Raw genomic sequence first — 57,671 nt, 5'->3', positions numbered from 1 at the left:
CGGCGGCGCTACTCCTGCGTCCTTCGAGCCGTCCATCGACTACGTTGTGACCAAGCTGCCGCGCTTTGCTTTCGAAAAATTCCCGAAAGCCGATGCGCGCCTGACCACTCAAATGAAGTCGGTGGGTGAAGTCATGGCCATTGGTCGGACTTTCCAGGAATCCCTGCAAAAAGCCCTTCGCGGTCTGGAAGTGGGTGTCAGCGGTCTTGATCCAAAGCTGGACCTGAGCAACCCGGAAAGCATGGCCGTGCTCAAACGCGAGCTGACCGTGCCGGGCGCTGAGCGTATCTGGTACGTGGCTGACGCGTTCCGCGCCGGCATGACCGTTGAAGATATCTTCGGCATGAACATGATTGACCCTTGGTTCCTGGTGCAGATCGAAGATCTGATCAAGGACGAAGAAAAAATCAAGACCATGGCCCTGTCGTCGATCGATCGCGACGCCATGTACCGCTTCAAGCGCAAGGGCTTCTCCGATGCGCGTCTGGCCGTGCTGCTGGGCGTGACCGAGAAGAACCTGCGTCGCCACCGTCACAAGCTGGAAGTGTTCCCGGTCTACAAGCGCGTTGACACCTGCGCGGCCGAGTTCGCCACCGACACCGCCTATATGTACTCCACCTATGAGGAAGAGTGCGAAGCCAACCCTTCGGATCGTGACAAGATCATGATTCTGGGCGGTGGCCCGAACCGTATCGGCCAAGGTATCGAGTTCGACTATTGCTGCGTTCACGCCGCTCTGGCGCTGCGTGCCGACGGTTACGAGACCATCATGGTCAACTGCAACCCGGAAACCGTTTCCACCGACTACGACACTTCGGATCGTCTGTACTTCGAATCCGTAACCCTGGAAGACGTGCTGGAAATCGTGCGTGTCGAGAAGCCAAAAGGCGTGATCGTCCAGTACGGCGGCCAAACCCCGCTGAAACTGGCTCGTGCCCTGGAAGAAGCTGGCGTGCCGATCATCGGTACCAGCCCTGACGCCATCGACCGTGCCGAAGACCGCGAGCGCTTCCAGCAGATGGTCGAGCGCCTGAACCTGCGTCAGCCGCCTAACGCCACTGTGCGCAGCGAAGACGAAGCCATTCGTGCCGCTGGCAAGATCGGTTACCCGCTGGTTGTTCGTCCTTCCTACGTGTTGGGCGGCCGTGCGATGGAAATCGTCTACGAAGAAGAAGAGCTCAAGCGCTACCTGCGTGACGCGGTAAAAGTGTCCAACGACAGCCCGGTGCTGCTGGATCACTTCCTTAACTGCGCCATTGAAATGGACGTGGACGCTGTCTGCGACGGTACTGATGTGGTGATCGGCGCGATCATGCAGCACATCGAACAGGCGGGCGTTCACTCCGGTGACTCCGCGTGCTCGCTGCCGCCGTACTCGCTGCCGCTGCATATCCAGGACGAGATGCGCGAACAGGTCAAGAAAATGGCCCTGGAGTTGGGCGTTGTTGGCCTGATGAACGTGCAACTGGCCCTGCAAGGCGAAGATATCTACGTGATCGAAGTGAACCCGCGAGCTTCGCGTACCGTTCCTTTCGTATCCAAGTGCATCGGTGTTTCCCTGGCAATGATCGCGGCTCGCGTGATGGCCGGTAAAACCCTGAAGGAAATTGGCTTCACCAAGGAAATCATTCCTAACTTCTACAGCGTGAAAGAGGCGGTCTTCCCGTTCGCCAAATTCCCTGGCGTTGACCCGATTCTCGGCCCTGAGATGAAGTCCACCGGTGAAGTGATGGGCGTGGGCGATACCTTTGGCGAAGCCTTTGCCAAGGCCCAGATGGGTGCAAGCGAAGTGTTGCCGACTGGCGGTACTGCGTTTATCAGCGTGCGTGACGACGACAAGCCTCTGGTGGCCGGTGTTGCTCGCGATCTGATCAACCTGGGCTTTGACATCGTTTCGACTGCCGGTACTGCCAAGTTCATCGAAGCCGCTGGCTTGAAAGTACGCCGTGTGAACAAGGTGACCGAAGGTCGTCCGCACGTTGTCGACATGATCAAGAACGACGAAGTAACCTTGATCATCAACACTACCGAAGGTCGTCAGTCGATTGCTGACTCCTACTCCATTCGCCGCAACGCTCTGCAGCACAAGATCTACTGCACCACGACCATTGCTGCTGGCGAAGCGATCTGTGAAGCGCTCAAGTTCGGTCCTGAAAAAACCGTACGTCGCTTGCAGGATCTACACGCAGGATTGAAGGCATGATCAAGTACCCAATGACGGTCCAGGGCGCCAAAGCCCTGGAAGAAGAACACGCACACCTGACCAAGGTTGTTCGTCCCAAGCTGAGCCAGGATATCGGTACAGCGCGGGAGCTGGGCGACCTCAAGGAAAACGCCGAATACCATGCTGCCCGCGAGCAGCAGGGTATGGTTGAGGCGCGTATCCGTGACATCGAAGGCCGCATGCAGAACGCGGTGATCATCGATGTAACGACGATTCCTCATACCGGCAAGGTGATTTTCGGTACCACGGTCGAGATCGCCAACGTTGAAACTGACGAAAGCGTGACCTACCAGATCGTGGGTGAAGATGAGGCTGACTTCAAACTCGGAAAAATCTCCGTCGGTTCGCCGCTGGCCCGCGCCTTGATTGCCAAGGAAGAGGGTGATGTGGTGGCGGTGAAAACGCCGAGTGGCGTCATTGAGTACGAAATTGTCAAAGTAAGTCACATCTAAAAAGAGCGCCCGCCGTGTGCGGGCGCACTTTTTTGGCGGTCGGCCCGGGTGTTCCGGGTTGGCGGCCTGTGGTGGTTGCACACAGAATTGTTTGCCGGTGCTGGCCGCAATGCGGTTGGCAGCGTAGCGGTACAAGTGGCAGGTAGCAGGCGGGGATGTAGTGCGTTGGGCGTCTCTGGCTGCCTGATGCGTTGCGCGGGCAGTTCTTGCATGACTCTCGGGTTTAAATGCCCTGGAAGAGTTTCAGGGCGCGCCAGGCGCACCCTTGACCCTTGTCTACATCACTTGAAGCGATGGATGTTCGACAGTTGCTTGTTTACATTGACGTTCTTGCGGTACAGCAACGCCATTTTGCCGATAACCTGTACCAGTTCCGCTTTGCCTGCCTTGCACAGCTCTGCAATGGCCTCCAGGCGGGATTCGCGATCCAGGATGTTGACTTTGATTTTAATCAGCTCGTGATCGCCCAATGCGCGTTCGAGTTCGGCTAAAACACCTTCAGTCAAACCATTGTCAGCCACAGTCAAAACTGGTTTCAGATGGTGGCCAATGGATTTGTACTGTTTCTTCTGCTCTTGAGTGAGCGGCATAATCTGACCCCTGTGTCTGATCTTGTAAAAAGCGGCGGCCAGTTTACCCGAGCGAGTCCGAGACCGCCCAGTTAATCACGACCCGTTTAAAATTTTTGAGGTGGCCCGTGGCCCGTTCCAAGACTAGCCTTAACTGGCTGAAAGAACATTTCAACGACCCGTACGTCAAAATGGCGCAAAAAGACGGGTATCGCTCCCGTGCCAGCTACAAATTGCTGGAGATTCAAGAGCGCGACCGCCTGATTCGTCCTGGCATGACCGTAATTGACCTGGGTGCGGCCCCGGGTGGCTGGTCGCAGGTGACCAGTCGTCTGATCGGTGGTCAGGGGCGCTTGATTGCTTCCGACATCCTGGATATGGACAGCATCCCCGATGTGACCTTTATCAAGGGTGACTTTACCGAGGACGCCGTGCTGGCACAGATCCTCGAGGCCGTCGGAAATACGCAAGTAGACCTTGTGATTTCAGATATGGCCCCCAATATGAGTGGATTGGCAGCTGTCGATATGCCTCGGGCGATGTTTCTGTGCGAATTGGCACTGGATCTCGCCGGTCGCGTCCTACGTCCGGGTGGTGATTTCCTGATTAAGGTTTTCCAGGGCGAAGGCTTCGATCAGTACCATAAAGACATTCGCAAGCTGTTCGACAAGGTACAGATGCGCAAGCCGACTTCGTCGCGAGACAGGTCCCGCGAGCAGTATTTGCTGGGGCGCGGCTTCCGCGGCGTTGAAGGTTCTGCCAGTGATGAGCGTCTTTGACCGGAGCGATAGTTTTTTTTGAATCGCTTTACAGATCTGGCATAACGAATATTGTGTAGGCAAAGTTTCACAAAGGGTTACAGACGGAGCCTGCAAGGGTTGTAGGCAATGTAGTAAGTTATGCCGGTGAATATCATGCGAAGCACGCTTCAGTAGCGGGGCTTGTGCTTCAGAGGGTAGCTAATTGAACGATATGGCAAAGAATCTGATCCTGTGGTTGATCATCGCGGCTGTCCTGGTGACAGTGATGAACAACTTCTCCAGTCCAAACGAGCCACAAACCCTCAACTATTCCGACTTCATCCAGCAAGTTAAGGATGGCAAGGTCGAACGCGTTGCCGTGGATGGCTACGTGATTACCGGCAAACGCAGCGATGGTGATACCTTCAAAACCATCCGTCCGGCCATTCAGGACAACGGTTTGATCGGTGACCTGGTGGATAACCATGTGACCGTTGAAGGCAAATTGCCTGAGCAACAAAGCATCTGGACTCAGTTGCTGGTTGCGAGCTTCCCGATTCTGGTGATTATTGCGGTCTTCATGTTCTTCATGCGCCAGATGCAGGGCGGTGCCGGCGGTAAAGGCGGGCCGATGAGCTTTGGCAAGAGCAAGGCACGACTGCTGTCGGAAGACCAGGTCAAGACGACCCTGGCTGACGTGGCAGGTTGTGACGAAGCCAAGGAAGAAGTGGGCGAGCTGGTTGAGTTCCTGCGTGATCCGGGCAAGTTCCAGCGCCTGGGTGGTCGTATTCCTCGCGGCGTGCTGATGGTTGGCCCGCCAGGTACCGGTAAAACCCTGATCGCCAAGGCGATTGCGGGCGAAGCCAAGGTGCCGTTCTTCACGATTTCCGGTTCCGACTTCGTTGAGATGTTCGTTGGCGTCGGCGCAAGCCGTGTTCGTGACATGTTTGAGCAAGCCAAGAAACACGCTCCTTGCATCATCTTTATCGATGAGATCGATGCCGTCGGCCGTCACCGTGGTAACGGTATGGGCGGCGGTCATGACGAGCGTGAGCAGACCCTTAACCAGTTGCTGGTTGAGATGGACGGCTTTGAGATGAACGACGGCATCATTGTGATTGCCGCCACCAACCGTCCTGACGTACTGGACCCTGCGCTGTTGCGTCCGGGCCGTTTTGACCGTCAGGTTGTGGTTGGCTTGCCGGACATTCGTGGCCGCGAGCAGATCCTCAAGGTGCACATGCGTAAAGTGCCGATGGGCGACGACGTCCAGCCGGGCGTGATTGCACGTGGTACGCCGGGCTTCTCGGGTGCCGACCTGGCCAACCTGGTCAACGAAGCTTCCCTGTTCGCAGCGCGCACCGGCAAGCGTGTTGTTGAAATGAAAGAATTCGAGCTGGCCAAAGACAAGATCATGATGGGCGCCGAGCGCAAATCGATGGTCATGTCGGACAAGGAAAAGCGCAACACGGCTTACCACGAAGCGGGTCACGCTATCGTTGGTCGTGTAGTGCCTGAGCATGATCCGGTCTACAAGGTGTCGATCATTCCTCGCGGCCGCGCCCTGGGCGTGACCATGTTCCTGCCGGAAGAAGATCGTTACAGCCTGTCCAAGCGTGCGCTGATCAGCCAGATCTGCTCGCTGTATGGCGGCCGTATCGCTGAAGAGATGACCCTGGGCTTTGACGGTGTAACCACCGGCGCGTCCAACGACATCATGCGTGCGAGCCAGATTGCCCGCAACATGGTGACCAAGTGGGGCTTGTCCGAGAAGCTTGGTCCGCTGATGTATGCCGAAGACGAAGAGTCTTATCTGGGTCGTGGCGGTGGTCAGTCTGCAAGCGTATCGGGTGAGACAGCCAAGTTGATCGACTCCGAAGTGCGCAGCATCATTGACCAGTGCTACAACACGGCCAAGCAGATCCTCACCGAAAATCGCGACAAGCTGGATGCAATGGCTGACGCGTTGATGAAGTACGAGACGATCGATGCCGATCAGATCGACGACATCATGGCGGGTCGTCCGCCACGCGAGCCGCGTGACTGGGAAGACGGCAATTCGGGTACCCCGACTGCCCCTACGCTGGATAAAACCGAGCGCCCGGAAACACCTATCGGCGGCCCTGCTGCTGATCAATAAGGCTTGAAATGACTTCTGTTCAGTCCTCAACCCGGTTGCCTTGCGGCAACCGGGTTCTTGATTTGGCCCATACGCATGTTATGGGCATTCTCAATGTCACCCCTGACTCCTTTTCCGATGGCGGCCGCTTTGCTGCCCTGGATGCGGCTCTGCGCCATGCAGAGGCGATGGTTCTGGCCGGTGCAACCCTTATTGATGTTGGCGGTGAGTCAACGCGCCCCGGAGCTCCTGTGGTTTCTCCACAGGAAGAGCTCGACCGGGTTGCGCCTGTTGTCGAGCGAATAGCCCGGGAACTGGATGTGATTATTTCGGTCGATACATCCGCGCCAATCGTCATGACCGAGGTTGCGCGCCTGGGAGCAGGGCTGATCAATGATGTGCGCTCGCTGCGCCGTGAAGGTGCCTTGCAGGCGGCTGCGGCCACAGGTTTGCCGGTATGCCTGATGCATATGCTCGGTGAGCCGGGCGACATGCAGGACAACCCGCACTACGACGATCTCGTGGGCGAGGTGTCGGCGTTTCTCGTTGATGGCATGGCCCGGTGTGCGGCTGCCGGTATCGGGCCTGAGCGCATCGTGCTGGACCCGGGCTTTGGCTTTGCAAAAACATTGCAGCACAACTTGAGCCTGTTCAAGCATATGGAGGCCCTGCATGCGTTGGGTCGACCGTTGCTGGTGGGCGTGTCACGTAAAAGCATGGTCGGGCAAACATTGAACCGGCCTGTTGCAGAGCGACTGTATGGCAGTCTTGCGCTAGCAGCTTTGGCGATGACCAAGGGGGCGCGCATTTTACGCGTCCATGATGTTGCCGAAACAGTTGATGTGGTACGGATGATCGCAGCGGTAGATTCCGCCGACTAAGAATGATGGAGCACTTATGACAAAGAAGTATTTTGGCACCGACGGTATTCGTGGTCGGGTCGGCGTTTATCCGATTACCCCTGACTTTATGCTCAAGTTGGGCTGGGCAGCGGGCATGGCGTTTCGCAGCAAGGGCGCTTGCCGGATTCTGGTAGGTAAGGACACCCGTATTTCGGGTTACATGTTCGAGTCTGCTCTGGAGGCCGGTTTGTCCGCTGCCGGGGCTGATGTGCTGTTGCTGGGGCCTATGCCTACGCCAGCCATTGCCTACCTGACACGTACCTTCCATGCGGAAGCGGGCATCGTGATCAGTGCTTCGCACAATCCTCATGATGATAACGGCATCAAGTTCTTTTCCGGCGACGGCACCAAGCTGCCTGACGATGTTGAGCTGATGATCGAAGAGCTGCTTGATGCACCGATGACGGTTGTTGATTCCGACAAGCTGGGCAAGGTGTCGCGTATCAATGACGCGCCGGGCCGCTATATCGAATTCTGCAAAAGCAGCGTGCCAAGCAGCACCAAATTCAGCGGTATGAAGATTGTTCTCGACTGCGCCCACGGTGCTACCTACAAGGTTGCGCCAAGTGTTTTCAAAGAGCTGGGTGCTCAAGTCGTGGTGCTGTCGGCTCAGCCTGATGGCCTGAACATCAACGAAAACTGCGGTTCGACCCATATGGGGCAGTTGCAGGCCGCCGTGGTGGCTGAAGGTGCGGACCTGGGTATTGCCTTCGATGGCGACGGTGACCGGGTGTTGATGGTTGACCACACCGGTGCCGTGGTTGATGGCGATGAGCTGCTGTTTATCATTGCCCGTGACTTGCACGAGCGTAATAAATTGCAGGGTGGTGTTGTCGGTACGCTGATGAGCAACCTGGGCCTTGAGCTGGCGTTGGCTGATCTGGGTATTCCGTTTGTGCGCGCCAATGTCGGTGACCGTTACGTTATTGCGGCCCTGCAAGAGCGTGACTGGCTGGTGGGTGGCGAAAACTCCGGTCATATCGTCTGCTTCCAGCACACCACAACCGGCGACGCGATCATCGCTGCGCTGCAGGTATTGCTGTCCTTGCGCCGCCGTGATGAAAGCCTGGCTCAGTCGCGTCAAGCGCTGCGCAAGTGCCCGCAAGTGTTGCTGAATGTTCGTTTTGCGGGCGGCGTTAACCCTGTTGAGCATCCGGCTGTTAAAGAGGCCTGTGCCCGTGTGACCGAGGCCATGAACGGTCGTGGTCGCGTGCTGCTGCGCAAGTCGGGCACAGAGCCTTTGGTGCGCGTAATGGTCGAAGGCGATGACGAAAACATGGTTCGCGGCTACGCCGAAGAGCTGGCAAAACTGGTAAGTGAAGTTTGTGCCTGAATTCGGCTTGCCAGAGCGGATGTGGTTGGGTAACATCTGCGCCCACTTTGACCGACGAGGTAAAGCATGCGTCGCACTATGGTAGCTGGTAACTGGAAGATGCACGGTACCCGCGCCAGCGTCGCTGAGCTGATCGACGGTCTGCGTGGTCTGGTCTTGCCAAACGATGTTGATGTTGCAGTATTCCCGCCTCAGCTGTTTATTGATCGTGTTATCAATGGCTTGCAAGGCGCACCGATTTCGGTCGGTGCTCAGGATGCAGCAGTGGAGTCGGGGCAGGGCGCTCTGACTGGCGAGATTTCATCTAGCCAGTTGGCAGACGCAGGTTGCAAGCTGGTGCTTGTGGGTCACTCTGAGCGTCGCCTGATTCTGGGTGAGCAGGATGAGACACTCAATCGCAAGTTTGCAGCGGCCCAAGCCTCTGGCTTGACGCCAGTGCTGTGCATAGGGGAAACCCTGGAGCAGCGCGAAGCGGGGCAAACGCTTGAAGTGGTAGAGCGTCAGTTGAATGCCGTGATTGACGAGTTTGGCATTGATGCTTTTGTAAATGCTGTGATTGCATACGAGCCGGTCTGGGCCATTGGCACCGGGCTGACCGCATCACCGCAGCAAGCGCAAGATGTGCATGCGGCCATTCGCGCACAGCTGGCGCAAAAGAATTCTGAAGTGGCACAAGGTGTGCGGCTTCTATACGGCGGCAGCGTGAAGGCGGCCAATGCGGTCGAACTGTTCAGCATGCCGGATATCGATGGGGGACTCATTGGCGGGGCTTCCCTGAATGCAGATGAGTTCGGTGCGATCATTCGTGCCGCAGGAAACTGAAAATGCTGGATAACGTCGTAACTGTGTTTCATCTGCTGACAGCATTGGGTGTAATTGCCCTGGTTTTGCTGCAACAGGGCAAGGGAGCGGATGCTGGAGCATCTTTCGGCGCAGGTGCATCAAATACTGTGTTCGGAAGCCAAGGTTCCTCTACCTTTCTTAGTAAGTTTACTGCTATACTTGCCGCAGGTTTTTTCATAACCAGCTTAGGGTTAGGTTACTTTGCTAAAGAGAAAGCTGAACAGCTGACTCAAGTAGGTTTGCCAAATCCAGCGGTGTTGGAAGTTCCAGTGCAAAAGCCGGCTTCAGATGATGTTCCGGTGCTTCAAGAGCAAAAGTCGGCAAGCCCTGCGACTGACGTACCTCCAGCTCAAGAGCAAAAGTAAAACGGGTTTCATGATGTAAACGTTGTATTGCCGAGGTGGTGGAATTGGTAGACACGCAACCTTGAGGTGGTTGTGCCCATAGGGTGTAGGGGTTCGAGTCCCCTTCTCGGTACCAATTATCAAGAATGCCCGCAGTAGCGGGCTTTCTTGTATGTGGAAGGTTGGATTGACCCTGAAAAGGATCAACCGTATACTTCCGCTCCAGCTTTGTCGCGGGATGGAGCAGTCTGGTAGCTCGTCGGGCTCATAACCCGAAGGTCGTCGGTTCAAATCCGGCTCCCGCAACCAGTTTTAGCGGAGCCCCTTCTTAGGGGCTTTTTGTTAACTGGACACTTTATAGCGTCGGTATTCAACGACGTTTCAGAGATGGGCGCTTCGCCCATTTTTTCATTTTGCACAGCATGCACAAACATGCACTAGGGGGTTCAGGTGTCGAGCAAGCTAGAACAGTTGCAGGACTTGTTGGCCCCGGTGGTCGTGGCCCTTGGCTATGAATGCTGGGGTATTGAATTTTCGGCTCAAGGCCGCCATTCAATGTTGCGTGTGTATATCGACAAGGAAGGCGGCGTACTGGTAGATGACTGCGCAATTGTCAGTCGTCAGATCAGCGGTGTTCTGGATGTCGAAGATCCTATCGCTGTCGAGTACACGCTTGAAGTCTCTTCTCCTGGCATGGAGCGCCCACTGTTCACACTTGAACAGTTCGCCCAGTTTGTCGGTGAGCAAGTGAAGATCAAGCTGCGTTCCCCGTTCGAAGGGCGACGCAACTTTCAGGGCCTTCTGCGCGGCGTAGAGGAGCAGGACATTGTGGTGCAGGTTGAAGACCATGAATTCCTGTTGCCGATCGATATGATCGACAAGGCCAACATTATTCCCAGTTTTGACTGAGACGCGGATCCCGCGGATCCAATGGCTTGCGAAAGGCGAGGCGTACGATGAGCAAAGAAGTACTGCTGGTTGTTGAGTCGGTGTCCAATGAAAAGGGCGTACCGGCAAACGTTATTTTTGAAGCGCTGGAGCTGGCTCTGGCCACCGCGACCAAAAAGCGTTTTGAAGACGAAGTCGAACTGCGTGTGGAAATCAATCGCCACACCGGTAACTACGAGACTTTCCGTCGCTGGACTGTGGTCGAAGACGAAGATCTGGATGATCCAGCATACGAGTTGGCTGTAGACCAGGCCCAGGCGAAACAGCCAGGCGCGAAAGCCGGCGATATTATCGAAGAGAAAATCGATTCTATCGAATTCGGTCGGATTGCTGCACAAACGGCCAAACAGGTCATTGTGCAAAAAGTTCGCGAAGCCGAGCGTGCTCAAGTAGTCGATGCCTATCGTGAGCGTCTGGGCGAAATCATTTCCGGCACCGTTAAAAAGGTGACCCGCGACAATGTGATCGTTGACCTGGGTAACAACGCTGAAGCGTTGCTGGCCCGCGAAGACATCATTTCGCGTGAGACTTTCCGTGTTGGCGTACGCCTTCGCGCATTGCTCAAGGAAATCCGCACTGAAAACCGCGGCCCTCAGCTGATCCTGTCGCGTACCGCGCCAGAGATGCTGATCGAGTTGTTCCGCATTGAAGTGCCAGAAATCTCCGAAGGCTTGATTGAAGTGATGGCGGCCTCCCGCGATCCTGGATCACGCGCTAAAATAGCCGTTCGCTCCAAAGACAAACGCATCGATCCGCAAGGTGCCTGCATCGGTATGCGCGGTTCGCGTGTCCAGGCAGTGTCCGGCGAATTGGGCGGAGAGCGAGTGGATATCGTCCTTTGGGATGACAACCCGGCGCAGTTCGTGATCAACGCAATGTCGCCAGCTGAAGTGGCGGCAATTATCGTCGACGAAGATGCCCATGCAATGGACATCGCCGTTGGCGCAGACAATCTGGCCCAGGCGATTGGTCGCGGCGGTCAGAACGTACGTTTGGCCAGCCAGTTGACCGGCTGGACCCTGAACGTGATGACCGAATCGGACATCCAGGCTAAACAGCAAGCAGAAACCGGCGATATCCTGCGCAACTTCATCGAAGAGCTGGAAGTTGATGAAGACCTGGCGCAGGTACTGGTTGATGAAGGCTTTACCAGCCTGGAAGAGATTGCCTACGTACCGGTGGAGGAAATGCTCAACATCGATGGCTTTGACGAAGATACCGTCAACGAGCTTCGCGCTCGGGCCAAGGATCGACTGTTGACTAAAGCCATCGCTACTGAGGAAAAGCTGGCAGACGCCCATCCGGCCGAAGACCTGCTCTCGCTTGAGGGTATGGACAAGGATTTGGCGATGGAACTGGCGGTGCGCGGCGTAATTACCCGCGAAGACCTGGCCGAGCAGTCTATTGACGACCTGCTCGACATCGACGGCATTGACGATGATCGTGCCGGCAAGTTGATCATGGCCGCCCGAGCCCATTGGTTCGAGTAATTAGGCGCGGCCTGAGGAGAGAAATGCATGACGCAAGTCACGGTGAAACAACTGGCCGATGAGGTCAAAACACCGGTTGAGCGCCTGTTGCAGCAGATGCGTGAGGCAGGTCTGCCGCACAACGCCGCCGAGCAGAATGTAACCGATAGTGAGAAGCAGGCTCTGCTGACTCACCTGAAAAGCAGCCACAAGGCTAAAGTGGAAGAACCGCGCAAGATCACTTTGCAGCGTAAAACCACCAGTACCCTGCGTGTAGCTGGCAGCAAAAGCATCAGCGTTGAAGTACGCAAGAAGAAAGTCTTCGTACAACAAAGCCCGGAAGAAATCGAAGCCGAGCGCAAACGTGAGATGGATGAACGCCGTGCAGTAGAAAATGCTGCGCGTCAAAAGGCTGAAGAAGAGTCCAAGCGTCGCGCCGAAGAAGAAGCGCGCCGCCAGCCTGCATCTGCTCCTGCCGCCGCTCCTGCTCCGACTGCTGCCGCGCCTGCACCTGTGCAAGCTGCAGCACCGGCACCGGCTCCAGCCGATGCACGCAAGCGTGACGAACAGCGTCGCCCGGACAAACCACGCGCTGACGATAACAATCGTCGCGGCAGTGGTGACGGCGATCGCAAAAACGCCCCGCATCGTGCCTCGGTTAAAGAAAAAGCACCGACTCCACGTGTTGCTCCACGCACTTCCGACGAAGAAAGCGACAGCTTCCGTCGCGGTGGTCGTGGCAAGGGCAAGCTGAAGAAGCGCAACGCTCACGGTTTCCAGAGCCCAACCGGCCCTGTAGTTCGTGACGTGCAGATTGGCGAGACCATCACTGTCGGCGATTTGGCTGCACAGATGTCGGTCAAGGCTGCCGAAGTCATCAAGTTCATGTTCAAGCTGGGTACTCCAGCCACCATCAACCAGGTACTTGATCAGGAAACTGCTCAACTGGTTGCTGAAGAACTGGGCCACAAAGTGACTCTGGTCAGCGACAACGCCCTGGAAGATTCCCTGGCCGAGTCCCTGAAGTTCGAAGGCGAGTCGTTCTCCCGTGCACCGGTTGTGACCGTAATGGGCCACGTTGACCACGGTAAAACGTCCCTGCTCGACTACATCCGTCGTGCCAAGGTAGCTGCTGGCGAAGCCGGTGGTATTACTCAGCACATCGGTGCATACCACGTTGAAACCGAACGCGGCATGGTCACTTTCCTCGACACCCCGGGTCACGCTGCGTTTACCGCAATGCGTGCACGTGGTGCCAAGGCGACTGACATCGTGATTCTGGTTGTGGCTGCAGACGACGGCGTAATGCCGCAGACCATCGAAGCTGTTCAGCATGCGAAAGCCGCTGGCGTGCCTCTGGTTGTTGCAGTGAACAAGATCGACAAGCCAGGTGCTGACCTCGATCGCATCCGCAGCGAACTGTCCGTTCACGGCGTGACGTCGGAAGAGTGGGGTGGTGACACTCCGTTTGTTTCGGTCTCGGCGAAAATGGGTACCGGCGTTGACGAGTTGCTCGAAGCCGTACTGCTGCAAGCTGAAGTTCTGGAACTCAAGGCAACGCCATCGGCTCCTGGCCGTGGCGTAGTGGTTGAGTCCCGTCTGGACAAAGGCCGTGGCCCTGTTGCAACTGTTCTGGTTCAAGACGGTACCCTGCGCCAAGGCGACATGGTTCTGGTCGGCTCCAACTACGGTCGCATCCGTGCCATGCTCGATGAGAACGGCAAGCCTATCAAGGAAGCCGGTCCATCCATCCCTGTCGAGATCCTCGGCCTGGACGGTACGCCAGATGCTGGCGACGAGATGAGCGTAATGACTGACGAGAAGAAGGCGCGTGAAGTTGCCCTGTTCCGTCAAGGCAAGTTCCGCGAAGTGAAACTGGCGCGTGCTCACGCAGGCAAGCTGGAGAACATCTTCGAGAACATGGGCCAGGAAGAGAAGAAGACGCTTAACATCGTCCTCAAATCTGACGTCCGTGGTTCGCTGGAAGCTCTGCAGGGCGCTCTGAGCGGCCTGGGTAACGACGAAGTGCAAGTGCGTGTAGTGGGCGGCGGTGTCGGTGGTATCACCGAGAGCGACGCTAACCTGGCACTGGCCTCCAACGCTGTACTGTTTGGCTTCAACGTGCGTGCCGATGCCGGCGCTCGCAAGATTGTCGAGCAGGAAGGCCTGGACATGCGTTACTACAACGTCATCTACGACATCATCGAAGACGTCAAGAAAGCCCTTACCGGCATGCTTGGCAGCGACGTTCGGGAGAACATCCTGGGTATTGCTGAAGTCCGTGACGTGTTCCGCTCGCCTAAGTTCGGCGCGGTTGCAGGTTGCATGGTGCTCGAAGGTGTTGTTCACCGTAACCGTCCAATCCGCGTACTGCGTGAAGACATCGTTATCTACGAAGGCGAGCTGGAATCCCTGCGTCGCTTTAAAGATGACATGTCCGAAGTGCGTGCCGGCATGGAATGCGGTATCGGCGTCAAGAGCTACAACGACGTTAAAGTCGGTGACAAGATCGAAGTGTTCGAGAAGGTCCAGGTTGCTCGCAGCCTCTAAATCGCGAGCCTCAAGAGCAAGGACGAGCCGCGGCATGCAAATGCCCGTCGCTCGGCCCGGACTCTAAACGCAACGCCCGGTCCGGCTTCTGTCTGGCCGGGCGTTTGCCGCTTTCAGAACGCATGGGTTTCCCATGGGTGAGTAACAGGTAACAAGACATGGCAAAAGAATATAGCCGTACCCAACGTATCGGCGATCAGATGCAGCGCGAGCTGGCACAGCTGATCCGTCGTGAAGTCAAAGACCCGCGTGTGGGTCTGGTCACCATTACTGCTGTTGAAGTCAGCCGTGACGTCGGTCACGCCAAGATCTTCATCACCGTGATGGGGCAGGACACCGCTGAAGACATCGCCCAGAGCATCAAGGTGCTGAACTCGGCAGCGGGTTTCCTGCGCATGCAACTGGCGCGTGAAATGAAGCTGCGCAGCGTTCCACAGCTGCACTTCCACTACGATGAAAGTGTCGTGCGTGGTGCTCACCTGTCCGCTTTGATCGAGCGTGCAGTGGCTGAAGACAATCAGCACCCTGAAACCACCGCTCCCGAAGACACCAAGGAGTAACCGGTGGCTCAGGTCAAGCGTATCCGTCGTAACGTCAGCGGCATCATCCTGCTCGACAAGCCGCTTGGATTCACCTCCAACGCGGCCCTGCAGAAAGTCCGCTGGCTGCTCAATGCCGAAAAGGCAGGGCACACCGGTAGCCTCGATCCACTGGCCAGCGGTGTACTGCCGCTGTGCTTTGGCGAAGCCACCAAGTTTTCGCAATACCTGCTCGATTCCGACAAGGGTTATGAAACCCTGATGCAATTGGGCAAGACCACCACCACGGCAGACGCTGAAGGCGAGGTTTTGCAAACTCGTCCAGTGACCGTTGGTCGCGCCGATATCGAAGCCGTTTTGCCCAAATTTCGTGGACAAATCAGCCAGATACCGCCGATGTACTCTGCACTCAAGCGTGACGGCCAGCCGCTTTACAAGCTGGCCCGTGCAGGCGAAGTGGTGGAGCGTGAACCGCGTTCTGTTACTATTACCCGCCTCGAATTACTAGCCAGCGAAGGCGACACTGCGCGCTTGGTCGTCGACTGCACCAAAGGCACCTATATCCGTACCCTCGTGGAAGATATTGGTGAGCAATTGGGGTGTGGGGCATACGTTGCAGAACTGCGTCGTACCCACGCCGGACCCTTCAGCCTGGCCCAGACGGTTACGCTGGAAGAGCTGGAAGCGGTGCATGCCGAAGGCGGCCATGAAGCGGTTGACCGCTTCCTGATGCCATCGGACAGTGGCCTGCTGGACTGGCCGTTGCTGCACTTCTCCGAAGCCAGCGCGTTCTACTGGCTCAATGGCCAGCCGGTGCGTGCTCCAGATGCTCCGAAGTTCGGTATGGTGCGGGTTCAAGATCACAACGGTCGCTTTATCGGTATCGGTGAAGTGAGCGAAGACGGGCGTATTGCGCCGCGTCGACTGATTCGGTCGGAATGACCGGAGCCAGGCTGCATCGGGTGTAATATTCCCGGCGCAGACTGAAATGAGGGTGGCTGTTATTAGGCACGGTCACATCTCACATTTAAATACGAGGATTTGTCCTCGGCCTATTGGATCTGTCTTGTTCGCAAGCAGATCCCTAATTGAAAGGAAAGCCAAATGGCACTTACAGTTGAACACAAAGCAGAAATCGTAAAAGACTACCAGCAAGCTCCAGGTGATACAGGTTCTCCAGAAGTGCAGGTTGCACTGCTGACCTTTAACATCAACACGCTGCAAGGTCACTTCAAAGCTAACAGCAAAGATCACCACTCCCGTCGTGGTCTGATCCGCATGGTAAACCAGCGTCGCAAGCTGCTGGACTACCTCAAAGGCAAGAACGTTGAGCGTTACAAAGCGCTGATCGCTCGCCTGGGTCTGCGTCGCTAATAGCGATGTTGCTAGAGGCTGGTTGTCTGTCGCACGTTTGCGGGTTTCCCGCAGGCGTGGGGCTGGCTTCCAGCCTCAAGTTTTATCTGGACTAGCCGGATTCTTACGAAAGCTGCCTCGGGGCTGTTTTCGTAAGCATCCTGAGTCGGGTCGATGCCCCGACGCTGCACATGACTTTCGCAAGAAACCCGTTCCCCAAGAGCCACAAAGAAGGTAGGACACCGTGAACCCGGTTATCAAAAAATTTCAGTTCGGTCAGTCGACCGTTACTCTCGAGACTGGCCGTATCGCCCGTCAAGCTTCCGGCGCAGTATTGGTCACCGTTGACGACGACGTCAGCGTGTTGGTGACTGTTGTCGGCTCCAAGCAAGCTGATCCAGGCAAGGGCTTCTTCCCTCTGTCGGTTCACTACCAGGAAAAAACCTACGCCGCGGGTAAAATCCCGGGCGGTTTCTTCAAGCGTGAAGGTCGCCCTTCCGAGAAAGAAACCCTGACGTCGCGTCTGATCGACCGTCCGATCCGTCCGCTGTTCCCAGAAGGTTTCATGAACGAAGTGCAGGTTGTCTGCACCGTTCTGTCCACCAGCAAGAAAACCGATCCGGACGTCGCTGCGATGATCGGTACTTCGGCTGCCCTGGCTATCTCCGGCATTCCTTTCGATGGCCCGATCGGCGCTGCGCGCGTTGCTTACCACGAAAGCACCGGCTACCTGCTGAACCCGACTTACGAGCAACTGGCCGCTTCAAGCCTGGACATGGTTGTTGCCGGTACTTCGGAAGCTGTGTTGATGGTTGAATCGGAAGCCAAAGAGCTGACCGAAGACCAGATGCTGGGCGCCGTACTGTTCGCCCACGACGAATTCCAGGTGGTTATCCAGGCGGTCAAAGAACTGGCTGCCGAAGCTGCCAAACCAACTTGGGACTGGGCTGCTGCCCCGGAAGCTACCGCACTGCTGGGCGCTATCCGTGCCGAGTTCGGCGAAGCCATCTCCCAGGCCTACACCATCACCGTCAAGGCCGACCGTTACGCTCGCCTGGGCGAGTTGAAGGATCAGGTTGTAGCCAAACTGTCCGGTGAAGAAGGCCAGCCTTCTGCCAGCGAAGTGAAAGCTGCATTCGGCGAAATCGAATACCGCACCGTTCGCGAAAACATCGTTAACGGCAAGCCGCGTATCGATGGCCGTGACACCAAGACTGTTCGCCCTCTGAACATCGAAGTTGGCGTTCTGCCCAAGACCCACGGTTCGGCTCTGTTCACCCGTGGCGAAACCCAGGCTCTGGTTGTTGCAACTCTGGGTACTGCCCGTGACGCACAGCTGCTGGACACCCTGGAAGGCGAGAAGAAAGACCCGTTCATGCTGCACTACAACTTCCCTCCGTTCTCGGTAGGTGAGTGTGGTCGTATGGGTGGCGCCGGTCGTCGCGAAATCGGTCACGGCCGTCTGGCCCGTCGTTCGGTACAGGCCATGCTGCCTGCTGCTGACGTGTTCCCGTACACCATCCGTGTGGTATCGGAAATCACCGAATCCAACGGTTCCAGCTCGATGGCATCGGTTTGCGGTGCATCCCTGGCACTGATGGACGCTGGTGTACCGATGAAGGCACCGGTTGCCGGTATCGCCATGGGTCTGGTTAAGGAAGGCGAGAAATTCGCCGTTCTGACCGACATCCTGGGTGACGAAGACCACCTGGGCGACATGGACTTCAAAGTAGCCGGTACCGCCAAGGGTGTTACCGCGCTGCAGATGGACATCAAGATCAAGGGCATCACCGAAGAAATCATGGAGATCGCACTGGGCCAGGCCCTGGACGCTCGCCTGAACATCTTGGGTCAGATGAACCAGATCATTGCCGTATCGCGTAACGAACTGTCGGCCAACGCTCCGACCATGATCGCAATGAAGATCGACACCGACAAAATCCGTGATGTTATCGGTAAAGGCGGCGCGACCATCCGTGCAATCTGTGAAGAAACCAAGGCTTCGATCGATATCGAAGACGACGGTTCGATCAAGATCTTCGGCGAAACCAAAGAAGCAGCAGAAGCGGCGCGTCAGCGCGTTCTGGGCATCACCGCAGAAGCCGAGATCGGCAAGATCTACGTGGGCAAGGTTGAGCGTATCGTCGACTTCGGCGCATTCGTAAACATCCTGCCAGGCAAAGACGGCCTGGTTCACATCTCCATGCTGAGCGACGCTCGCGTTGAGAAAGTGACTGACATTCTGAAAGAAGGTCAGGAAGTGGAAGTACTGGTACTGGACGTGGATAACCGCGGCCGTATCAAGCTGTCCATCAAGGACGTAGCTGCTGCCAAGGCATCGGAAGCTTAATAGCCCCCGATACCTGCGTTGAAAGAAGGACCCTTCGGGGTCCTTTTTTTATGCCCGCAATAAAGTCACGATCAATGGGCGATTGGCCATGAGCGCAAAGCCGCAACTTGCATGCAGTTTTGCCCGGGGTCATGCATTCTGCACGATCGATTTATTTTGAAGTATTTATAAGTCTTTGATTTATATGGTTTTATTTGTTTTAAAAAGTTGGCACGGGCCCTGCAATAGTACAGATAACCCTGCAGCCAGAAGACGGCGCAGATTTTGAAGAAGACAGGAGTTACTCGTATGAAGAAGTTCGCTATCGCTGCCGCAACTGCCACCGCTCTGACCCTGACCATGGCCAACGCTGCATTTGCCGCCCAAGCGACTACCCAGGCACCAATGGTAGTGGCTGCCGGCGAAGTAACCAAAGCCAAGGAAGCTACTTCTGATACCTGGATCACTACCAAGGTAAAAGCGGATCTTGTGACTGAAAAAGGCATTCCAGGCACGGACATCAAGGTTGAAACCAACAAAGGCGTTGTTTCCCTTTCCTCGATGGTCCCGGTGACTGAAACGCAAAAAGACATTGCTGTAGCCATCGCCAAAAAGATCAAAGGCGTTAAAGCTGTATCGGCTGACGGTCTGAAAGCGGAATAAACCCCTTACTCGGTGAACCGGGGGAAATAAAAGCTGGCAGATGATTCAAGCAGTACGCCTGCTGGCTTTTACACAAGGTTCATGCGACGGCCACAGGGATGTGGCCATTACAGCCCCCGGCGTTTTGCGTCGGGGGCTGTTCTATTTGGGTCATAGAAACCCGGTGGGAGCGTGGCTTGCCCGCGATGGCCTCACCGCGGTTGGGCTTCCAGGTCGCGCCGACTGCATCGCGAGCAAGCCCGCTCCCACAGAGTTCTGGTTTATTCGCTATCCAGATGCAGCGGCGAGATCACCCGGCCATCACTCTCGGCTTCACCCAGGGTGGCATCAATAAAGTACACGCGCTCATCCGCCAGCCCGCCCTTGTCTACCAGGTAGTCCTTGATGCTGCTTGCACGGTCCTGGCCGAGTTGACGCAACAGCACTTCGCTTTTGCTCCAGAAGTCGATCAGTGCATCGCTCATCTTGGCTGCGCGCTCATCACGGCTCAGGTCTTTCCATTCGGCAGGTGGCTGCTGTTTGAGGCGCGTGCGGTAGATGCCTTCAAGTAACGGGCCTTTCTCGTCGTCCGGTACGGTAAGCAAGCCGGCCTTGGCAGGTACCTTGTCGCCACGGCGCTGCAGGATCTTGTAGTAGGTGTACTGGTATTCGCGCTCCAGACGTTCCTTGGCAATCAAGGGGCCATCGCTGCTCTGTGCAGCCGTACCTTCGATTTCCAGACGCAGGGCCGGGCGTTCTTTCAGTGCCTGGGCCAATGTAGTCAGCGCTTTTTGCGCCTCAGGGCTTAGCTCGCTTGATCCTGGCGCGAATGCCACCGTGCCCAGATCCTCGGCGCCACCGCCGTTGATCAGCCCGCCAATGAACTTGAAGGGGGCCTGCGCGGCACGCAATACCAGGTTGCGCACGGTCTGCCAGATAATCGGCATCACGCTGAATTGCGGGTTGTTCAGGTCGCCGCTGATCGGCAGTTCGATGGAAATCTTGCCGTCAGTGTCCTTGAGCAAGGCAATGGCCAGTTTGATCGGAAGATCCACCGCATCCGGGCTGTCGACCTTCTCTCCCAGTTGCAGTTGCTCGACCACCAGTTTGTTCTCGGCCTTGAGCTGGCCGTTGGTGATCAGGTAATGCAGATCGAGGTTAAGCCGGCCCTTGCGGATGCGATAGCCGGCAAACTTGCCGGAATAGGGGGTCAGGGTTGTCAGCTCGACACGTTTGAAGCTGGTGGCGATATCCAGGCTGGCCATCGGGTCAAACGGGTTGACGCTGCCCTTGATGGTCACCGGCGCATAACGGTCGACCTTGCCCGCGATATTCACCGGGGCAGGTTTGGGGTTACGGCTGTCGATGGTGCCGATCAGACCGTTGAGCTGTTGCACCGCGGTTTGAAAGTTGGGTGTCAGGCTGAAGTCGGCAAAGTTGGCCGAGCCATCGTTGATCGCGATGGCGCCAATATGAATACCCAGCGGTTTGTCCTTGCTGGCGGTGCTTTTGGCAGCCGTACTGCCAGCAGGTTGCGGGATCAGCAGGTCATCGATATTGGTGGTGCGGTCATCGTTGATCATGAAGCGCACATAGGGCTTTTCGAAATTGACCCGGGCAAGGGACAGGCTGTCGCCGTGCTGGTATTTCACATCCTCCAGCACCAGTTTTTGCCACTTGAGGAAATCGCGGTTTTTCAGGGTGTCCAATGTGTGCAGTTGATCGACCTGGGCGCGACCTGCCACGGTAAAAGCCAGTGGCTCAGTGCTTTTCAGGTCCACTGCCAGATCGCTGCCGAGCATGCCACTACGCAGCTCAAGGCGGATAAACGGGTCGATATAGGCTTGGGCAATACGCAGGTCGATGTCTTTGCTGGTGACCTTGAGCCTGGCGCTTACCGGGCTCAGGTTGACGTCGCCGCTGGCAGTCAGCTTGCCTTGCTTGCCCACACCGGTATCGAGGTTGAGGGTGAAGGGAGAGCGGTTGAGGCTGTCGAAGTTTTTCAGGTTCAGGTTCAGCGGGCCGATATCCAGCGCCACCGGGGTTTTCGGCTCTTTATCGGCCAGGTGTACGCGATAGTCACGCAGGTCAACGTCCTTGAGCAGCACTTCCCATGGTTTGCCGGGTGCCACGGGGGCGGCTTTTGGCGCTTCAACGGTCACCACTTCGTCGGTTTTGGCCGACGCTTTTTTCGGTTGACTGGCAAACAGTTTTTGCCAGTCAAACTGGCCGTCTTTTTCACGGGCGGCCCAGGTTTCGAGGTTCTGGCTGTTGATCTTGCCGACTACTACTTGCTGCTTGGCCAGATCGACGCTGGTGTCGCTGATATCAAGGCGCTCCAGGCGCACCAGCGGGCGCCCGTCCGGGGCGTTGATTTTCAGCGGGGCGATGCTGGCCGAGGCATTGCTCAGGACCATCTCGGTTTCTTTGGACAGGTTGAGGCTGTAGTCGGTGCTGAAGTTCAGCACGCCATCTTCCAGTGCCAGCGGCAACGCATCACGTACATAAGGCCACCAGACTTTCATCTTGCCGTCGGTGACTTTCAGTTTGCCGGTGGAGGTGATGGGGACCAGGCTCAGGGTGCCGGTCCAGTCAATACGCCCACCAGCAGGGCCGGCGGCCACCAGGGTCATATCGGCATTGTCATCGGGCAGGGTGCTGAGGTTTTTCAGCTCAAGGTCCATTGAGTCATAGAGGAATTCGATGGGTTCGCCGGGGCGCATATCGGTGAAGTGCAGGTAGCCGTCTGCCAGCTTGATGTTGTCGATACGCAGCGGGAACGGCTTGCTCTCGGGATCGCTCGGGGTTGGCTCGCTGGCAGGCAGCTTGAATAGCTGGGTCAGGTTGAGCGTACCGTCCTTGTTGAACAGCAACTCGGTCTTGGGCTTGTCCAGCTGCACATCGGCCAGGTGCAGGGCTTTTGTCCACAGGCTGTCGGCTTGCAGATTGGTATATAGCCGTTCAAATCCGACCTGTTCCTTGCCCGGCTCGCCGACTCTGAACCCCCACAAGGTCAGTTCCAGGCTGAAGGGGTTGAACTCCAGCCGGTCGAGTCTGGCGGGCACCGTGGCGTGGTTGGCCAGTTGCTGGTTGATGATGCGCAGGCCAACGCCCGGCAAGATCAGGAAGCCAAGCACGCTGTAAAGTGCGATAGCAATCAGCACGGCGCCGAGGGCGCGGATCAATCCTTTGAGCATGTGGGGCGTCGTCTATAGCAGTCGGAAGTGCCTTGGAGTATGGCACGCGTTTCTGGTTCCGAGACGAACGCCGTATTTAGAGAATGGATTAAAACTGAAGGATCAAGGTTTTCAGCGGAGGCTGCTGATCCATGGACGGGAAATCGCTGGCCGGGGCCATGACTTGCCAGTCGCGGACCGGGCGTCCGGCTTTCTCTGCACAGCGCAACACCTGCTCGCGCCAGTCGTCCATGCTGACCTTTGCCAGGTTGTTGCAGCAGATCAGCACACCGTCCGGTGCGGTGGTCAGTACGGCAGGCTTGAGCAGGCTTTGGTAGTCGCGCAGCAGATCGACTGTACCGAATGCGCTCTTGGCCCAGGCTGGCGGGTCAAGCAACACCAGATCGTATTCACGCTGATCCATGCGCGGGTAGGCGGGCAGCTTGTGGCGGCGCTGGATAATTGGCAAACCGGCCAGTTGGCGGATGGCCGCAAAATAATCCGACTGCACAAACTTCATCTTCGGCAGTTCAGGGTTGAGCAGGCCGTTTTCGCGACCGACTGCCAGATTGCCTTCGGCGAAGTCGAGGTTACAGACTTCACTGGCGCCACCCGCAGCAGCGCTCAGGCCTACGCCGCAGGTGTAGGAGAACAGATTGAGTACGCTTTTGCCGGCGCTGTGCTGCTTGACCCAGCCCCGGGCGTTACGCAGGTCGAGAAACAGCAGCGGGTCTTGCCCGGCATGGCGCCCGCGCACACGGTACTTCAGGCCCCATTCGTGGCCGACGGTGTCTGCCAGTGCTGCTTCATCGGCGCGGTATACGGTGTCTTCGCGGTCAATGCGCGAATTGCCCTGGGAGCGGTCGTTGTAGACCAGCATCAGGTCGAGGCCCAGGTGATGATTGATGGCTGCGTGCAGTTGCAGCAAGTCATCACGTTCCAGGCGTTGATGAAAGCTTTGCACCAGCAGCTGCGGGCCGTAACGGTCGATAGTCAGGCCGCCGGCGCCTTCCTGGCTGCCGTGGAACAGGCGATAGCAGTCGGTGCCCTGGGCATGCAGCTCGGCCAGCAAGTCATGACGGTTATCGAGGGCGGCGCGCAGCGCCTGATTCAAGGAAGACATGCGAGGCGCCTTGGGGGATGGATAAGGCGCGGCAGTTTAACAGAACAGGCCAGGTTATTCGTGAAGCTGCGCTCGACGTGATGCGGCGCGCTGCGCAGTTGTCGTAAACCCTGGGTGTGCGATGTATCTGAAGCACCATGGCTGATTGGTTTTACGACTGCTGCGCAGCCGGACGTAGCCTCGCACTGCTCGTCAACTGCTACAGGGCTTGGTTTTTAGACGTTAACCTCTGTGAGTTCGTCGCGCAGTGCAGCCCATTTCAGCAAGGCATCAAGCGCCGGGCAAATGGCCTGGCCCCAATCGGTTAAACCATATTCGACCTTCGGCGGCACCTGATGGTGGACGATCCGCCGCACAACGCCATCAGTCTCCATTTGACGAAGCTGCTGGATCAGCATTTTCTGTGTGATAGCCGGGATTGCTCTTTCGAGTTCGGAGAATCGCAGCAACTTGCCCCCGAACAGATGGAACAGGATTACCAGCTTCCACTTTCCTTCAAGAATCTTGAGCGCCTGCTCAACGCCATCGGCGGCCGTGGTGGGTGTCCATTCTTTTTCCATACTTTTTAGTGAGTACCTTACTTTATTGTGCGTACTTGCGGCTCGGGGAGCTTAACCATAGTCTTTTAGCGGATCAATGCAGATTGCATAACGCGATCAGATCAATCACGAAGGAGCTATCTACATGTTTAAGACTCTACCGGAGATCACGCTGTGAGTTTCAATCTTGAACTGACGGGGCGCAGAGCGCTGGTAACAGGCGGCACCATGGGTGTGGGGGCTGCAGTCGTCGAATCCCTGCGCAATGCGGGAGTGACGGTCGTTGCTACGGCACGTTCCGTTCCCGACACAGCTCCAGACGGTGTCATCTATATCGCCGCCGATCTGATGACGGCAGGAGGATGCCGGGCCGTCGCAGATGATGTACTTGCCCGTCTGGGCGGCATCGATTTCGTTATCAACGTCCTTGGCGGATCGAGTGCACCGGGCGGCGGGTTTGCGGCCCTTGACGACGGTGAGTGGGAGGCTGCGATCAATCAGAATTTGATGGCTGCCGTGCGCCTCGACAGAGCATTGCTCCCATCAATGATTGAACAGGGATCAGGTGTTGTCATTCATGTCACATCCATACAGCACGAACTGCCATTGCCGGAGTCGACTACCGCCTATGCGGCTGCGAAGGCAGCATTGTCCACCTACAGCAAAAGTCTGTCGAAGGAAGTGACCCCCAAAGGCATACGCGTGGTACGGGTCTCTCCAGGCTGGGTTGAGACAGAGGCTGCTGTTCGGCTTGCCGAGAGGCTCGCGCAAAATGCCGGGACAGATTATGAAGGCGGGAAGAAGATCATCATGGACGCGCTGGGCGGCATTCCGCTTGGACGGCCAGCCCGGCCTCAAGAGGTCGCCGACCTGATCACATTCCTGGTTTCACCGCGAGCTGCATCGATCACCGGCACGGAATATGTGATTGATGGCGGAACTGTACCCACCGCCTGACGCTGTACAGCGTGCTGACCAGCAGCAGTGGAAGACAGGTATTAATGAGTGATGAAAGATGAATGATGAAAAAGGATGCCGCTGTGAATGGGCTGAACACGATCCATTGATGCGGGCCTATCACGACACGGAGTGGGGCGTTCCGATCCGTGATTCGCGCTTGCTGTGGGAGACACTGATGCTGGAAGGATTTCAGGCCGGTTTGGCCTGGATCATCGTGCTTCGAAAGCGCGAAGCCTTTCGCAAAGCCTTCTCCTGCTTTGATCCGGTCAGCGTTGCAGGTTTCGGCGAACAGGACGTTCTGCGTCTTATGGCCGACCCCGGCATCATTCGGGCCAGGGCGAAGATAGAGGCCACCATTCGGGGGGCACAGATTTATTGCGAAATGGAAGCCCGGGGTGAAAGCTTCAGCGACTTCTGCTGGTCGTTCACCGGAGGGCTCCCGATCCAGGGCGATGGTCAAAGCTGGATTGCAACCTCAGCACTTTCCGAGCTCATCTCGAAGGAGTTCAAGCGTAAAGGATTCAAGTTCGTCGGTCCGACCATCACCTATGCGTGGATGCAGGCGGTGGGCATCGTCAATGATCACTCAAGCAATTGCTTGCGAAGGGAGCAGGTAAGGCACCTGTAATCTTAATATGGGAGTGGCGGTGCGACGATTCGACTTGCCCGCGATGGCAGCGCCCCGGTTTCAGCCCAGGCCCATACGCCGCCGCGCCCGCTGCACCGAGCCATTGCGCACAGCCCAGCGCAATATTGGTGCGGTACTGTTTACCCCGGCGCGTATCAGCTTGCGCTCCAGCGGGCGTTGATGCAGCCCCAGTTGATCGCTGGCCCAGTCGGGCAGCAAGTCAATTCCGGCCTGCATCATCAGCGCGCCAAAAGGCTTGGCCAGCAGGCTTGGGGCGGGGGCGTTGAGCAGCAGGCGAATGACTTCATGGCTGCGTTCATCGCACAGTAACTGTGGGCGAATGCCTTCGAGGTAGTCGGCAATCTGCTGACGGCAACGCGGCACATTGGTAGCGCCCAGCCGTTCAGCGATCAGGGCGATTTCGGCGTAGTAACGGTCCTGATCGGCGCCGGACAAATGCGGGTTGCGATAGCGCAGGTGGGCGGCGAGAAAATTGCTGACTTCGGCCACATGCACCCACGTCAGCAACTCGGGATCACTGGCTGCATAGGGGCGGCCATCGAGGCCGGTGCCGGTGACTTGCAGGTGGATGGTGCGCACTTTGTCGATCAGCCAGTTGGCATCGCCAGTGGCGCCGAAAGTAGTACCTGAGATGAACTGCCCGGTGCGGCGTAGCCGACCCAGCATGTCCTGTCTGAAATTGGAGTGGTCCCACACCCCGGCCAGGGCCAGTGGGTGCAAGGCTTGCAGCATCAAGGCGCTGATGCCGCCAATCAGCATGCTGGTGAAATCACCGTGTACCTGCCAACTGATGGAGTCCGGGCCAAACAGGCCGGGGTCGCCCTTGGGGTTTTCGAGGTCGAGCTGGCCGAGTGAAAGTCCGGTCAGGCTCATGATCTGGCGTTCGATGGGGCGGCGAATGAGTTCCATGAAACCTCGGTTGTGCCGGCCAGTCGCAGGGACTGGCCGGCTATCAATCAACCGCGATGACGGCCGCGGAAGTAGTTGATCAGACCTTGGGTGGATGCATCGTCGGCAGGTTCTTCCTGGCTGCCGGTCAGGCGGTTGTAAACACCTTTGCCCAGCTCCTTGCCCAGTTCAACGCCCCATTGGTCGAAGGCGTTGATGCCCCAGATCACGCTTTGCACGAAAACCTTGTGCTCGTAAAGCGCAACCAGTGCGCCCAGACGGCGCGGGCTGATGCGCTCAACCACCAGGGTGTTACTCGGACGGTTGCCCGGGATCACCTTGTGTGGGGCCAGCTTCTGTACTTCTTCTTCGCTCATGCCTTTGTCGCGCAATTCAGCTTCGGCTTCTTCGCGGGTTTTACCCAGCATCAGCGCCTGGCTTTGCGACAGGCAGTTGGCGTACAGCCACTGATGGTGATCGGCTACCGGGTTGAAGCTGACAATCGGCACGATAAAGTCGGCCGGGATCAGTTGGGTACCTTGATGCAGCAACTGGTGATAGGCGTGCTGACCGTTGCAGCCCACACCGCCCCAGATCACCGGGCCAGTATCGGTGGACACCGGGGTGCCGTCCTGGCGCACGCTCTTGCCGTTGGATTCCATGTCCAACTGTTGCAAGTGCTTGGTGATGTTGCGCAGGTAGTGGTCGTACGGCAGGATCGCGTGGCTTTGCGAGCCCCAGAAGTTGCCGTACCACACCCCCAGTGCGGCCATCAGCACCGGCATGTTCTGTTCGAACGGAGCGGTCTGGAAGTGCTGGTCCATGCTGTAGGCACCGGACAGCAGTTCCTTGAAGTTCGACATGCCGATGGCCAGGGCAATTGGCAAGCCAATGGCCGACCACAGCGAGTAACGCCCGCCAACCCAGTCCCACATCGGGAAGATGTTCTCTTCACGGATACCGAAGGCCACGGCTGCTGCATTGTTGCTCGATACAGCGATAAAGTGGCGATGCAGTTCTGCTTCCGAACCACCCTGGGCCAGGTACCAGGCGCGTGCCGCCTGCGCGTTTTTCAGGGTTTCGAGGGTATTGAAGGATTTCGACGAAACGATAAACAACGTGGTTTCAGCACGCAGTTTTGCGGTCAGCTCATGGAACTCGCTGCCATCGATATTCGCCAGGTAATGGCAGCGCACACCTTTTTGGGCATAGGACAACAGCGCTTCAGACACCAGTTCCGGGCCCAGGAACGAGCCGCCAATACCAATGTTGACGATATCGGTGATCGGCTTTTCGGTGTAACCGCGCCACAGGCCGTCGTGAATCCGCCCGACCAGCTCGGTCATCTGGTTCAGGACTTTATGCACCTCGGGCATGATGTTCACGCCGTTGACCGACAGCTTGTCGGCAACCGGGCGGCGCAGCGCGGTGTGCAAGGCCGGGCGACCTTCGGAGGCGTTGACGATTTCGCCGCCAAACAGCGATTTGATCGCGCCTTTGAGGTCGACCTCGTTGGCGAGGTTGACCAGCAGGTCGCGGGTCTCGTTGTTGATCAGGTTTTTCGAGTAGTCCAGAAACAGCCCGCAGCTGCTCAGGGTGAATTCTTCAAAACGCTTCGGGTTGCTGTTAAACGCGTCACGCATGCTGAAATTCTGCATGCCGGCACGGTGGAGTTTCAACGCTTGCCAAGCGGGCAGAGCGGTAACGTCATGAGGAGTGCGGTAGTACGCCATCGCTGCGGATATCCTTTTTGCTTGAACTGCCTTTGGACACTGAAAACACCGACGCCTGGATTTTTTGTTCAGGCGCTCGGTCGGTCTGATTCTGCACGTCAGCTAGAAGCAGGACGATTACAGTAACCTTCGCGCCTGCTTCTGTCTTGGCTTTGTCTGACATCGAGAAGTAACTTTTGTCACAGTTACGTCACAACAGCTGAAACGTTTCAGTGTTTTTTATAGTTTGCGGGTCATTCCGCGGTTCCGCGCAGCGCTCTGTCAGAGCGTGCTGTCGAGATTCAAGTGTACGTTGTCGATCAAGCGGGTGGCTCCCAGGAAGGCTGCGACCAAAATCACGATATCGCGATCGCTGGCCTGTGCCGGGAGCAGGGTTTGCCCCTGACGGACTTCCAGGTAGTCAGGGCGAAAGCCGATGGCTTCGATTTCTGCCAGATGCTGGCGCACCAACGCCGGGTAATCGCGCTCACCGGCTTCAATGGCGCGGGCCATCTCGCTCAGGTGGCGGTACAGGGCTGGCGCCAGGGCACGCTGCTCTTCGCTCAGGTAACCGTTGCGCGAAGACAGGGCCAGGCCATCGTCAGCGCGCACGGTCGGTTCGCTGATGATCTGGATCGGGAAATTGAGGTCGTTGACCATCGCACGAATGACTGCCAACTGCTGGTAGTCCTTTTGCCCGAAGATGGCCAGATCTGGCTGAACCATATTGAACAGCTTGCTGACCACGGTGGTCACGCCATCGAAATGCCCCGGGCGACGGCTGCCGCACAGCTCATTGCTGAGTGTGGCGGCGGTGACGCGGGTCAGGCCGTCCATGCCGTGGGGGTACATTTCTTCAACGGTCGGGGCAAACAGCAGGTCGCAGCCGGCTTGCAGGAGCTTTTCCTGATCGGCCGCCAGCGTGCGCGGGTAGGTATCGAGGTCTTCGTTGGCGCCAAACTGCAGGGGATTGACGAAAATGCTCGCCACAACAAAATCAGCTTGTTGCGCAGCCGTAGTCACCAGAGCGGCGTGACCACTGTGCAGATTGCCCATGGTCGGAACCAGGGCAACCTGTTTGCCTTCGCGGCGTGCACGGGCGATAACGGCGCGCAATTCGCGAACGGTTTTTACTGTGTTCATGCAGAGAATCCGTGTTCGGTAGCAGGAAAGCTGACGGCTTTGACTTCAGCCACATAAGCGCTGAGAGCGGACTGGATATCAGGCTGGCCGGTCATGAAGTTCTTCACGAACTTGGGCACTCGCCCGGTCAGCGAAAGCCCGAGCATGTCGTGCAGTACCAGCACCTGGCCGTCTGTGTCGCTGCCGGCACCGATGCCGATCACCGGGATTTTCACCGCGTGGGTAATTTCTGCGGCCAGTTCGCTCGGCACGCACTCCAGCAGCAGCATGGCCGCGCCTGCTTGCTCCAGAGCAATGGCATCGGCGCGCATCTGGCGGGCCTGGTTTTCGTTGCGGCCCTGCACCTTGTAGCCGCCCAGTACATTGACTGTCTGCGGGGTCAGGCCCATGTGCGCGCAGACCGGGATGCCGCGTTCGGTCATGGCCCGGATTGACTCGGCCAGCCATACGGCGCCTTCGACCTTGACCATATGCGCGCCAGCCTTCATCAGCACGGCGCTGTTGTTCAGGGATTGTTCCAGTGTGGCGTTGGCCATAAAGGCCATGTCCGCGAGAATCAGGGCATCCTGGTTGCCGCGTTTGACGCAGGCCACGTGGTAAGCCATGTCGGCGGTCGTTACAGGCAATGTGCTGTCATGCCCTTGCAGAACCATGCCCAGGGAGTCGCCGACCAGTAACACTTCAACCCCGGCCTGATTGCAGGCGTGGGCGAAGGTGGCGTCATAGCACGTCAGCATGGTGATTTTTTCACCTTTTTGCTTAAGGCTTTGCAGGGTGGTCAGGGTAATAGCTGGCATGAAAAGGATCCTCGTCAGGCAGTGCAAAAACCACTGCGAGTAACGCGTGTGATTCATCGTTATGAACAGGCACACCTTGATAGAGGGCGCTTATAAAGCCTGCTTTTCACATTGCGCCATCCAGTGGATGGCAGCGGGATGCCTATAGTCGTGACGAGGACACTGGAAGTCAATTCCGGGTGTTACCGCAAAGGTGTTACCCGGGTATTGATTCGTTTCAGCTTAAGCGCTGATGCGCTCAAGTCCGATAAATGGGCAATCGGCCAGCAGTTGCGCGAGGGTACGGTCATCGGCAAGTTTCAGCGACGCCGGGGCCAGTTCGGCCAAGGGGTAAAGCACAAAAGGCCGGGCGTGCATGTGGTAATGCGGGACCTTGAGGCGGGGTTCGTCAATCAGGCGATCGCCGAACAGCAGGATATCCAGATCCAGGGTGCGCGGGCCCCAGCGTTCGAGGCGCTCGCGGCCTTGATCAAGCTCGATGGCCTGCAAGGCATCGAGCAGAGCCAAAGGCGCCAGGGTGGTGTCGATGGCGGCTACGGCATTGGTGTAGCGCGGCTGGCCGGGGAGCAGCGAATCGCTTTGATAGAACGCCGAAACCCCGACGAATCGGGAGTCGGGCAATTGCGCCAGTGCCTGGATGGCACTGCGCAATTGATCTGCCGGGTCAGCCAGATTGCTGCCCATGCCAATGTAGACGCGTTCCATCTCTTACTCGTCCGCTGCAGCGCTGCGTTTGCGCTTGGCGCCGCCGGTACGGCGACGTTTGCGTGGCGCAGGGCCGCTGCCGTCATCCTTGGCGTTGCTCAGGTCGCGAATCATGTCGCGGCGACCGCTGTCATTGGCGTCCTGATAATCGGTCCACCATTCGCCCAGGCCGTTGGTCTGCTCGCCTGCGCTTTCGCGCAACAGCAGGAAGTCATAGCCTGCGCGGAAGCGCGGGTTGTCGAGCAGCATGTCGGCGCGCTTGCCGCTGCGACGCGGCAGGCGTTCCTGCATGTCCCAGATCTCGCGGATCGGCATGGTGAAACGTTTAGGAATGGCAATGCGCTGGCATTGCTCGGCGATCAGTTCATGGGCAGCTTCCTGCATGGCAGGAATCGGCGGCATGCCTTGATCTTGCAGGCGCAATACACGGGCCGGCAGGGCTGGCCAGAGCAGGGCGGCAAACAGGAACGCCGGGGTCACCGGTTTGCCCTGCTTGATGCGCAGGTCAGTGTTGCGCAAGGCTTCGCTGATCAGGGTGTGGGTGTACGTCGGGTTGTGTTCCAGTGCTTCGGCGCTGGCCGGGAACAGTGGATCGAACAACTCGAGGTCAACCAGCATCTCGAAAGTGTCTGAAGCGTTACCCGAAAGGAACAGCTTGAGGACTTCTTCGAACAGGCGTGCTGACGGGATCTCGCGCAACATCGGCGCCAGTTCACGAATCGGCTCGGCGGTGTGTTTTTCGATGCCAAAGTTCAGCTTGGCGGCAAAACGCACTGCGCGCAGCATGCGTACCGGGTCTTCCTGGTAACGCTGTTGCGGGTCGCCAATCAGGCGCAGCAGGCGGTTGCGAATGTCGTGTACGCCATTGGCGTAATCAAGAATGCGCTCGCTGACCGGGTCGTAGTACAGGGCATTGACGGTGAAGTCACGACGCTGGGCGTCTTCTTCAAGGGTGCCGTACACGTTGTCGCGCAAGATGCGCCCGCTTTCGTTACGCGAGGACTGGTTGCTGTCTTCCTCTTCGTCGTTTTGCGGGTGATTGGCACGGAAGGTCGCGACTTCAATAATTTCGCGGCCAAAGTGGATATGCACCAATTTGAAACGACGACCGATGATTCGCGCATTGCGAAACTCGGCGCGCACTTGCTCGGGCGTAGCGCTGGTGGCGACGTCAAAGTCTTTTGGCGTGATATTGAGCAGCATGTCGCGTACGCAACCGCCGACCAGATAGGCCTGGTAACCGGCGTTCTGCAGGCGCTCGACGATATTGACCGCGTAGCGGCTGAACTGGGCACGTTGCAGCGAGTGTTGGCTGCTGTTGAGCACTTCAGGGGTGCTGCGCAGTTGTTGCGTACGACGCTTGGGAGAACGGAGTGACTGGAACAGCTTCTTCAGCATGGGATGCACTGTTTGAAGGAATGTTCGGCCAAAACCAAGAATGACCGCATGATGGGCGGGGATTCTAGCATTTAGTCAGGGGATGGTGTAGGACGCATAGCCGCTCTTGCGAGCGAAGCTGCAAGCGGCAAGCAGAAAAAGCGCCAGGAAGGGCGGGCTAGACAGGGTTTGTTAAATTGCAGAAACCACAAGGGGAGCCGAAGCTCCCCCAGAATTAGTTGCGTGCTCTATTTTTATTATTGATTGCGGGCTTTTTGTTTTTGTTAATCGCCCTGGTTGCATAGGTCTTGCCTGTACAACCCTCCCAATCGGGAGATAAGAGCAAACGGATTGCTTTGGTCGCTGTGTTGATGTGATCAATGATCCAACCAGTTCAGGCTCTGCTTTAAGTGCAGTTTTTGTTGTTCTCTGCCTGGTCGTGGGGCAAGCCCCATGTACAACGCCTCTCCAAAACAATCAGTTAGCTGCGCCTCCGCCGTGTTGTTCTTGTTATGCGTGAGCCGATACGTCTTATTTTTATTGTGTGTTGCTGTGATTCTTATTGTTCTTGTACGGATACATATAGCAGGGCTCGTGCCAACTTTTGCGTGGCCCAGCAAAATAAGGGTTTTTTCGGGTTTTCGCTGTTTTCAGGGCAAAAAAAAGCCGGGTCATCGTTACCGTAAGACCCGGCTTTTGTTACGTGATTTAACTGAGGTAACAGTTTTTTCACATTTTGCAGTGTTACCTAGGGTCTGTTGACCCAGCGACGCGGCTCACAACGAAACGTCAACAGACCCCTAGCCTTCGCTTGGCACACCGGTCTTGCGCCGCGGGATGCCCAGGCGCTGGCGCCGCTCCCACAGGCACTTGCGGCTGACCCCCAGTTTGCGGGCCAGCTCGGTCTCGGTCATGTGGTCCTGATGCTCAAGCACAAAGTGCTGGAAGTAGTCTTCCAGTGACAGGTCCTCGGTAGGGTCAAGGCTGGTGTTACCGTTGACAATGCTCTGCTGCGGGGCCAGACCGATAAAGTCATCGTCCTGCAGGTCGCTCAGTTCAATATCGATACCCAGCAGTTCTGCGGAGATTTCCGGGCTTTCGCACAGGATTACCGCACGCTCGACTGCGTTTTCCAGTTCACGAACGTTACCCGGCCATGAGTAGTGGCTGATTGCACGTTCGGCATCGGGGGCGAATTTGAGATCGGTGCGACCCACGCGGGCGCTTTGGCGGGCCAGGAATGCCTGGGCGATTTCGAGGACATCGGCGCCACGCTCGCGCAAGGCCGGCAGCTTGAGTGCGATAACGTGCAGGCGGTAGAACAAGTCTTCGCGGAACTGACCCACCTTGGCCAGGCTTTTAAGGTCACGGTGCGTCGCGGCAATCAGGCGCACATCCACCTTTTGCGACTGCACGGAGCCTACACGGCGAATCTCGCCTTCCTGCAGCACGCGCAGCAGACGGGCTTGCGCCTCAAGGGGCAGTTCGCCGATTTCATCGAGGAACAGCGTACCGCCATCGGCCGCTTCAACCAGACCGGCACGGCCCGCGCTGGCGCCGGTAAACGCACCTTTTTCGTGGCCGAACAGTTCGGACTCGATCAGTGATTCCGGGATGGCTGCGCAGTTGACCGAAATCATCGGTGCCTTGGCCCGTCGGGACAGGTTGTGCAGGGCGCGTGCGACCAGCTCTTTACCGGTGCCGGACTCGCCCTGGATCAATACATTGGAGTCGGTTGGCGCCACTTTGCGGATCTTGCTGTACATATCCAGCATCGGCGGGCAGGAACCAATGATGCCGATTTCACCGTTGCTGTTATCCACAGCACTTTTGTCGGCGATGCCTGCTTTGGCCGGGCGCTCGGCTGGCACGCTCTGGGCGTTTTGCCGGTCACGCAGGATGCGCGCCACCGCCTGCAGCATTTCGTCGTGATCGAAGGGTTTGGCGATGTAGTCCACAGCGCCCATTTTCATCGAGTCGACGGCCGAGCGCAGGCTGGCATAGCTGGTCATGATCAGCACCGGCTTGCCCTGGCCGAGCTTGATCAGCTCGGTGCCCGGCGCGCCTGGCAAGCGCAGGTCGCTGACGATCAGGTCGAACGAGGGGATGCTGAAACGCTCCTGTGCTTCTTGCACCGAGCCAGCCTCGCTGACCTGGTACTGATTACGCTCCAGTAAACGGCGTAACGCGGAGCGGATGATGGTTTCATCTTCGACGATCAAAATATGCGGCATTGATTCAGTTCTCTCGACGGTCTCAGTTCACAGCGGACGTCGCTTCGACATGACGCGGTAATGTCACCCGGATACGGGTTCCGCGTTGGCTGTGAATGTCAGCCGGGCTGTCGATGGTGATTTGTCCATAATGCTCTTCAACGATGGAATAGACCAGTGCAAGGCCCAGACCGGTGCCTTCGCCAGGGTCCTTGGTGGTGAAAAATGGTTCGAACAATCGGTCCATGATGTTCTTCGGAATGCCTGTGCCTTCGTCTTCCACAATAAGGTCGACGGTATGCTCGCTGGCCTCGCTCTTGACCCGCACGGCGCAGCCTGCAGGTGAAGCGTCACGGGCGTTTGAAAGCAGATTGATGAGTACCTGGGCGAGTCGCTGCGGATCGCCTTCGACCCAGTGGTCCGGGTCGCAGAGGTTGTAGAACTGCACTTCGAAATTGCGCCGGTTCAGGGCCAGCAGACCAATGGCATCCTGGGCCACTTCGGCCAGACAGACGGGCTCGTCATTATGCTGATGGCTGCCGGCGTGGGCGAAGCTCATCAAGGACTGCACGATGCGCGAGATACGTTTGGTCTGCTCAAGGATCTGGCTGCTGATTTCCGTCAGTTCGCTATCGTCTTCGCGCTCTTCGCGAAGGTTTTGTGCGAGGCAGGCGATGCCGGTCACCGGGTTGCCGATTTCATGCGCAACACCCGCCGCCAGACGACCGATACTGGCCAGGCGCTCGGAGTGCACCAGCTTGTCTTCGAGCATCTGGGTCTCGGTCAGGTCTTCCACCAGCAGCACCAGGCCGCTGTTGCCCGGGGCCAGCGGCTCGTCAATGGCCGCCTTGTGCAGGTTGAGCCAGCGGGTCTGGCCGTCGAGGGCCAGGTGTTGTTTGTGCAAGTGTTCGTCAGGCAGGTCGATAAAGCCTTGCAGCAGTTCGCGCCACGGATCGCCCAGGGTACTCAGGCGCGAACCGACCACGCGCTGGGCCGGGATGCCGGTCAGCTCTTCCATGGCCTTGTTCCACATCAGGATCTCTTGATCCTTGGCCAGCGAACAAACGCCCATGGGCAGTTCTTGCAAGGTCTGGCGGTGATAACGGCGCAAGGCGTCGAGTTCGGCTGCCAGCCCCGTCAGGCGTGAGTGGTAGTCCTCAAGCCGACTTTCAATAAAGTGAATATCTTCGGTGACGTAGTTTTCGCCGCCGGACTTGTAGGGCAAAAAGGTCTCGACCATATCCTGGGCGACACTGGGGCCCATCAAGCCCGACAGGTTGGCCTCGATACGGTCGCGCAGGCGGCGCAGGGCATAGGGGCGACGCTCGTCGAAGGGCAGGAACAGGTCGCGCAGCGCTTGTTCGACTTCCTTTTGTGCGGCCTTGGCGCCCAGGGGCTTGGCCAGCTGAGTGGCGAACTCCTGCGGAGAGGCAGCGTGCAGTTCGCGGCGTTGCGGGCGGCGTACGTTGTCGACTGCGCAGGCTTCGGCGGCGCTGGCCTCTTCAGGGCTGGCGTTGGTGAACAGCGAAATCAGGGTGAACATCAGCACGTTGGCCGCCAGTGAAGCGATGGCTGCCATGTGCCAGCTGGTATCGTCCAGCACATAGATCATGTTCAACCACGGAATATAGAAGCCCTGGAAGTTGCCGATCAACGGGAACAGCATGCTCGCCATCCACACCAGAATCCCGGCCAGCAGCCCGGCAATAAAGCCGCGTCGGTTGGCGGTCGGCCAGTACAGCACCGAAAGCACCCCTGGCAGGAACTGCAAGGTGGCGACAAAGGCGACGATGCCGAGGTTGGCCAGATCTTGTTCTGCGCCCAGCAGCAGGTAGAAGCCATAGCCAGCCATGATGATGGCAACGATCAGTGCGCGGCGGGTCCATTTCAGCCAGCGGTAGATATTGCCTTCGGCAGGCGGCTGATAAAGCGGCAGCACCAGGTGATTGAGGGCCATGCCCGAGAGCGCCAGGGTGGTGACGATAATCAGCCCGCTGGAGGCCGAAAGCCCGCCTACATAGGCCAGCAGCGCCAGGGGTTTGCTGTTGGCGGCGATACCGATGCCGAGGGTGAAATACTCGGGGTTGGTGGTGGCGCCGAGCTTGAGGCCGGCCCACAGAATCAAGGGTACGGCGAGGCTCATCAGCAGCAGGAACAGCGGCAGGCCCCAGCTGGCGCTGACCAGCCCGCGAGGGTTGAGGTTCTCGGTAAAGGTCATGTGATACATGTGCGGCATCACGATGGCCGAGGCAAAAAACACCAGCAACAAGGTGCGCCACGGACCTTCTTGCAACGGGGTGTGCAGGGCGGCGAGTGCGGTCTGGTTTTGCAGCAGCCACACTTCGAGTTGTTGCGGGCCATCGAACACGCCATACAGCGCGTAGAGGCCGACGCCACCAATGGCGATCAGTTTGATCACCGACTCAAAGGCGATGGCGAACACCAGCCCTTCGTGTTTTTCCCGGGTGGCGATATGCCGTGAGCCGAAGAAGATCGTAAACAGGGTAATCAGTGCACAGAAGCTCAGGGCCACGCGATGCTGCACGGGTTCGCGGGTGAGGATGCTGATGGAGTCGGCCACGGCCTGAATTTGCAGGGCCAGCAGCGGTAACACACCGATCAGCATAAAGATCGTGGTCAGCGCACCGGCCCAGGTGCTGCGAAAGCGGAAGGCGAACAGGTCAGCCAGGGATGAAAGCTGATAGGTTCGGGTGATTTTCAGAATGGGGTAGAGCAGCACCGGCGCCAGCAAAAACGCCCCGGAAACCCCAAGGTAGCTGGATAAAAAGCCGTAGCCGTATTCGTAAGCCAGGCCCACGGTGCCGTAGAACGCCCAGGCACTGGCGTAAACGCCCAGCGACAGGGTGTAGGTCAGGGGGTGGCGAATGATTGCGCGCGGGATCATGCCGCGTTCACTGATCCAGGCTACGCCAAACAGCACCCCAAGGTAGGCGGCGCTGATCAGGATCATCTGGGTCAGGCTAAAGCTCATCGGCATCTTTTTGGCTCTGCAGAATAAAGGTCACAACGATCAGAATCAGCCAGAGCAGATAGGGCCTGTACCAGGCGCCTGTCGCATCGATCCACCAATCCATGATGGCGGGAGAAAACAGGTAGATCCCGACAACCAGCAACAGGACCAATCGATAGATATACATCCCGCCCTCACTTTTACAGGCCGCATGCCCAAAAACGTGCGGCGATGGTAACGGATGGCTGGCAACCTGCAAGGGCTGTCAGCGTAATTGCGCCTCGGGGAGGGACAGTGTGCGTGGGATATTGGCCGCGTTCCAGTGGGCAATACCCCAATCCAGCACTTCACGCGGGGTGGCGTCGTTCAAGCATTCGTCAGGGCTCTGACCCAAGGCGCGCAAGGCGCGAAGCAGCAGCGGCGTGGCCTGCTCCGGTGTCAGGGGCGGAGAGCGGTAAGATTTGCCGAGTTTGTGGCCATCGGGTTGCACGATCAGCGGCACATGCAAGTAGCGCGGTTGCGACAGCCCCAGCAACTCTTGCAGATACAGCTGGCGCGGTGTGGAGTCCAGCAGGTCGGCGCCGCGCACGATATCTGTCACGCCCTGGGCAGCATCATCGAGCACCACGGCCAGTTGATAGGCGTAGAGCCCGTCGCGGCGGCGAATCACAAAATCACCCACTTCGCGGCCCAGATGCTGGCTGAACGAGCCCTGGACGCGGTCTTCAAAGCGGTATTCAAGCTCCGGGACTCGGATGCGTATGGCCGCGTTTTCCATTGAGTGGCCGGCATTGCGGCACAGTCCCGGATAAATTCCGTGGTAGGCCTCCAGCTGTTTGCGCGAGCAGGTGCAGGCGTAAGCCAGGCCCATGCTGAACAGACGGTTGAGTACTTCGGCGTAGGCCTCATGGCGCTCGCTTTGGCGAACCAGTTCGCCGTCCCATTCAAAACCGTAGCGCTCAAGGGCATCGAGGATTGCGGCCTGGGCCCCGGGCATTTCCCGTGGCGGGTCGAGGTCTTCCATACGCAGCAGCCAGCGGCCACCTGCAGCACGGGCGTCGAGATAAGAGGCGAGGGCTGCAACCAGAGAGCCAAAGTGCAGATGGCCGCTGGGGGTTGGGGCGAAGCGCCCGATGTAGGAAGGGGCTGTCATTACATAAATCCTGTAGATGCTCTGAAAAGCTTGGGTGATCGGGCTTCCAGTTCTTAAAGCGATACCAATGCTGCCACCGAAATAATCCAAACACCGCTGAGGCCCATCACAGAAGGCCGAACGCAGGTGCTGTTATGGGGGTGGCGCGGCAGGACGCCGCGCCAGCCGCGATGGGCCGTGGATGCCACGTCGTAAGGGCGGCACCCTTAGAAAGTCGTGACACCTTGAATGGATATGTACTGGGTGGTTTTAACTGGAATACTGAGTACATATCCAGACTTCGCGTCTAACTGGAATATTGGTTTCGCTCTTACAGCGAGGCACTTTTGTCAAACAGCCACAAAAGTACCCAAAAAGGCCTTGCCCCATCGTACGGCCCTCGCTTCGCTCAGGTTCCCTCACTCCGGTCCTGCTCCGTGGGCCCGCCGTCACGGGCCATCCTTGGCCCATCACGGCTCTCCCGGCATCCATGCCGGTCGACCCACTACGCAGAACCTACATTCGGCCTCCCGGAGGGCGAGTAAATCAAAAGCCAGATCAACAGCAGATCAAAAGCAGATCAACAGCTAAATCAAAAGCTTTCAGGCATGCAGCGCTTTTTAGCTTTGCCAAGGTACAAACAGCTGCAGAGCGTAAAATGCAGAAACAAAAATGGGGCGTTCGCACGCCCCATCTGGTCAAGCCGGTGATTACTTGCCGACTTGTTTTTCCTTGATTTCAGCCAAGGTCTTGCAGTCTACGCACATGTCGGCAGTAGGACGGGCCTCGAGTCGACGGATCCCGATTTCGACGCCGCAGGATTCGCACCAGCCGTATTCTTCGTCTTCGATCAGTTGCAGCGTCTTGTCGATTTTCTTGATCAGCTTGCGCTCGCGATCACGGGCGCGCAGTTCCAGGCTGAATTCTTCTTCCTGGCTGGCGCGGTCGGATGGGTCAGGAAAGTTAGCCGCTTCGTCTTTCATATGATCAACGGTACGGTCGACTTCCTGCATCAAGTCCTGTTTCCACTTTTGCAGAATCTTGGTGAAGTGTTTGCGCATGGGCTCGCCCATGTACTCTTCACCCTTCTTTTCAACGTAGGGTTCGAAGCCGCTAAGTTGAGTATTCTGTTGCTTTGCTTGTGTGGGCATGAAATGGACCGCCTCTCATTCTTCTAATCCATTGCGCAGGATTGCAACATCACCGACACCTGCCGGCCCTGCGGCTGCAAGCGGGCGAACTTACCAGATCAAATCGGGCTGCGCTACTCCCGCATGTCTAGCCCGTTCTCAGGGTGTGTGTGCAGAGCCTGTGGTGCTTGAGATTAGTGGCTAATTAATAATTTTAGTCGAGCTATGACTTAAGGCCGGGTCGTTTGGTTCTATTGGCAAGCGTGCTAAGACCTAATTAACTCTCTCTTATAGCACTGCTTGGGTAGAATCAGCCTTTTGCTTACCCAGGAAGGCAGGCTCATGGCTCAGTCTTACAGTGCGCGCAGCCGCGCAATCGAACCGTTCCACGTCATGGCGTTGCTGGCCCGTGCCAACGAGCTGCAGGCTGCGGGGCACGATGTGATTCACCTGGAAATCGGCGAGCCGGACTTCACCACGGCCGAGCCGATCATCGCTGCCGGTCAGGCCGCCCTGGCCGCCGGGAAAACCCGCTACACCGCAGCTCGGGGCCTGCCGCAGCTGCGTGAAGCGATTTCCGGGTTTTATCAACAGCGCTACGGCTTGAATATCGATCCTGCGCGAATTCTGATCACGCCCGGCGGCTCCGGTGCCCTGTTACTGGCCACAAGCCTACTGGTCGATCCGGGTAAGCACTGGCTGCTTGCAGACCCAGGCTACCCATGTAATCGACATTTCTTACGGCTGGTTGAGGGGGCCGCACAGCTGGTGCCAGTCGGCCCTGATGTGCGTTACCAACTGACGGCGGATCTGGTAGGCGAGCACTGGAATCAGGACAGTGTCGGAGCATTGGTTGCATCCCCGGCCAACCCGACCGGTACGATGTTGAGCCGTGATGAGCTGGCGGCCCTGTCTGCAGCCGTCAAGGCCCGCAACGGTCATCTGGTGGTAGACGAGATCTATCACGGCCTGACCTACGGCTGTGATGCGACCAGCGTGCTGGAAGTCGATGACAGCGCCTTTGTGCTCAATAGTTTCTCCAAGTATTTCGGCATGACCGGTTGGCGCCTGGGCTGGTTGGTGGCTCCGCCAGAAGCCGTGGCCGACCTGGAGAAACTGGCACAGAACCTTTATATCAGTGCGCCAAGCATGGCCCAGTACGCAGCCCTGGCCTGCTTTGAGCCGCAGACACTGGCCATTCTGGAAGAGCGTCGGGCCGAGTTCGGGCGGCGCCGGGATTTCCTGTTGCCGGCCTTGCGTGAACTGGGTTTCGGTATAGCGGTAGAACCTGAAGGCGCGTTTTACCTGTACGCCGATATCAGTGCGTTTGGTGGCGATGCATATGCGTTTTGTCAGCATTTTCTGGAAACCCAGCACATTGCCTTTACCCCGGGGCTGGATTTCGGCCGGTACAAGTCCGGGCACCATGTACGGTTTGCTTACACCCAAAGTTTGTCGCGCTTGCAGGAAGCCGTTGAGCGGATCGCCCGCGGCCTCAAGAGCTGGAAGGGCTGATGCGATTCTCACCTGAGTTGGAAGAAGGGCGGCTGATCAAACGCTACAAGCGTTTTCTGGCGGATATCGAAACCGCCAGTGGTGAGTTGATGACTATTCACTGCCCGAACACGGGCTCCATGCTCAATTGCATGGTCGAGGGTGGTCAGGTCTGGTTCAGCCGTTCCAATGACCCCAAGCGCAAGTTGCCGGGCACTTGGGAAATCAGCCAAACCCCGCAGGGTCGGCTGGCGTGCGTCAATACCGGGCGCGCCAATCACTTGATCGAGGAGGCGCTGCTGGCAGGGGTGATCACCGAGCTTGATGGCTTCACTGCGCTCAAGCGCGAGGTGCCTTACGGGCAAGAAAAAAGCCGGATCGATTTTCGCCTGGAGTACCCCCAGGGTTTTGCCTTTGTCGAGGTCAAAAGTGTCACCCTGGGATTTGACGGCTCGCGTGTCGCGGCATTTCCGGATGCCGTGACACAGCGTGGCGCCAAGCATTTACGGGAGCTGGCGACCCTGGCTCGTGAGGGTGTGCGTGCCGTTCAGTTGTATTGCGTCAACCTTACGGGTATTGACGCCGTACGCCCTGCAGAGGAAATCGACCCGGGTTACGCCGCAGCACTGCGCAAGGCGGTGGCTGCCGGGGTGCAGGTACTGGCTTATGGCGTAAGCCTGACCTCGGATGCTGTAGTGGTTGATCGTCGTCTAGACGTCATCCTCTGACGCTTCTGGCGTAATCCATAGCCCTTGGCTGTCTTCTCGACAGTCAAGGGCTGTCAGAAGCTGCCCGGTGCAAGGCCCGGCAACGCATTCCCCGCTTTCGATCAGAAACAGCGCAGAGTGGGTCGCACACTGGATCAGGCTGGCGCTTGAGTCGAGAAATTGATCCGGCTGCCATTCCAGCGCCACCCCGCGATGGGGGCAGCGATTTTTATAGGCATAGACCTGGCCTTCGCGACGAACCACCAGCAAGCGCAGCTCATCCAGCTCAAAGCCACGGCTGGTGCCTTCACTCAGCGCCTCTGAGGGGCATAAAAACTTCATGTGAATCCTTAATGACAGCCAAACGGCTGTGTCGTTGGCGTGCTGCAGGGCGGGTTAAGAGGTTGACGTGCAAATGCAAACAATTATCAAATGGCGGCTTGCTCTGCGATGTGCTGTCTTCACGGCGAGACAATGCCTTTGTCCCGTTGAGCCCTCTTTTTCAAGGAATGCCTCTGTATGCGCTTGAGTACCCGCCTGATTACGCTCTGTGCAGGCCTTATGATCAGTCATGCCAGCCTGGCTGGCGAGTTGCCACAACGTTGGGTCAGTGCCGGAGGCGCGCTCTCGGAATGGGTCAGCGTATTGGGCGCGGAGTCTAAATTGGTTGGGGTTGATACCACCAGTCAACATCCTGAATCACTTAAGTCGTTGCCCAGTATCGGCTATCAGCGCCAGCTTTCGGCAGAAGGTGTCCTGAGTTTGAAACCGGATGTTCTGATCGGCACTGAAGAAATGGGCCCGGCGCAGGTTTTACAGCAGATTCGTGGTGCCGGGGTGCCCGTGGAGATGTTTTCGGCACAGGCTGACCTCGCAAGCCTTGAAGGCACACTGACACATTTGGGGCGTCTGCTGGGTGACGAGAAGCAGGCGGCGCAGGTGTTCAAAGATTATCAGCAGCAACTCGAGCAACACCAGCAGCAGGTCAAGGCCGCGCAAGCTGATCACAAGGCACCCGGGGTGTTGCTGTTGCTGGGGCATGCCGGCGGCAAACCCTTGATTGCCGGTAAGGACACGGCAGCAGACTGGCTGCTGACCCGGGCCGGTGGGCATAACCTGGCCACTCATACCGGCTACAAGCCGTTTTCCATTGAGGCGCTGGCAGGGCTTAACCCTGAAGTGCTGGTATTCGCCGATCGCAGCCTGACGGGTGAGGCGGCACGCAAGGCACTGATGACGGAAAATCCGGTATTGGCCTCTATCCGCGCGGCCAAAAATGGCCGGGTGTACGAACTGGACCCGACGCTGCTGGTGGGCGGTTTGGGCCCGCGCTTGCCTGCCAGCCTGAAGCAATTGACGGCTGAGTTTTATCCAGCGGCTGCGGCAAAACAATGAGAAAGCTGGTCAAGCCCAGGTCTTTGTTTATAGGTCTTGGCGTGCTGTGCCTGTTGTCGATCTGGCTGTCGCTGGCGCTGGGGCCGGTGAGCCTGCCGCTGTTTGATACCTTGCGCGCCGCCCTGCGGTTGCTCGGCGTACCTGTTCCGGGCGAAGGCCTGGAGCAGGCCGAGTTGATCCTGGGCCAGATCCGTTTGCCGCGAACCCTGCTGGGGCTGGCCGTTGGCGGGGTGCTGGCGCTGTCGGGTGTAGCCATGCAGGGGTTGTTTCGCAACCCGCTGGCCGACCCCGGATTGGTCGGCGTGTCCAGTGGCGCTGCCCTGGGGGCGGCAATTGCAATTGTGGGCGGGGCTGCATTTGGCGGGTTGCCGCAAGTGATGGGGCCTTATCTGCTATCACTGTGTGCGTTCCTCGGTGGGTTGGGGGTTACGGCGCTGGTGTATCGGCTGGGGCGACGCAACGGTCAGACCAATGTCGCTGTCATGCTGCTCGCAGGTATTGCGTTGACAGCCCTGGCCGGTTCTGCGGTGGGGTTGTTTACCTATCTGGCGGATGACGCGACATTGCGTACGCTGACGTTCTGGAATCTGGGCAGCCTTAATGGCGCCAGTTACGCCCGGCTGTGGCCTCTGTTAATAGTTACCGTGGGCGTTGCCCTGTGGCTGCCGCGGCGGGCGAGTGCGCTCAATGCGCTGTTGCTGGGGGAGTCCGAAGCCAGCCATTTGGGCATTGATGTGGAAGGCCTGAAGCGCGAACTGGTGTTTTGCACGGCGCTGGGTGTAGGTGCTGCTGTGGCAGCGGCCGGTATGATTGGCTTTATCGGGCTGGTGGTACCGCATCTGGTACGGTTGCTGGCGGGGCCTGATCACCGCGTGCTGTTACCCGCCTCGGTACTGGCGGGGGCGACACTGCTGCTGTTTGCCGACTTGATCGCTCGTCTGGCTCTGGCGCCGGCCGAATTGCCGATCGGGATTGTTACCGCGTTTCTCGGTGCACCTTTCTTTCTTTACCTGCTGATGCGAGGACGCCACTGATGCTGCGCACGGAAAATCTGCAGATCCGTCGCGATCAGAACATCGTGTTGACGGGTGTCACCCTTGATGTGCGTCCCGGCGAAGTGCTGGGTGTGCTCGGCCCCAATGGTGCAGGCAAAAGCACCCTGCTGGCGGCCTTGTGCGGGGAGCTGGCGCCGACCGGTGGTCAGGTCTGGTTGGATCAGCAGCCTTTGGGGCATTGGAAGGGCGCACAGCGGGCTCAGCGGCTTGCCGTCCTGCCGCAAACCTCGACCCTGGATTTCGCTTTCCGTGTTGAAGAAGTAGTGGGCATGGGCCGACTCCCGCATCAGACCGGTCGTACCCGTGACGCAGAAATAATTCACGCGGCGCTGCAGGCAGCCGATGTTGAGCATCTTGCAGGACGCAGCTATCTGGCGTTATCCGGTGGTGAGCGGCAGCGGGTGCATCTGGCCCGGGTGCTGGCGCAATTATGGCCGGGGCAAAGCGGGCAGACCCTGCTACTCGATGAGCCGACCTCAATGCTCGACCCCTTGCATCAGCACACCACGCTCAAGGCTATTCGCGCCTTCGCTGATCGCGGCGCGGCGGTACTGATCATCCTGCATGACCTGAATCTGGCGGCGCGTTATTGCGATCGCTTGTTACTGCTTGAACAGGGGCGCCCACGGGCTCTGGATTGCCCACAAGTGGTGTTGCAGCCGGATGAGCTCAAGGCCGTGTTTGGTCTTGATGTGTTAGTACAGCCGCACCCTGAGTTGGGTTGCCCGATGGTGATTGCCCGCTGAGCAACGTGCCGATCACCGGGTGCGCACTTTTCTGCAGGCAAAAAAAGACCCGGCAAGAGCCGGGTCAAATAACCGTGATTAGCCTGATGAGGAGATTTTCTGAGAGTCCGAACCAAGGGCCTTTCAGAAGATCGACTGGTCTCGCGACCAGATGGCGTAATCATAACAATTCTCATTTCCATGTCAACAACTGTTTTTTACCGTTCATCGTGTAAGTCGAAAATCAATCGTGTCAGGCTTTTTTCTGCGCGGTCAGTTGCTCGACTTGCTGGTTCAGCGCTTCTTTGCGCTCGGCAGGGATATCGTTCCAGTGAACATCCTGCAAGGCCCCTTCAATGGCATACAACAGCACTTTAGAGGCTCTGAACCCCCGCGCTTTTACAGCCCTGTAGGCATCCACTGCGCCCAGGCGTTTCAAGTCCGAGGCACTGTGGATGCCAACAGCATGCAGCCATTGCGCAGAGGTTTTCCCAAGATTCTTCAGATGCTGGAGTTCATCGTTCATCAGCTCTCCTTGCGACGGCGTGAGCTCAGCGTTTACGGGGCGTGGTGACTCTATGGAGTGTAGCGCTCAGCAGGAAAGTCGCAGTCCGTTAGTCGGTTTTGGAACAAGGAGGAGTTGGAAATGGGAAAATGCGCTGTCCGAAAGTACTGATCAGTACCTTGGACGCAAGGGGGTAGAGCGTCTCTGTCCGTTTAGCAGGAGTGATCCACTGCGAAACGGTTGCGTTGGCTCGGATGTCGTATTTTTGATTTTGGGCGGTTTTGCCCAGGCAGGCGCCGTGAAACTATTACGGTCTCACGGCGCACATGAACCTTACAGGCCCGGCAAACGCTGGCGAATGTCAGCGATCAGGGTGTCGAGGCTTTTGCTGTTGTGGGTTTCAACCCGCTTGCTGCGCAGAATTTCATCGGCGCTCAATGCTTCGCGGCTGGCCTGCTGCGCCTTGACCACTTCCAGGGTGGCGTCAGACGGGTCGGTGCCAACGGACTTGCGATGCGCCAGCCAGCCTTCGATCACGGCATCTGGCGCCGTACAGTCGAGGATCAGGCAAGGCACGCCGGTGGCTTCTGCGACTTTGGCAGCGGCGTCGCGTTGCTCACGCTTGAGGTAGGTGGCGTCAATTACCACCGGGAAGCCCGCGCGCAGCACGATACCCGCCAGTTCATGAAGTTTGCTGTAGGTGGCAGCGCTTGCGTCGGCATTGTAGATGCCACCGCCTACAGCATTTTCCGCCGTCTGCTCACCAAACAGTTGCTTGCGGATGACGTCTGAGCGCAGACGAATAGCCCCCAGCGCTTCAACCAGTCGCATGGCTACCGAGCTTTTACCTACAGCTGAAACACCGTGGGTAATGGTCAGGAAGCGTGACGGAATGGTGCTGTAGCTCTCTGCCAGATTGGCATAGTTGCGGTACTGGCGCAGCGTGGCAGCGCGCTGCACCGGGCTCGCCTCGGCCGGCATGCTGAACAGGCTGACCTTGGCACGCACCAGTGCGCGGTAGGCCTTGTAGAAATTCAGCAACTCAAGCCCCTGGTAGTCGCCGGTCAGTTCCAGGTACTGGCTGACAAAGCGTCGCGCCAAGCTTTTCAGGCCGCGGTCTTCAAGGTCCATGGCCAGAAAGGCAGTGTCCGCATACACATCTGTGAAGCGGAAAGGCTCGTTGAATTCGATGCAGTCGAAGATCACCACTTTGCCATCAATCATCGTGGCATTGCCCAGGTGAATATCGCCGTGGCATTCGCGGATAAACCCTTGTGCCTTGCGCTGTTCGAACAGCGGCTTGAGACGGGTAAAGCTGGCCTCGGCCCAAGCCTGAAGTGCATCCAGTTGCAGCAGGTCGGCTTTGTCCGAAAGGAACGGGCGAATTTGCTCGAAGTTCTGACGGACCGGCTCCATCACTGCCTCAGGATTGCCCTGATAGTGTTCAGCAGGAACCTGGGGCGCCTGAGTGTGAAAGCGGGCGATTTGCTGAGCCATTTCGTCAATATGGGCGGCATTGAGCTCACCATTGGCTTGCAGCGTGCTCAGCAACTGGCTTTGCGGGAACTGGCGCATTTTCAGTACGAACTCAATCGCCGGGCCTTCACCGCCGAATGCTGGCGCCTCGCTTGTACCCGTAATCGGCAACACGTCGAGGTAAAGCCCTTCGGTCAGACGCTGGTTCAGGCGCAATTCTTCATTACAGAAGTGCTCACGGCCACTGAGTTCGGTGAAGTCCAGAAAACCGAAGTTGACCGGCTTCTTCAATTTGTAGGCATACGGCCCGGTAAGAATGACCCAGGAGATATGCGTCTCGATAACCTGAAATCCTTCGACTTCATGGGGGTAGAGGTCCGGGTTCTGCAGGGCGGCAATCAGGTTCTGGCTCACGGTTGATCCTTCAAGTTCTGGAAAATTCGATGCGCCATTATGGCGGCTGACAGCTGGAGTGCAAACCGCCGGGCTGCGCATGATGAACATGAATAAAGTGCGTATAATCTCGCGCCATGACTCGTACCCGATCTCCTCGTTCCCGTTCCAAACGTCCCTCTGGCGGCCTTCGGCCCTTGCTGGGCTGGGCCATCAAGCTCAGTCTGGTTGGCCTTGTGGTGCTGGCAGGTTTTGCCGTCTATCTGGATGCCATCGTTCAGGAGAAGTTCTCCGGCAAGCGCTGGACCATCCCGGCCAAGGTGTATGCCCGGCCGCTGGAGCTGTTCGTCGGCCAGAAGCTGAGCAAGAACGACTTCCTCACCGAGCTCGATGCGTTGGGCTATCGCCGTGAAAGCGTGGCCAATGGCCCGGGTGCGGCATCTGTTAATGGCAACACGGTCGACCTCAATACCCGTGGCTTCCAGTTTTATGAAGGCGCCGAGCAGGCGCAGCCGGTGCGGGTAAGGTTTTCTGGCGATTATGTGGCTGAACTGTCCTCGACCAATGGCTCCAAACTGCCAGTGGTGCGCCTTGAGCCGCTGCTGATCGGCGGCATGTACCCGAAAAACCTTGAAGACCGGATCCTCATCAATATCGATCAGGCACCCCCGTTTTTGCTGGAAACCCTGGTCACCGTCGAGGACCGGGACTTCTATCATCACTTTGGTGTCTCGCCCAAGTCGATTGCACGGGCAATGTGGGTCAATACCTCGGCCGGGCAAATGCGCCAGGGCGGCAGTACCTTGACCCAGCAACTGGTCAAGAATTTCTACCTGACCAACGAGCGCAGCCTGAGCCGCAAGCTGACCGAAGCGATGATGGCGCTGCTGCTTGAGTTGCACTATGACAAGCGCGAAATTCTCGAGGCGTACCTCAACGAGGTGTTTGTCGGCCAGGATGGTCAGCGCGCCGTACACGGCTTTGGCCTGGCCAGTCAGTTCTTCTTTAGCCAGCCGTTGGCCGAGCTCAAGTTGCACCAGGTGGCACTGCTGGTAGGTATGGTCAAAGGGCCATCTGCCTATAACCCGCGGCGTTACCCCGAGCGTGCGCTGGTTCGTCGTAACCTGGTGCTCGACCTGCTCGAGCAGCAAGGTGTTGCAACTCCCGAGCAAGTGGCTGCAGCGAAGAAAATGCCGCTGGGCGTGACCAAGCGCGGCAGTCTGGCTGATAGCTCGTTCCCGGGCTTCCTGGACCTGGTCAAGCGACAGCTGCGTGAAGACTATCGCGACGAAGACTTGACCGAAGAGGGGCTGAGAATTTTCACCAGCTTCGACCCGATCCTGCAGATGAAGTCCGAAGCTGCGCTAGGGGAGACCTTCAAGCGTCTGGCCGGGCGCAAAGGCTCGGATGAAGTGGAAGCCGCCATGGTGGTGACCAACCCTGAAACCGGCGAGGTTCAGGCGCTGATCGGTAGTCGTGCGCCTGGTTATGCAGGCTTCAACCGTGCGCTGGATGCGGTACGGCCTATTGGCTCGCTGATCAAGCCTGCGGTCTATCTCACGGCACTTGAGCGACCGAGCCAGTACACACTGACCAGTTGGCTGTCGGATGAGCCATTGTCGATCAAAGGCGCTGATGGTCAGGTCTGGAAGCCCCAGAACTATGATCGACGCTCGCACGGTACGATTTTCCTCTACCAGTCGATGATGAACTCCTACAACCTCGGCACGGTAAGGCTGGGGCAGGAAGTCGGTGTGCCCAATGTGCTCAAGACCCTGGCGCGACTGGGTGTGGAGCGTGAGTTCCCGGCATTCCCGTCGATGTTGCTGGGGGCTGGCGCATTGAGCCCGATGGAAGTAGCGACGATGTACCAGACACTGGCCAACGGCGGCTTCAATACGCCGATGCGCGGCATTCGCAGCGTACTGACCGCCGAAGGTGAGCCGCTCAAACGCTACCCGTTCCAGATCCAGCAACGCTTTGACCCGGGGTCGATCTTCCTGATCCAGAATGCGATGCAGCATGTGATGCGCGAAGGTACCGGGCGCTCGGTCTATAACGTGTTGCCCAAGAGTCTCGCGCTAGCGGGCAAGACCGGTACCAGTAACGATTCCCGTGACAGCTGGTTTGCAGGCTTTAGCCAGGACTTGCTGGCAGTGGTCTGGCTGGGTCGCGACGACAACGGCAAAACACCGTTTACCGGAGCAACCGGTGCCTTGCAGGTATGGACCAGTTTTATGAAGAAAGCTGACCCGCTGCCGCTCGACATGCCACAGCCCGATAACATCGTTCAGGCCTGGATTGATCCGCATACCGGTCAGGGTTCTGATGCTGGCTGCCCTGGCGCGGTGCAGATGCCGTATATTCGCGGCAGTGAGCCGCCAGCGGGGGCCAGTTGTGGTGGGCAAGAGCCCGCCACAGGTGATGCCGTGATGGATTGGGTCAAGGGCTGGTTGAATTAAGCAAAGAGGGTTTGACGTGAATAAGTTGTGGATTGCGGCTGTTTCAGCCCTGGCTTTGCTCAATGGTTGTGCCAGCGTGCCGCAGGGTTCTATTCCTGTGGTCGACTCGGGTGTTCCGGTGTCGAATAACGAACGTATTTCGGCCCAGCGTACGGCGGGGAGTTATCCACAGGCCGCAGCGCCACGTGCCGCCCAGGCGCGCACGATCACCGAGGACTCGGGGGTTGTCGTAATGATCCCGGGTGGCGGTGCCACGGTCTCGACGCCGATCAGCACTCAGCCTTTCACGCCGGGGCCCATTACCCCAGGGCCGGCTGCGGCACCGATCAGCACCGGTAGCTACACACCGAATACTGCTTACAGCGCTCCGGCGCCGGTCACGCCAAGCGGTATTCCATCCAGCTACAGCAGCGGTGGCGGCCTGGCTGCCGACGAGCAACTGGATGGGCCGGTGCTGGCGCTGCTCACCACGGCTCAGCAACAACAGTCGAGCGGTGACTTGAACGGTGCGTCATCGAGCCTTGAGCGTGCCCAGCGCGTGGCCCCTCGTGAGCCGCAAGTGCTTTATCGTCTGGCGCAAGTGCGTATGGCCCAGGGCGATGCCGCCCAGGCCGAGCAGTTTGCCCGTCGTGGTTTGACGTTCGCCAGTGGCCGTCCGGACTTGCAGGCGAGCCTGTGGGGCTTGATTGCCCAGGCACGTGAGAAGCAGGGTGATGCCGCTGGCGCTGCACTGGCCCGTCAAAAAGCCAAGGTGAGCCTCTGATGGTCATGGATGTACGCACATCTGAGGTTGCCGGGTTCTTGTTGCTGATCGAACAGGAAATGCGCACCCAAGGCTTGTGGAGTGACAAGGTCCCTACCGAACACGACTTGTCCAGCCTGGAACCCTTCAGTGTCGACCGCCTGGATTTTGAGCAGTGGGTGCAGTGGATCTTCCTGCCGAAGATGAAAGTCATTGTCGAACAGGGCCAGCCACTGCCCAGTGTCTCGGGTATCTGGCATATGGCTGAGCATGTTTTTGCCCAGCGTCGTGGCAACTGGAAACCCCTGCTCAAGCATTTTCAGGATTTTGATCGCCTGATCAGCCCTTCCTCCTGAGGTCATGGCTGCCAGTTTTTACTGGCAGCCATCCATTTTCTTGTTGGCTTCCGTCATTTTGCGCGTTTTTTTGTGCGTTCCTGTCGATTTATGCAAATAAATTAAATAGATGGCTTGACTTGGGCAGGCCTAATGACAAGAATCGAACTCCCGCTGTAGAGGGACTGCCAGAAGCAGGCTCTCTCAGCAGATCATGAGGCGCACACCCGCGCCGACCTGTTACACCCGCAACGCGTTACCTCGCGCTGGGTGGGAAACCCCCGCAATATTTGGGGAGTTCCCAATACTTGCTCAGTCAGTGCTGACGTAGTCGGCGACCACCGTCGCTCATGCTCTGCTGAAAAGTAAACCTATTAAGACCCGTTCGTATTTTTGTGGACGGTATTCTGGCGTTTTAGAGGTGAACAACGTGGAGCTTTTGTCTGGTGGTGAGATGCTCGTGCGCTTTTTGCGCGACGAAGGTGTCAAATATATCTACGGGTACCCTGGTGGTGCTCTCCTGCATGTTTACGACGCACTGTTCAAAGAGCCGGAAGTTACCCACATCCTGGTTCGTCATGAACAAGCTGCTACCCATATGGCTGACGGCTACGCCCGTGCTACCGGTAAAGCCGGTGTAGTACTGGTGACTTCCGGGCCGGGTGCTACCAACGCCATCACCGGTATTGCCACTGCCTACATGGACTCCATTCCGATGGTGATCATTTCGGGTCAGGTGCCTAGCACCATGGTCGGAACTGATGCCTTCCAGGAAACCGACATGATCGGTATCTCCCGGCCCATCGTGAAGCACAGCTTTATGATCAAGCATGCTTCGGAAATCCCGGAAGTCATGAAAAAGGCGTTCTACCTGGCGCAATCCGGTCGCCCTGGTCCGGTCGTGGTCGATATCCCGAAAGACATGACCAACCCGGCCGAAAAGTTCGAATACGTTTTCCCGAAAAAAGCCAAGCTGCGTTCTTACAGCCCGGCCTTGCGTGGTCACTCCGGCCAGATTCGCAAGGCGGCCGAGATGCTGCTGGCAGCCAAGCGCCCTGTGCTTTACGCAGGCGGTGGGGTTATTTTGGGCGGTGGTTCGGCGCCACTGACCGAGCTGGCCAAAATGCTTAACGTGCCAGTGACCAATACACTGATGGGCCTGGGTGCATACCCTGGCACCGACCGTCAGTTTATCGGCATGCTCGGCATGCACGGCAGCTTTACTGCCAACATGGCCATGCACAACGCTGACGTGATCCTGGCGGTAGGTGCACGCTTTGATGACCGCGTTATCAACGGTCCATCCAAGTTCTGCCCGAACGCCAAGATCATCCATATCGATATCGACCCGGCGTCCATCTCCAAAACCATCAAGGCAGACGTACCGATCGTCGGCCCTGTTGAGAGCGTGCTGACCGAAATGGTCGCCATCCTCAAGGACATCGGCGAGAAGCCAAATCCTGAGGCGGTTGCCAACTGGTGGAAGCAAGTCGACGAGTGGCGCGGTGACGGAGATCTGTTCCCTTACAACAAGGGCGACGGTAGCCAGATCAAGCCTCAGGCCGTTATCGAGATGCTCTGCGAAGTGACCAAGGGCGATGCCTATGTAACGTCCGATGTGGGTCAGCACCAGATGTTCGCGGCTCAGTACTACCGCTTCAACAAACCCAATCGCTGGATCAACTCCGGTGGCCTGGGCACGATGGGCTTCGGTTTCCCGGCGGCGATGGGCGTAAAACTGAGCTTCCCTGATGCTGACGTTGCCTGCGTGACTGGCGAGGGCAGTATTCAGATGAACATTCAGGAATTGTCGACTTGTCTGCAGTATGGCTTGCCCGTAAAAATCATCAGCCTCAACAACGGAGTGCTGGGGATGGTGCGTCAGTGGCAAGACATGAACTACGGCAGTCGCCACTCGCACTCGTATATGGAATCGCTGCCTGACTTCGTCAAGCTGGCTGAAGCTTATGGCCATGTAGGTATTCGGATCACGGATCTGAAAGACCTCAAGCCGAAAATGGAAGAAGCCTTTGCCATGAAGGATCGCCTGGTGTTCCTGGATATTCAGGTCGATACCAGTGAGCACGTTTATCCGATGCAGATCAAAGATGGCTCCATGCGCGACATGTGGCTGAGCAAGACGGAGCGTACTTAATCATGCGGCACATTATTTCCTTGCTTCTTGAAAACGAACCGGGCGCCTTGTCTCGTGTTGTTGGCCTGTTCTCGCAACGTAACTACAACATCGAAAGCCTGACGGTGGCACCGACCGAAGACCCGACCTTGTCGCGTCTGACGCTGACCACGGTGGGGCATGATGAAGTGATCGAGCAGATCACCAAAAACCTGAACAAGCTGATTGAAGTGGTCAAGCTTGTGGATCTGTCGGAAAGTGCTCACATCGAGCGCGAGCTGATGCTGGTCAAGGTCAAGGCAACGGGTGCGCAGCGCGCCGAGATCAAACGCACCACGGATATTTTCCGTGGGCAAATCGTTGATGTCAGCGCCAGTGTTTACACCGTGCAGTTGACAGGAACCAGCGAGAAGCTCGACAGTTTCATTCAGTCGATTGGAACCGCCTCGATCCTGGAAACAGTTCGCAGTGGCGTCACCGGGATTGCCCGTGGCGACAAAGTACTCAGCATCTAAAACTAACAAGTGCTAATTGGCCTGAATGGCCTGGATATAAGGGAAAATCATGAAAGTTTATTACGACAAAGACTGCGACCTTTCGATCATCCAGGGCAAAAAAGTAGCCATCATCGGTTACGGCTCCCAGGGTCACGCTCAAGCCTGCAACCTGAAAGATTCCGGCGTTGACGTTACTGTTGGTCTGCGTAAAGGTTCGGCCACTGTCGCCAAGGCCGAGGCTCACGGCCTGAAAGTAACTGACGTTGCCAGCGCTGTTGCCGCTGCTGACCTGGTCATGATTCTGACCCCGGACGAGTTCCAGTCCGCGCTGTACAAGAACGAAATCGAGCCGAACATCAAGAAGGGCGCCACCCTGGCCTTCTCCCACGGTTTCGCGATTCACTACAACCAGGTAGTTCCGCGTGCCGACCTCGACGTGATCATGATCGCGCCAAAAGCGCCAGGTCACACCGTTCGTTCCGAGTTCGTACGTGGCGGCGGTATCCCTGACCTGATCGCTATCTACCAGGATGCGTCGGGCAATGCCAAAAACCTGGCCCTGTCTTATGCTTCGGGCGTGGGCGGTGGTCGTACCGGTATCATCGAAACCACCTTCAAGGACGAAACTGAAACCGACCTGTTCGGCGAGCAGGCTGTTCTGTGTGGCGGTACTGTTGAGCTGGTTAAAGCGGGCTTTGAAACTCTGGTTGAAGCCGGTTACGCGCCAGAAATGGCTTACTTCGAGTGCTTGCACGAATTGAAGTTGATCGTTGACCTCATGTACGAAGGCGGTATCGCCAACATGAACTACTCGATCTCCAACAACGCCGAATACGGTGAGTACGTTACCGGTCCGGAAGTTATCAACGCCGAATCCCGTCAGGCAATGCGTAACGCTCTGAAGCGCATTCAAGATGGTGAATACGCGAAGATGTTCATCAGCGAAGGTGCTACCGGCTATCCATCGATGACCGCCAAGCGTCGCAACAACGCTGCTCACGGTATCGAAGTCATCGGCGGGCAACTGCGCTCGATGATGCCTTGGATCGGTGCGAACAAAATCGTTGACCAGGCCAAGAACTAAGTTCTTAGCCTTTAGAGAAAACGCGGCCCAGGCCGCGTTTTTTCGTTTAAGCGGCCGCTTCTGGTATAAAGCAGGATCGTTTGCGGGTGCGTGTTGGCCCCAAGCTTCTATCGAAACTTTCCATATCGTTGCAAGGTAATGTCCATGAGCGAACGTCCCGAAGAGCCAAAAGCGGCTTCAGACGCCGATAGCCTGCTGCCTATCGATGAGCATGTCGAAGAAGGGCATGACGCCGAAGGCCGAAAAGTCCGGCATCGTGGTATCTATCTGCTGCCGAACCTTTTCACCACCGCGAACCTGTTCGCCGGTTTTTACTCGATCATCAGTTCCATGAGCGCTCAAAGTGCCATGAGTGCGGGTGATGCTGCTGGCGCTAGCAAGTACTTTGCTTTTGCGGCCATCGCCATTTTTGTCGCCATGGTGCTCGACGGTCTTGATGGCCGTGTAGCCCGTATGACCAATACCGAAAGTGCCTTTGGTGCCGAGTACGACTCCTTGTCAGACATGGTCGCTTTTGGTGTTGCTCCCGCATTGCTGGCTTTTGGCTGGGCGCTGGGCGATATGGGCAAGGTCGGCTGGATGGTTGCCTTTATCTATGTTGCTGGCGCGGCGTTACGTCTGGCGCGTTTCAATACCCAGGTCGGAACAGCGGACAAACGCTACTTTATTGGTCTGGCCAGCCCGGCGGCGGCTGGTGTGGTAGCAGGTATCGTTTGGGCATTCAGTGATTACGGCATCCAGGGTTCGAAAATGTCGTTTCTGGTAGCCCTGCTTGTAGCGGCTGCCGGCATGCTGATGGTCAGCAATATCAAGTACAACAGCTTCAAGGAACTGGACTTGAAAGGGCGAGTTCCTTTTGTTGCCATTCTCGCGGTGGTGCTGGTATTCGCGGTTGTGTTCAGCGACCCGCCGCGCATTCTGTTGTTGGCGTTCCTGGCCTATGCAGCATCGGGGCCCATCCAGTATTTACTGCGTTTGCGTCGTAACAAAAACGCCGAGTGATGTAATTTCTCCCATACTCCGTAGTCTATTGGTGCATCAGCCCTCCAATACTGCGGAGTTGTCATGCTTATCAAGCTGCCTAAAGCGTCCGATTGCAAAGAGTCGGACGTTACGCCTGAATCTTTCTATTTATCCCGTCGTGCATTGCTGGGCAGTTCGTTTGCCGGATTGGCTGTGGGCGCGCTTCCGCGTTGGGCCAGTGCCGAAGATGCGGTGCGCTATGCCGATATTGAACCCGGCAAGGCTCCAGCCTGGTTTACTGACAAACTCCCGCAGACCAAATGGCAGGCAGTGACAGTCAAGGGAGAGGCGATCACCCCATTCAAGGATGCCACTCACTACAACAACTTCTATGAGTTCGGCACCGACAAGGGTGATCCGGCGCAGAACGCTGGCGCTTTGAAAACCGAGCCCTGGACTGTGGTGGTAGACGGGGAGGTGGGCAAGCCGGGGCGTTATGCCCTTGAAGACTTTATGAAGCCTTATCAGTTGGAGGAGCGGATTTATCGTCTGCGCTGTGTTGAAGCCTGGTCAATGGTGATTCCGTGGATGGGTTTCCCCATTTCAGCCTTGCTCAAACAGGTAGAGCCGACATCCAAAGCCAAATACATACGCTTTGAGACCTTGCAGGACCCCAAGGTCATGCCCGGGCAGCGTTCGGGTTTCGCATTGATTGACTGGCCCTATGTAGAAGGGTTACGTCTGGATGAGGCAATGAACCCGTTGGCAATTCTGGCGGTGGGTATGTATGGGCGTGAATTGCCGAACCAGAATGGGGCGCCGCTACGACTGGTAGTGCCCTGGAAGTATGGTTTCAAAAGCGTGAAATCCATTGTGCGAATCAGCCTTGTCGAAGAGCAACCGAAAACCACCTGGCAAAGCATTGCTGCGGATGAGTACGGCTTTTATGCCAACGTGAACCCGCAAGTCGATCATCCAAGGTGGACGCAGGCGCGTGAGCGACGTTTGCCGAGCGGCCTGTTCAGTCCGAATGTGCGTGATACCCAGATGTTCAATGGTTACGCAGATGAAGTGGCTTCTTTATATACCGGTCTCGATTTGCGGAAAAATTACTGATGAAGCTCCTTGCTTGGCGTATTGGCGTTTTTGTGGCTGCTGCCATCTGGCCTTTGCTTTGGTTGTATCAGGCCTGGATCTTTGCCCTTGGCCCGGATCCGGGAAAGGTGCTGGTCGACAGGCTGGGGCTGGGTACGCTGATACTGTTATTGGTGACGCTCTGCATGACGCCGATGCAGAAGCTCACAGGATGGTCGGGCTGGATAGCGGTGCGCCGTCAGTTAGGGTTGTGGTGTTTTGCCTACGTGGTTTTGCACCTCTGTGCCTATCTGACTTTTGTGCTGGGGTTTGATTGGTCGCAATTGGGCGTGGAGCTGCGCAAGCGGCCCTACATTATTGTTGGTGCGCTGGGTTTCTTGTGTTTGCTGGCGCTGGCCGTGACTTCAAACCGATACAGTCAGCGGCGATTGGGTGGGCGCTGGAAGAAGCTGCATCGCCTGGTGTATGTGGTTGTCGGTTTGGGGTTGCTTCATATGCTCTGGATTGTGCGGGCAGATCTCAAGGAATGGTCGATCTATGCCTTTATAGGTGTGTGCCTGCTGGCCCTGCGCATACCCTTGGTGAAGAGCCGGATTCCGCGTCTTTATAAGAAGAAACCGGTATCTGTTGCTTAAGCTGCAATTAACCCTTGACTCGGATTTGTATCTGTCTATAATTCGCCCCACTTCCGGCGCAGTCGAAACGGAAAACTCCTTGAGTTTCAATGAGTTGGATTGG

Annotated in this window: 50 protein-coding genes and 2 tRNA genes (1 of these 52 running past the window's edge); 34 read left to right on the top strand and 18 right to left on the bottom strand. The window is 57.5% G+C overall.

What is annotated here, in order from left to right; all coding sequences use genetic code 11:
• Both carB and greA read left to right on the top strand, forming a co-directional pair.
• Window positions 1–2,203 carry the 3' portion of a carbamoyl-phosphate synthase large subunit gene (carB, locus tag ACZRMH_RS17815; RefSeq protein WP_464014546.1) on the top strand. Its footprint begins 1,019 nt before the window's first position, so only the last 2,203 of its 3,222 coding nucleotides appear in the window; the start codon falls outside the window, past its left edge; its stop codon occupies window positions 2,201–2,203.
• Window positions 2,200–2,676 (top strand): transcription elongation factor GreA, encoded by a 477-nt coding sequence (greA, locus tag ACZRMH_RS17810; RefSeq protein WP_409497917.1) that lies wholly within the window; start codon window positions 2,200–2,202, stop codon window positions 2,674–2,676. The genes carB and greA overlap by 4 nt, the downstream gene beginning before the upstream one ends.
• Before the next feature lie 281 nt (window positions 2,677–2,957).
• Here greA and yhbY read toward each other — a convergent pair whose 3' ends face one another.
• On the bottom strand, window positions 2,958–3,266 hold the full coding sequence (gene yhbY, locus ACZRMH_RS17805; protein WP_003439595.1) for a ribosome assembly RNA-binding protein YhbY: 309 nt from the start codon (window positions 3,264–3,266) through the stop codon (window positions 2,958–2,960).
• A gap of 107 nt (window positions 3,267–3,373) precedes the next feature.
• Here yhbY and rlmE point away from each other — a divergent pair, with 107 nt between their 5' ends.
• From rlmE to ACZRMH_RS17725, 16 genes are all read left to right on the top strand, one after another.
• The gene (gene rlmE / locus ACZRMH_RS17800; RefSeq protein ID WP_464014545.1) at window positions 3,374–4,024 is read left to right on the top strand and encodes a 23S rRNA (uridine(2552)-2'-O)-methyltransferase RlmE; all 651 of its coding nucleotides are present in this window, start codon (window positions 3,374–3,376) and stop codon (window positions 4,022–4,024) included.
• 193 nt (window positions 4,025–4,217) lie between these two features.
• The gene (gene ftsH / locus ACZRMH_RS17795; protein ID WP_464014544.1) at window positions 4,218–6,125 is read left to right on the top strand and encodes an ATP-dependent zinc metalloprotease FtsH; all 1,908 of its coding nucleotides are present in this window, start codon (window positions 4,218–4,220) and stop codon (window positions 6,123–6,125) included.
• An 8-nt stretch (window positions 6,126–6,133) separates the two neighbouring features.
• Window positions 6,134–6,985: a dihydropteroate synthase gene (gene folP, locus ACZRMH_RS17790; protein ID WP_464014543.1), complete on the top strand. Its 852-nt coding sequence runs from the start codon at window positions 6,134–6,136 to the stop codon at window positions 6,983–6,985.
• A 16-nt stretch (window positions 6,986–7,001) separates the two neighbouring features.
• Window positions 7,002–8,339, top strand: coding sequence for a phosphoglucosamine mutase (glmM, locus tag ACZRMH_RS17785; protein ID WP_464014542.1), 1,338 nt, complete (start codon window positions 7,002–7,004; stop codon window positions 8,337–8,339).
• Window positions 8,340–8,405: 66 nt separating this feature from the next.
• Window positions 8,406–9,161 carry a triose-phosphate isomerase gene (gene tpiA / locus ACZRMH_RS17780; protein ID WP_235573811.1) on the top strand — a complete coding sequence of 252 codons (756 nt, stop codon included), beginning with the start codon at window positions 8,406–8,408 and terminating at the stop codon, window positions 9,159–9,161.
• 2 nt (window positions 9,162–9,163) lie between these two features.
• Entirely contained in the window at window positions 9,164–9,547 is a 384-nt protein-coding gene (gene secG, locus ACZRMH_RS17775) for a preprotein translocase subunit SecG (protein ID WP_169906534.1), read from the top strand.
• 29 nt (window positions 9,548–9,576) lie between these two features.
• A tRNA-Leu gene (locus ACZRMH_RS17770) sits at window positions 9,577–9,662 on the top strand.
• 96 nt (window positions 9,663–9,758) lie between these two features.
• A tRNA-Met gene (locus tag ACZRMH_RS17765) sits at window positions 9,759–9,835 on the top strand.
• Window positions 9,836–9,976: 141 nt separating this feature from the next.
• On the top strand, window positions 9,977–10,435 hold the full coding sequence (gene rimP, locus ACZRMH_RS17760; protein ID WP_016783438.1) for a ribosome maturation factor RimP: 459 nt from the start codon (window positions 9,977–9,979) through the stop codon (window positions 10,433–10,435).
• Between the two features lie 47 nt (window positions 10,436–10,482).
• Window positions 10,483–11,964: a transcription termination factor NusA gene (gene nusA, locus ACZRMH_RS17755; RefSeq protein ID WP_016783437.1), complete on the top strand. Its 1,482-nt coding sequence runs from the start codon at window positions 10,483–10,485 to the stop codon at window positions 11,962–11,964.
• Window positions 11,965–11,991: 27 nt separating this feature from the next.
• Window positions 11,992–14,493: a translation initiation factor IF-2 gene (gene infB / locus ACZRMH_RS17750; RefSeq protein ID WP_464014541.1), complete on the top strand. Its 2,502-nt coding sequence runs from the start codon at window positions 11,992–11,994 to the stop codon at window positions 14,491–14,493.
• Window positions 14,494–14,651: 158 nt separating this feature from the next.
• A complete protein-coding gene (rbfA, locus tag ACZRMH_RS17745; protein ID WP_464014540.1) occupies window positions 14,652–15,053 on the top strand; it encodes a 30S ribosome-binding factor RbfA in 402 nt (133 codons plus the stop codon).
• Between the two features lie 3 nt (window positions 15,054–15,056).
• Complete coding sequence (truB, locus tag ACZRMH_RS17740) at window positions 15,057–15,974, top strand: tRNA pseudouridine(55) synthase TruB (protein WP_464014539.1); 918 nt, start codon at window positions 15,057–15,059, stop codon at window positions 15,972–15,974.
• Window positions 15,975–16,136: 162 nt separating this feature from the next.
• A complete protein-coding gene (gene rpsO, locus ACZRMH_RS17735; RefSeq protein WP_016783433.1) occupies window positions 16,137–16,406 on the top strand; it encodes a 30S ribosomal protein S15 in 270 nt (89 codons plus the stop codon).
• Window positions 16,407–16,629: 223 nt separating this feature from the next.
• A complete protein-coding gene (pnp, locus tag ACZRMH_RS17730; protein ID WP_133078299.1) occupies window positions 16,630–18,735 on the top strand; it encodes a polyribonucleotide nucleotidyltransferase in 2,106 nt (701 codons plus the stop codon).
• Window positions 18,736–19,023: 288 nt separating this feature from the next.
• On the top strand, window positions 19,024–19,377 hold the full coding sequence (locus ACZRMH_RS17725) for a BON domain-containing protein (protein ID WP_464014538.1): 354 nt from the start codon (window positions 19,024–19,026) through the stop codon (window positions 19,375–19,377).
• Window positions 19,378–19,637: 260 nt separating this feature from the next.
• Here the strand turns inward: ACZRMH_RS17725 and ACZRMH_RS17720 are convergent, their stop codons facing one another.
• From ACZRMH_RS17720 to ACZRMH_RS17710, 3 genes are all read right to left on the bottom strand, one after another.
• Window positions 19,638–22,553 (bottom strand): DUF748 domain-containing protein, encoded by a 2,916-nt coding sequence (locus ACZRMH_RS17720; protein WP_464014537.1) that lies wholly within the window; start codon window positions 22,551–22,553, stop codon window positions 19,638–19,640.
• 88 nt (window positions 22,554–22,641) lie between these two features.
• Window positions 22,642–23,655, bottom strand: coding sequence for a class I SAM-dependent rRNA methyltransferase (locus ACZRMH_RS17715; RefSeq protein ID WP_464014536.1), 1,014 nt, complete (start codon window positions 23,653–23,655; stop codon window positions 22,642–22,644).
• Between the two features lie 215 nt (window positions 23,656–23,870).
• Window positions 23,871–24,215 (bottom strand): winged helix-turn-helix transcriptional regulator, encoded by a 345-nt coding sequence (locus ACZRMH_RS17710; protein ID WP_464014535.1) that lies wholly within the window; start codon window positions 24,213–24,215, stop codon window positions 23,871–23,873.
• Window positions 24,216–24,368: 153 nt separating this feature from the next.
• On the opposite strand from ACZRMH_RS17710, the gene ACZRMH_RS17705 reads away from it, so the two are divergent.
• Together ACZRMH_RS17705 and ACZRMH_RS17700 are read left to right on the top strand one after the other, a co-directional pair.
• Window positions 24,369–25,151 carry an SDR family oxidoreductase gene (locus ACZRMH_RS17705; RefSeq protein WP_464014534.1) on the top strand — a complete coding sequence of 261 codons (783 nt, stop codon included), beginning with the start codon at window positions 24,369–24,371 and terminating at the stop codon, window positions 25,149–25,151.
• A gap of 58 nt (window positions 25,152–25,209) precedes the next feature.
• Entirely contained in the window at window positions 25,210–25,782 is a 573-nt protein-coding gene (locus ACZRMH_RS17700) for a DNA-3-methyladenine glycosylase I (protein ID WP_464014533.1), read from the top strand.
• A 60-nt stretch (window positions 25,783–25,842) separates the two neighbouring features.
• Here the strand turns inward: ACZRMH_RS17700 and ACZRMH_RS17695 are convergent, their stop codons facing one another.
• The 11 genes from ACZRMH_RS17695 to dksA form a co-directional block, all read right to left on the bottom strand.
• Window positions 25,843–26,712, bottom strand: a complete 870-nt coding sequence (locus tag ACZRMH_RS17695; protein ID WP_464014532.1) for an oxygenase MpaB family protein — start codon at window positions 26,710–26,712, stop codon at window positions 25,843–25,845.
• A 47-nt stretch (window positions 26,713–26,759) separates the two neighbouring features.
• Complete coding sequence (gene pgi, locus ACZRMH_RS17690; RefSeq protein WP_464014531.1) at window positions 26,760–28,424, bottom strand: glucose-6-phosphate isomerase; 1,665 nt, start codon at window positions 28,422–28,424, stop codon at window positions 26,760–26,762.
• Between the two features lie 261 nt (window positions 28,425–28,685).
• On the bottom strand, window positions 28,686–29,546 hold the full coding sequence (gene panC, locus ACZRMH_RS17685) for a pantoate--beta-alanine ligase (RefSeq protein ID WP_464014530.1): 861 nt from the start codon (window positions 29,544–29,546) through the stop codon (window positions 28,686–28,688).
• Complete coding sequence (gene panB, locus ACZRMH_RS17680) at window positions 29,543–30,343, bottom strand: 3-methyl-2-oxobutanoate hydroxymethyltransferase (protein ID WP_464014529.1); 801 nt, start codon at window positions 30,341–30,343, stop codon at window positions 29,543–29,545. The genes panC and panB overlap by 4 nt, the downstream gene beginning before the upstream one ends.
• Window positions 30,344–30,565: 222 nt before the next feature.
• Complete coding sequence (gene folK, locus ACZRMH_RS17675) at window positions 30,566–31,048, bottom strand: 2-amino-4-hydroxy-6-hydroxymethyldihydropteridine diphosphokinase (RefSeq protein WP_464014528.1); 483 nt, start codon at window positions 31,046–31,048, stop codon at window positions 30,566–30,568.
• A 3-nt stretch (window positions 31,049–31,051) separates the two neighbouring features.
• Complete coding sequence (locus ACZRMH_RS17670; protein ID WP_464014527.1) at window positions 31,052–32,446, bottom strand: polynucleotide adenylyltransferase PcnB; 1,395 nt, start codon at window positions 32,444–32,446, stop codon at window positions 31,052–31,054.
• 779 nt (window positions 32,447–33,225) lie between these two features.
• Window positions 33,226–34,659, bottom strand: coding sequence for a sigma-54-dependent transcriptional regulator (locus ACZRMH_RS17665; protein ID WP_464014526.1), 1,434 nt, complete (start codon window positions 34,657–34,659; stop codon window positions 33,226–33,228).
• A 22-nt stretch (window positions 34,660–34,681) separates the two neighbouring features.
• Entirely contained in the window at window positions 34,682–37,636 is a 2,955-nt protein-coding gene (locus tag ACZRMH_RS17660) for a sensor histidine kinase (protein ID WP_464014525.1), read from the bottom strand.
• Complete coding sequence (locus ACZRMH_RS17655) at window positions 37,620–37,868, bottom strand: Asp23/Gls24 family envelope stress response protein (protein WP_169716037.1); 249 nt, start codon at window positions 37,866–37,868, stop codon at window positions 37,620–37,622. Before ACZRMH_RS17655 ends, ACZRMH_RS17660 begins: the two co-directional genes overlap by 17 nt.
• 6 nt (window positions 37,869–37,874) lie before the next feature.
• Complete coding sequence (gene gluQRS / locus ACZRMH_RS17650; protein ID WP_464014524.1) at window positions 37,875–38,762, bottom strand: tRNA glutamyl-Q(34) synthetase GluQRS; 888 nt, start codon at window positions 38,760–38,762, stop codon at window positions 37,875–37,877.
• Window positions 38,763–39,451: 689 nt separating this feature from the next.
• Window positions 39,452–39,892: an RNA polymerase-binding protein DksA gene (dksA, locus tag ACZRMH_RS17645; protein ID WP_016783419.1), complete on the bottom strand. Its 441-nt coding sequence runs from the start codon at window positions 39,890–39,892 to the stop codon at window positions 39,452–39,454.
• A gap of 321 nt (window positions 39,893–40,213) precedes the next feature.
• Between dksA and ACZRMH_RS17640 the strand changes: the two genes are divergently transcribed.
• Together ACZRMH_RS17640 and sfsA are read left to right on the top strand one after the other, a co-directional pair.
• Window positions 40,214–41,386, top strand: a complete 1,173-nt coding sequence (locus ACZRMH_RS17640) for a pyridoxal phosphate-dependent aminotransferase (RefSeq protein ID WP_464014523.1) — start codon at window positions 40,214–40,216, stop codon at window positions 41,384–41,386.
• Complete coding sequence (gene sfsA / locus ACZRMH_RS17635; protein ID WP_464014522.1) at window positions 41,386–42,093, top strand: DNA/RNA nuclease SfsA; 708 nt, start codon at window positions 41,386–41,388, stop codon at window positions 42,091–42,093. Before ACZRMH_RS17640 ends, sfsA begins: the two co-directional genes overlap by 1 nt.
• Here the strand turns inward: sfsA and ACZRMH_RS17630 are convergent.
• Window positions 42,076–42,414 carry a Rieske (2Fe-2S) protein gene (locus tag ACZRMH_RS17630; protein WP_464014521.1) on the bottom strand — a complete coding sequence of 113 codons (339 nt, stop codon included), beginning with the start codon at window positions 42,412–42,414 and terminating at the stop codon, window positions 42,076–42,078. The genes sfsA and ACZRMH_RS17630 overlap by 18 nt on opposite strands.
• A 177-nt stretch (window positions 42,415–42,591) precedes the next feature.
• Here ACZRMH_RS17630 and ACZRMH_RS17625 point away from each other — a divergent pair, with 177 nt between their 5' ends.
• Genes ACZRMH_RS17625 through ACZRMH_RS17615 form a run of 3 tightly spaced genes read left to right on the top strand, consistent with a single transcriptional unit; the run spans window position 42,592 to window position 45,268 of the window.
• Window positions 42,592–43,467, top strand: coding sequence for a heme/hemin ABC transporter substrate-binding protein (locus ACZRMH_RS17625; protein ID WP_464014520.1), 876 nt, complete (start codon window positions 42,592–42,594; stop codon window positions 43,465–43,467).
• Window positions 43,468–43,517: 50 nt separating this feature from the next.
• Window positions 43,518–44,501 carry a FecCD family ABC transporter permease gene (locus ACZRMH_RS17620; RefSeq protein WP_464014565.1) on the top strand — a complete coding sequence of 328 codons (984 nt, stop codon included), beginning with the start codon at window positions 43,518–43,520 and terminating at the stop codon, window positions 44,499–44,501.
• A gap of 44 nt (window positions 44,502–44,545) precedes the next feature.
• Entirely contained in the window at window positions 44,546–45,268 is a 723-nt protein-coding gene (locus ACZRMH_RS17615; protein ID WP_464014564.1) for a heme ABC transporter ATP-binding protein, read from the top strand.
• 232 nt (window positions 45,269–45,500) lie between these two features.
• Here ACZRMH_RS17615 and ACZRMH_RS17610 read toward each other — a convergent pair whose 3' ends face one another.
• Both ACZRMH_RS17610 and ACZRMH_RS17605 read right to left on the bottom strand, forming a co-directional pair.
• On the bottom strand, window positions 45,501–45,773 hold the full coding sequence (locus ACZRMH_RS17610; RefSeq protein WP_464014519.1) for a TfoX/Sxy family protein: 273 nt from the start codon (window positions 45,771–45,773) through the stop codon (window positions 45,501–45,503).
• Between the two features lie 312 nt (window positions 45,774–46,085).
• Window positions 46,086–47,642 carry a bifunctional aminoglycoside phosphotransferase/ATP-binding protein gene (locus ACZRMH_RS17605; protein WP_464014518.1) on the bottom strand — a complete coding sequence of 519 codons (1,557 nt, stop codon included), beginning with the start codon at window positions 47,640–47,642 and terminating at the stop codon, window positions 46,086–46,088.
• A gap of 116 nt (window positions 47,643–47,758) precedes the next feature.
• Here ACZRMH_RS17605 and mrcB point away from each other — a divergent pair, with 116 nt between their 5' ends.
• From mrcB to msrQ, 9 genes are all read left to right on the top strand, one after another.
• Complete coding sequence (gene mrcB, locus ACZRMH_RS17600) at window positions 47,759–50,083, top strand: penicillin-binding protein 1B (RefSeq protein ID WP_464014517.1); 2,325 nt, start codon at window positions 47,759–47,761, stop codon at window positions 50,081–50,083.
• 16 nt (window positions 50,084–50,099) lie between these two features.
• Window positions 50,100–50,846: a tetratricopeptide repeat protein gene (locus ACZRMH_RS17595; RefSeq protein ID WP_464014516.1), complete on the top strand. Its 747-nt coding sequence runs from the start codon at window positions 50,100–50,102 to the stop codon at window positions 50,844–50,846.
• Between the two features lie 5 nt (window positions 50,847–50,851).
• Window positions 50,852–51,181 carry a YqcC family protein gene (locus ACZRMH_RS17590; protein ID WP_464014563.1) on the top strand — a complete coding sequence of 110 codons (330 nt, stop codon included), beginning with the start codon at window positions 50,852–50,854 and terminating at the stop codon, window positions 51,179–51,181.
• Between the two features lie 409 nt (window positions 51,182–51,590).
• Window positions 51,591–53,315 carry an acetolactate synthase 3 large subunit gene (locus tag ACZRMH_RS17585; protein ID WP_464014515.1) on the top strand — a complete coding sequence of 575 codons (1,725 nt, stop codon included), beginning with the start codon at window positions 51,591–51,593 and terminating at the stop codon, window positions 53,313–53,315.
• 2 nt (window positions 53,316–53,317) lie between these two features.
• Window positions 53,318–53,809 (top strand): acetolactate synthase small subunit, encoded by a 492-nt coding sequence (gene ilvN / locus ACZRMH_RS17580; protein WP_016783407.1) that lies wholly within the window; start codon window positions 53,318–53,320, stop codon window positions 53,807–53,809.
• Window positions 53,810–53,858: 49 nt separating this feature from the next.
• Window positions 53,859–54,875, top strand: a complete 1,017-nt coding sequence (gene ilvC, locus ACZRMH_RS17575; protein ID WP_095002580.1) for a ketol-acid reductoisomerase — start codon at window positions 53,859–53,861, stop codon at window positions 54,873–54,875.
• Window positions 54,876–55,019: 144 nt separating this feature from the next.
• Window positions 55,020–55,877, top strand: a complete 858-nt coding sequence (pssA, locus tag ACZRMH_RS17570) for a CDP-diacylglycerol--serine O-phosphatidyltransferase (RefSeq protein ID WP_153399268.1) — start codon at window positions 55,020–55,022, stop codon at window positions 55,875–55,877.
• A 63-nt stretch (window positions 55,878–55,940) separates the two neighbouring features.
• Window positions 55,941–56,954 carry a protein-methionine-sulfoxide reductase catalytic subunit MsrP gene (gene msrP / locus ACZRMH_RS17565; RefSeq protein WP_464014514.1) on the top strand — a complete coding sequence of 338 codons (1,014 nt, stop codon included), beginning with the start codon at window positions 55,941–55,943 and terminating at the stop codon, window positions 56,952–56,954.
• Window positions 56,954–57,568 carry a protein-methionine-sulfoxide reductase heme-binding subunit MsrQ gene (gene msrQ / locus ACZRMH_RS17560; protein ID WP_464014513.1) on the top strand — a complete coding sequence of 205 codons (615 nt, stop codon included), beginning with the start codon at window positions 56,954–56,956 and terminating at the stop codon, window positions 57,566–57,568. Before msrP ends, msrQ begins: the two co-directional genes overlap by 1 nt.
• Window positions 57,569–57,671 lie beyond the last annotated feature (103 nt).

This window comes from Pseudomonas sp. B414 (assembly GCF_055408445.1).
This window is presented reverse-complemented; position numbering and strand designations above follow the sequence as displayed.

Bases quoted from the DNA above. Each gene is read 5' to 3' on its own strand.
- greA (WP_409497917.1), top strand. From the start codon at position 2,200: ATGATCAAGTACCCAATGACGGTCCAGGGCGCCAAAGCCCTGGAAGAA.
- yhbY (WP_003439595.1), bottom strand. From the start codon at position 3,266: ATGCCGCTCACTCAAGAGCAGAAGAAACAGTACAAATCCATTGGCCAC.
- ftsH (WP_464014544.1), top strand. From the start codon at position 4,218: ATGGCAAAGAATCTGATCCTGTGGTTGATCATCGCGGCTGTCCTGGTG.
- folP (WP_464014543.1), top strand. From the start codon at position 6,134: ATGACTTCTGTTCAGTCCTCAACCCGGTTGCCTTGCGGCAACCGGGTT.
- glmM (WP_464014542.1), top strand. From the start codon at position 7,002: ATGACAAAGAAGTATTTTGGCACCGACGGTATTCGTGGTCGGGTCGGC.
- tpiA (WP_235573811.1), top strand. From the start codon at position 8,406: ATGCGTCGCACTATGGTAGCTGGTAACTGGAAGATGCACGGTACCCGC.
- secG (WP_169906534.1), top strand. From the start codon at position 9,164: ATGCTGGATAACGTCGTAACTGTGTTTCATCTGCTGACAGCATTGGGT.
- nusA (WP_016783437.1), top strand. From the start codon at position 10,483: ATGAGCAAAGAAGTACTGCTGGTTGTTGAGTCGGTGTCCAATGAAAAG.
- infB (WP_464014541.1), top strand. From the start codon at position 11,992: ATGACGCAAGTCACGGTGAAACAACTGGCCGATGAGGTCAAAACACCG.
- rbfA (WP_464014540.1), top strand. From the start codon at position 14,652: ATGGCAAAAGAATATAGCCGTACCCAACGTATCGGCGATCAGATGCAG.
- rpsO (WP_016783433.1), top strand. From the start codon at position 16,137: ATGGCACTTACAGTTGAACACAAAGCAGAAATCGTAAAAGACTACCAG.
- ACZRMH_RS17725 (WP_464014538.1), top strand. From the start codon at position 19,024: ATGAAGAAGTTCGCTATCGCTGCCGCAACTGCCACCGCTCTGACCCTG.
- ACZRMH_RS17720 (WP_464014537.1), bottom strand. From the start codon at position 22,553: ATGCTCAAAGGATTGATCCGCGCCCTCGGCGCCGTGCTGATTGCTATC.
- ACZRMH_RS17715 (WP_464014536.1), bottom strand. From the start codon at position 23,655: ATGTCTTCCTTGAATCAGGCGCTGCGCGCCGCCCTCGATAACCGTCAT.
- ACZRMH_RS17710 (WP_464014535.1), bottom strand. From the start codon at position 24,215: ATGGAAAAAGAATGGACACCCACCACGGCCGCCGATGGCGTTGAGCAG.
- ACZRMH_RS17700 (WP_464014533.1), top strand. From the start codon at position 25,210: ATGAATGATGAAAAAGGATGCCGCTGTGAATGGGCTGAACACGATCCA.
- ACZRMH_RS17695 (WP_464014532.1), bottom strand. From the start codon at position 26,712: ATGGAACTCATTCGCCGCCCCATCGAACGCCAGATCATGAGCCTGACC.
- pgi (WP_464014531.1), bottom strand. From the start codon at position 28,424: ATGGCGTACTACCGCACTCCTCATGACGTTACCGCTCTGCCCGCTTGG.
- panC (WP_464014530.1), bottom strand. From the start codon at position 29,546: ATGAACACAGTAAAAACCGTTCGCGAATTGCGCGCCGTTATCGCCCGT.
- panB (WP_464014529.1), bottom strand. From the start codon at position 30,343: ATGCCAGCTATTACCCTGACCACCCTGCAAAGCCTTAAGCAAAAAGGT.
- folK (WP_464014528.1), bottom strand. From the start codon at position 31,048: ATGGAACGCGTCTACATTGGCATGGGCAGCAATCTGGCTGACCCGGCA.
- ACZRMH_RS17670 (WP_464014527.1), bottom strand. From the start codon at position 32,446: ATGCTGAAGAAGCTGTTCCAGTCACTCCGTTCTCCCAAGCGTCGTACG.
- ACZRMH_RS17665 (WP_464014526.1), bottom strand. From the start codon at position 34,659: ATGCCGCATATTTTGATCGTCGAAGATGAAACCATCATCCGCTCCGCG.
- ACZRMH_RS17660 (WP_464014525.1), bottom strand. From the start codon at position 37,636: ATGCCGATGAGCTTTAGCCTGACCCAGATGATCCTGATCAGCGCCGCC.
- gluQRS (WP_464014524.1), bottom strand. From the start codon at position 38,762: ATGACAGCCCCTTCCTACATCGGGCGCTTCGCCCCAACCCCCAGCGGC.
- dksA (WP_016783419.1), bottom strand. From the start codon at position 39,892: ATGCCCACACAAGCAAAGCAACAGAATACTCAACTTAGCGGCTTCGAA.
- ACZRMH_RS17640 (WP_464014523.1), top strand. From the start codon at position 40,214: ATGGCTCAGTCTTACAGTGCGCGCAGCCGCGCAATCGAACCGTTCCAC.
- sfsA (WP_464014522.1), top strand. From the start codon at position 41,386: ATGCGATTCTCACCTGAGTTGGAAGAAGGGCGGCTGATCAAACGCTAC.
- ACZRMH_RS17630 (WP_464014521.1), bottom strand. From the start codon at position 42,414: ATGAAGTTTTTATGCCCCTCAGAGGCGCTGAGTGAAGGCACCAGCCGT.
- ACZRMH_RS17625 (WP_464014520.1), top strand. From the start codon at position 42,592: ATGCGCTTGAGTACCCGCCTGATTACGCTCTGTGCAGGCCTTATGATC.
- ACZRMH_RS17610 (WP_464014519.1), bottom strand. From the start codon at position 45,773: ATGAACGATGAACTCCAGCATCTGAAGAATCTTGGGAAAACCTCTGCG.
- mrcB (WP_464014517.1), top strand. From the start codon at position 47,759: ATGACTCGTACCCGATCTCCTCGTTCCCGTTCCAAACGTCCCTCTGGC.
- ACZRMH_RS17590 (WP_464014563.1), top strand. From the start codon at position 50,852: ATGGATGTACGCACATCTGAGGTTGCCGGGTTCTTGTTGCTGATCGAA.
- ilvN (WP_016783407.1), top strand. From the start codon at position 53,318: ATGCGGCACATTATTTCCTTGCTTCTTGAAAACGAACCGGGCGCCTTG.
- ilvC (WP_095002580.1), top strand. From the start codon at position 53,859: ATGAAAGTTTATTACGACAAAGACTGCGACCTTTCGATCATCCAGGGC.
- pssA (WP_153399268.1), top strand. From the start codon at position 55,020: ATGAGCGAACGTCCCGAAGAGCCAAAAGCGGCTTCAGACGCCGATAGC.
- msrP (WP_464014514.1), top strand. From the start codon at position 55,941: ATGCTTATCAAGCTGCCTAAAGCGTCCGATTGCAAAGAGTCGGACGTT.
- msrQ (WP_464014513.1), top strand. From the start codon at position 56,954: ATGAAGCTCCTTGCTTGGCGTATTGGCGTTTTTGTGGCTGCTGCCATC.